At 40.7% G+C, this 51743-nt stretch carries 82 protein-coding genes and 3 tRNA genes (2 of these 85 cut by a window edge); 26 read left to right on the forward strand and 59 right to left on the reverse strand.

All coding sequences use genetic code 11. From position 1 onward, the window contains the following. The 3 genes from AHMF7605_RS11725 to AHMF7605_RS11730 form a co-directional block, all read right to left on the reverse strand. Positions 1-321, reverse strand: partial view of a hypothetical protein gene (locus AHMF7605_RS11725; protein WP_146153574.1) — the 5' portion only. The gene continues 255 nt to the left of window position 1, outside the view; only the first 321 of its 576 coding nucleotides appear in the window; it begins with the start codon at positions 319-321; the stop codon falls past the left edge of the window. 133 nt (positions 322-454) lie between these two features. Beyond that, positions 455-637 carry a hypothetical protein gene (locus AHMF7605_RS29480; protein ID WP_146153575.1) on the reverse strand — a complete coding sequence of 61 codons (183 nt, stop codon included), beginning with the start codon at positions 635-637 and terminating at the stop codon, positions 455-457. After that, positions 624-953 carry a hypothetical protein gene (locus tag AHMF7605_RS11730; protein ID WP_106929518.1) on the reverse strand — a complete coding sequence of 110 codons (330 nt, stop codon included), beginning with the start codon at positions 951-953 and terminating at the stop codon, positions 624-626. The genes AHMF7605_RS29480 and AHMF7605_RS11730 overlap by 14 nt, the downstream gene beginning before the upstream one ends. A 409-nt stretch (positions 954-1362) precedes the next feature. Here AHMF7605_RS11730 and AHMF7605_RS11735 point away from each other — a divergent pair. The 13 genes from AHMF7605_RS11735 (at position 1363) to AHMF7605_RS11790 (ending at position 5296) form a co-directional block, all read left to right on the forward strand. Then, a tRNA-Thr gene (locus AHMF7605_RS11735) sits at positions 1363-1435 on the forward strand. A 79-nt stretch (positions 1436-1514) separates the two neighbouring features. Further along, complete coding sequence (locus AHMF7605_RS11740; protein ID WP_106929520.1) at positions 1515-1838, forward strand: hypothetical protein; 324 nt, start codon at positions 1515-1517, stop codon at positions 1836-1838. Positions 1839-1842: 4 nt separating this feature from the next. After that, entirely contained in the window at positions 1843-2139 is a 297-nt protein-coding gene (locus AHMF7605_RS11745) for a hypothetical protein (RefSeq protein ID WP_106929522.1), read from the forward strand. A 44-nt stretch (positions 2140-2183) separates the two neighbouring features. Further along, entirely contained in the window at positions 2184-2417 is a 234-nt protein-coding gene (locus tag AHMF7605_RS11750) for a hypothetical protein (RefSeq protein WP_106929524.1), read from the forward strand. A 19-nt stretch (positions 2418-2436) separates the two neighbouring features. Beyond that, entirely contained in the window at positions 2437-2685 is a 249-nt protein-coding gene (locus tag AHMF7605_RS11755; protein ID WP_106929526.1) for a hypothetical protein, read from the forward strand. 25 nt (positions 2686-2710) lie between these two features. Beyond that, positions 2711-2917 carry a hypothetical protein gene (locus AHMF7605_RS11760; RefSeq protein ID WP_106929529.1) on the forward strand — a complete coding sequence of 69 codons (207 nt, stop codon included), beginning with the start codon at positions 2711-2713 and terminating at the stop codon, positions 2915-2917. A gap of 1 nt (position 2918) precedes the next feature. After that, entirely contained in the window at positions 2919-3179 is a 261-nt protein-coding gene (locus AHMF7605_RS11765; RefSeq protein WP_106929531.1) for a hypothetical protein, read from the forward strand. 43 nt (positions 3180-3222) lie between these two features. Beyond that, complete coding sequence (locus tag AHMF7605_RS11770) at positions 3223-3810, forward strand: hypothetical protein (RefSeq protein ID WP_106929533.1); 588 nt, start codon at positions 3223-3225, stop codon at positions 3808-3810. A 17-nt stretch (positions 3811-3827) separates the two neighbouring features. Next, positions 3828-4085, forward strand: coding sequence for a hypothetical protein (locus AHMF7605_RS11775; RefSeq protein WP_146153576.1), 258 nt, complete (start codon positions 3828-3830; stop codon positions 4083-4085). A gap of 89 nt (positions 4086-4174) precedes the next feature. After that, positions 4175-4432, forward strand: coding sequence for a hypothetical protein (locus tag AHMF7605_RS11780; protein WP_106929537.1), 258 nt, complete (start codon positions 4175-4177; stop codon positions 4430-4432). An 18-nt stretch (positions 4433-4450) separates the two neighbouring features. After that, on the forward strand, positions 4451-4810 hold the full coding sequence (locus AHMF7605_RS11785; protein ID WP_106929539.1) for a hypothetical protein: 360 nt from the start codon (positions 4451-4453) through the stop codon (positions 4808-4810). Next, positions 4809-4890 (forward strand) — tRNA-OTHER (locus AHMF7605_RS29715). Before AHMF7605_RS11785 ends, AHMF7605_RS29715 begins: the two co-directional genes overlap by 2 nt. A gap of 67 nt (positions 4891-4957) precedes the next feature. After that, positions 4958-5296, forward strand: coding sequence for a hypothetical protein (locus tag AHMF7605_RS11790; protein ID WP_106929541.1), 339 nt, complete (start codon positions 4958-4960; stop codon positions 5294-5296). A gap of 31 nt (positions 5297-5327) precedes the next feature. Here AHMF7605_RS11790 and AHMF7605_RS11795 read toward each other — a convergent pair whose 3' ends face one another. The 15 genes from AHMF7605_RS11795 to AHMF7605_RS11855 form a co-directional block, all read right to left on the reverse strand. After that, positions 5328-11291, reverse strand: a complete 5964-nt coding sequence (locus AHMF7605_RS11795) for a hypothetical protein (RefSeq protein WP_106929543.1) — start codon at positions 11289-11291, stop codon at positions 5328-5330. A 2-nt stretch (positions 11292-11293) separates the two neighbouring features. Further along, on the reverse strand, positions 11294-11428 hold the full coding sequence (locus AHMF7605_RS30800) for a hypothetical protein (protein WP_262512343.1): 135 nt from the start codon (positions 11426-11428) through the stop codon (positions 11294-11296). Positions 11429-11481: 53 nt separating this feature from the next. Further along, positions 11482-12021 carry a hypothetical protein gene (locus AHMF7605_RS11800; RefSeq protein ID WP_106929545.1) on the reverse strand — a complete coding sequence of 180 codons (540 nt, stop codon included), beginning with the start codon at positions 12019-12021 and terminating at the stop codon, positions 11482-11484. A gap of 1 nt (position 12022) precedes the next feature. Next, the gene (locus AHMF7605_RS11805) at positions 12023-12316 is read right to left on the reverse strand and encodes a hypothetical protein (RefSeq protein ID WP_106929547.1); all 294 of its coding nucleotides are present in this window, start codon (positions 12314-12316) and stop codon (positions 12023-12025) included. Between the two features lie 67 nt (positions 12317-12383). Next, positions 12384-12548 carry a hypothetical protein gene (locus tag AHMF7605_RS29720; protein ID WP_158267502.1) on the reverse strand — a complete coding sequence of 55 codons (165 nt, stop codon included), beginning with the start codon at positions 12546-12548 and terminating at the stop codon, positions 12384-12386. A 12-nt stretch (positions 12549-12560) separates the two neighbouring features. Then, entirely contained in the window at positions 12561-13067 is a 507-nt protein-coding gene (locus tag AHMF7605_RS11810) for a hypothetical protein (protein WP_106929549.1), read from the reverse strand. Between the two features lie 4 nt (positions 13068-13071). Continuing rightward, complete coding sequence (locus tag AHMF7605_RS11815) at positions 13072-13488, reverse strand: hypothetical protein (RefSeq protein ID WP_106929551.1); 417 nt, start codon at positions 13486-13488, stop codon at positions 13072-13074. Then, positions 13488-13934, reverse strand: a complete 447-nt coding sequence (locus AHMF7605_RS11820) for a hypothetical protein (RefSeq protein ID WP_106929553.1) — start codon at positions 13932-13934, stop codon at positions 13488-13490. The genes AHMF7605_RS11815 and AHMF7605_RS11820 overlap by 1 nt, the downstream gene beginning before the upstream one ends. Beyond that, on the reverse strand, positions 13931-14269 hold the full coding sequence (locus tag AHMF7605_RS11825) for a hypothetical protein (RefSeq protein ID WP_106929555.1): 339 nt from the start codon (positions 14267-14269) through the stop codon (positions 13931-13933). The genes AHMF7605_RS11820 and AHMF7605_RS11825 overlap by 4 nt, the downstream gene beginning before the upstream one ends. Beyond that, positions 14263-14613, reverse strand: coding sequence for a hypothetical protein (locus AHMF7605_RS11830; RefSeq protein ID WP_106929557.1), 351 nt, complete (start codon positions 14611-14613; stop codon positions 14263-14265). Before AHMF7605_RS11830 ends, AHMF7605_RS11825 begins: the two co-directional genes overlap by 7 nt. After that, positions 14613-15746, reverse strand: coding sequence for a major capsid protein (locus AHMF7605_RS11835; protein WP_106929559.1), 1134 nt, complete (start codon positions 15744-15746; stop codon positions 14613-14615). Before AHMF7605_RS11835 ends, AHMF7605_RS11830 begins: the two co-directional genes overlap by 1 nt. Before the next feature lie 3 nt (positions 15747-15749). After that, entirely contained in the window at positions 15750-16349 is a 600-nt protein-coding gene (locus AHMF7605_RS11840; RefSeq protein ID WP_106929561.1) for a hypothetical protein, read from the reverse strand. Between the two features lie 2 nt (positions 16350-16351). Further along, positions 16352-16987, reverse strand: a complete 636-nt coding sequence (locus AHMF7605_RS11845) for a hypothetical protein (RefSeq protein WP_106929563.1) — start codon at positions 16985-16987, stop codon at positions 16352-16354. Positions 16988-17164: 177 nt separating this feature from the next. Beyond that, entirely contained in the window at positions 17165-17353 is a 189-nt protein-coding gene (locus tag AHMF7605_RS11850) for a hypothetical protein (RefSeq protein ID WP_106929565.1), read from the reverse strand. A gap of 13 nt (positions 17354-17366) precedes the next feature. After that, entirely contained in the window at positions 17367-17843 is a 477-nt protein-coding gene (locus tag AHMF7605_RS11855) for a hypothetical protein (RefSeq protein ID WP_106929567.1), read from the reverse strand. Between the two features lie 65 nt (positions 17844-17908). Here AHMF7605_RS11855 and AHMF7605_RS11860 point away from each other — a divergent pair, with 65 nt between their 5' ends. Beyond that, positions 17909-18334: a hypothetical protein gene (locus AHMF7605_RS11860; RefSeq protein WP_106929569.1), complete on the forward strand. Its 426-nt coding sequence runs from the start codon at positions 17909-17911 to the stop codon at positions 18332-18334. Here AHMF7605_RS11860 and AHMF7605_RS11865 read toward each other — a convergent pair whose 3' ends face one another. The 36 genes from AHMF7605_RS11865 to AHMF7605_RS12040 form a co-directional block, all read right to left on the reverse strand. Next, the gene (locus tag AHMF7605_RS11865; protein WP_106929571.1) at positions 18335-19369 is read right to left on the reverse strand and encodes a hypothetical protein; all 1035 of its coding nucleotides are present in this window, start codon (positions 19367-19369) and stop codon (positions 18335-18337) included. 383 nt (positions 19370-19752) lie between these two features. Beyond that, complete coding sequence (locus AHMF7605_RS11875) at positions 19753-20025, reverse strand: hypothetical protein (protein ID WP_106929574.1); 273 nt, start codon at positions 20023-20025, stop codon at positions 19753-19755. Then, the gene (locus tag AHMF7605_RS11880) at positions 20022-20291 is read right to left on the reverse strand and encodes a YTH domain-containing protein (protein ID WP_106929576.1); all 270 of its coding nucleotides are present in this window, start codon (positions 20289-20291) and stop codon (positions 20022-20024) included. The genes AHMF7605_RS11875 and AHMF7605_RS11880 overlap by 4 nt, the downstream gene beginning before the upstream one ends. A 97-nt stretch (positions 20292-20388) precedes the next feature. Beyond that, complete coding sequence (locus AHMF7605_RS11885; RefSeq protein ID WP_106929578.1) at positions 20389-20601, reverse strand: hypothetical protein; 213 nt, start codon at positions 20599-20601, stop codon at positions 20389-20391. A gap of 5 nt (positions 20602-20606) precedes the next feature. Next, the gene (locus AHMF7605_RS11890; RefSeq protein ID WP_106929580.1) at positions 20607-21986 is read right to left on the reverse strand and encodes a phage portal protein; all 1380 of its coding nucleotides are present in this window, start codon (positions 21984-21986) and stop codon (positions 20607-20609) included. Positions 21987-21993: 7 nt separating this feature from the next. Beyond that, complete coding sequence (gene terL, locus AHMF7605_RS11895; RefSeq protein WP_199200230.1) at positions 21994-23475, reverse strand: phage terminase large subunit; 1482 nt, start codon at positions 23473-23475, stop codon at positions 21994-21996. Further along, entirely contained in the window at positions 23462-24250 is a 789-nt protein-coding gene (locus tag AHMF7605_RS11900; protein ID WP_146153577.1) for a terminase small subunit, read from the reverse strand. Before AHMF7605_RS11900 ends, terL begins: the two co-directional genes overlap by 14 nt. A 204-nt stretch (positions 24251-24454) precedes the next feature. Continuing rightward, positions 24455-24625 (reverse strand): hypothetical protein, encoded by a 171-nt coding sequence (locus tag AHMF7605_RS29725; protein ID WP_158267503.1) that lies wholly within the window; start codon positions 24623-24625, stop codon positions 24455-24457. Between the two features lie 132 nt (positions 24626-24757). Then, a complete protein-coding gene (locus tag AHMF7605_RS11910; protein ID WP_106929586.1) occupies positions 24758-25114 on the reverse strand; it encodes a hypothetical protein in 357 nt (118 codons plus the stop codon). After that, positions 25111-25866: a hypothetical protein gene (locus AHMF7605_RS11915; RefSeq protein ID WP_106929588.1), complete on the reverse strand. Its 756-nt coding sequence runs from the start codon at positions 25864-25866 to the stop codon at positions 25111-25113. Before AHMF7605_RS11915 ends, AHMF7605_RS11910 begins: the two co-directional genes overlap by 4 nt. Positions 25867-25868: 2 nt before the next feature. After that, positions 25869-26105: a hypothetical protein gene (locus tag AHMF7605_RS11920; protein ID WP_106929590.1), complete on the reverse strand. Its 237-nt coding sequence runs from the start codon at positions 26103-26105 to the stop codon at positions 25869-25871. A 78-nt stretch (positions 26106-26183) separates the two neighbouring features. Further along, a complete protein-coding gene (locus AHMF7605_RS11925; RefSeq protein ID WP_106929592.1) occupies positions 26184-26507 on the reverse strand; it encodes a hypothetical protein in 324 nt (107 codons plus the stop codon). Positions 26508-26511: 4 nt separating this feature from the next. After that, entirely contained in the window at positions 26512-26712 is a 201-nt protein-coding gene (locus AHMF7605_RS11930) for a hypothetical protein (RefSeq protein ID WP_106929594.1), read from the reverse strand. Between the two features lie 50 nt (positions 26713-26762). Continuing rightward, on the reverse strand, positions 26763-27041 hold the full coding sequence (locus AHMF7605_RS11935; protein ID WP_106929596.1) for a hypothetical protein: 279 nt from the start codon (positions 27039-27041) through the stop codon (positions 26763-26765). Positions 27042-27044: 3 nt separating this feature from the next. Further along, positions 27045-27449 (reverse strand): hypothetical protein, encoded by a 405-nt coding sequence (locus AHMF7605_RS11940; RefSeq protein ID WP_106929598.1) that lies wholly within the window; start codon positions 27447-27449, stop codon positions 27045-27047. A 106-nt stretch (positions 27450-27555) separates the two neighbouring features. Continuing rightward, entirely contained in the window at positions 27556-28050 is a 495-nt protein-coding gene (locus tag AHMF7605_RS11945; RefSeq protein WP_106929600.1) for a hypothetical protein, read from the reverse strand. A 10-nt stretch (positions 28051-28060) separates the two neighbouring features. Beyond that, positions 28061-28273, reverse strand: coding sequence for a hypothetical protein (locus tag AHMF7605_RS11950; protein ID WP_106929601.1), 213 nt, complete (start codon positions 28271-28273; stop codon positions 28061-28063). Positions 28274-28307: 34 nt separating this feature from the next. After that, complete coding sequence (locus AHMF7605_RS11955) at positions 28308-28511, reverse strand: hypothetical protein (protein WP_106929603.1); 204 nt, start codon at positions 28509-28511, stop codon at positions 28308-28310. Further along, positions 28508-29212, reverse strand: coding sequence for a hypothetical protein (locus AHMF7605_RS11960; protein ID WP_158267504.1), 705 nt, complete (start codon positions 29210-29212; stop codon positions 28508-28510). The genes AHMF7605_RS11955 and AHMF7605_RS11960 overlap by 4 nt, the downstream gene beginning before the upstream one ends. Further along, positions 29127-29477, reverse strand: coding sequence for a hypothetical protein (locus AHMF7605_RS11965; protein ID WP_106929607.1), 351 nt, complete (start codon positions 29475-29477; stop codon positions 29127-29129). The genes AHMF7605_RS11960 and AHMF7605_RS11965 overlap by 86 nt, the downstream gene beginning before the upstream one ends. After that, positions 29432-30106 (reverse strand): hypothetical protein, encoded by a 675-nt coding sequence (locus AHMF7605_RS11970; protein ID WP_106929609.1) that lies wholly within the window; start codon positions 30104-30106, stop codon positions 29432-29434. Before AHMF7605_RS11970 ends, AHMF7605_RS11965 begins: the two co-directional genes overlap by 46 nt. A gap of 175 nt (positions 30107-30281) precedes the next feature. Then, positions 30282-31034 (reverse strand): DNA cytosine methyltransferase, encoded by a 753-nt coding sequence (locus AHMF7605_RS11975; protein ID WP_106929611.1) that lies wholly within the window; start codon positions 31032-31034, stop codon positions 30282-30284. After that, positions 31031-31198: a hypothetical protein gene (locus AHMF7605_RS29730; protein WP_158267505.1), complete on the reverse strand. Its 168-nt coding sequence runs from the start codon at positions 31196-31198 to the stop codon at positions 31031-31033. Before AHMF7605_RS29730 ends, AHMF7605_RS11975 begins: the two co-directional genes overlap by 4 nt. Before the next feature lie 39 nt (positions 31199-31237). Then, complete coding sequence (locus AHMF7605_RS11980; protein ID WP_106929613.1) at positions 31238-31480, reverse strand: hypothetical protein; 243 nt, start codon at positions 31478-31480, stop codon at positions 31238-31240. A 6-nt stretch (positions 31481-31486) separates the two neighbouring features. Further along, positions 31487-31693, reverse strand: coding sequence for a hypothetical protein (locus AHMF7605_RS11985; RefSeq protein ID WP_146153578.1), 207 nt, complete (start codon positions 31691-31693; stop codon positions 31487-31489). Positions 31694-32180: 487 nt separating this feature from the next. Then, positions 32181-32531, reverse strand: coding sequence for a hypothetical protein (locus AHMF7605_RS11990; protein ID WP_106929618.1), 351 nt, complete (start codon positions 32529-32531; stop codon positions 32181-32183). Further along, positions 32512-33471 (reverse strand): hypothetical protein, encoded by a 960-nt coding sequence (locus AHMF7605_RS11995; protein ID WP_233219020.1) that lies wholly within the window; start codon positions 33469-33471, stop codon positions 32512-32514. Before AHMF7605_RS11995 ends, AHMF7605_RS11990 begins: the two co-directional genes overlap by 20 nt. Beyond that, positions 33471-33869 (reverse strand): hypothetical protein, encoded by a 399-nt coding sequence (locus AHMF7605_RS12000; RefSeq protein ID WP_146153579.1) that lies wholly within the window; start codon positions 33867-33869, stop codon positions 33471-33473. The genes AHMF7605_RS11995 and AHMF7605_RS12000 overlap by 1 nt, the downstream gene beginning before the upstream one ends. A 26-nt stretch (positions 33870-33895) precedes the next feature. Further along, on the reverse strand, positions 33896-34096 hold the full coding sequence (locus tag AHMF7605_RS12005; RefSeq protein WP_106929624.1) for a hypothetical protein: 201 nt from the start codon (positions 34094-34096) through the stop codon (positions 33896-33898). Between the two features lie 4 nt (positions 34097-34100). Beyond that, on the reverse strand, positions 34101-34247 hold the full coding sequence (locus tag AHMF7605_RS29735; protein ID WP_158267506.1) for a hypothetical protein: 147 nt from the start codon (positions 34245-34247) through the stop codon (positions 34101-34103). Between the two features lie 67 nt (positions 34248-34314). Next, positions 34315-34749: a YopX family protein gene (locus tag AHMF7605_RS12010; RefSeq protein WP_106929626.1), complete on the reverse strand. Its 435-nt coding sequence runs from the start codon at positions 34747-34749 to the stop codon at positions 34315-34317. Beyond that, positions 34746-35042: a hypothetical protein gene (locus AHMF7605_RS12015; protein ID WP_106929628.1), complete on the reverse strand. Its 297-nt coding sequence runs from the start codon at positions 35040-35042 to the stop codon at positions 34746-34748. Before AHMF7605_RS12015 ends, AHMF7605_RS12010 begins: the two co-directional genes overlap by 4 nt. Positions 35043-35320: 278 nt before the next feature. Then, complete coding sequence (locus AHMF7605_RS12025) at positions 35321-35656, reverse strand: hypothetical protein (protein WP_106929633.1); 336 nt, start codon at positions 35654-35656, stop codon at positions 35321-35323. A gap of 2 nt (positions 35657-35658) precedes the next feature. Then, entirely contained in the window at positions 35659-35961 is a 303-nt protein-coding gene (locus tag AHMF7605_RS12030; RefSeq protein ID WP_106929635.1) for a hypothetical protein, read from the reverse strand. 2 nt (positions 35962-35963) lie between these two features. Beyond that, positions 35964-36719, reverse strand: coding sequence for a phage antirepressor KilAC domain-containing protein (locus tag AHMF7605_RS12035; protein WP_106929638.1), 756 nt, complete (start codon positions 36717-36719; stop codon positions 35964-35966). Continuing rightward, positions 36719-36949, reverse strand: a complete 231-nt coding sequence (locus AHMF7605_RS12040) for a hypothetical protein (protein ID WP_106929640.1) — start codon at positions 36947-36949, stop codon at positions 36719-36721. Before AHMF7605_RS12040 ends, AHMF7605_RS12035 begins: the two co-directional genes overlap by 1 nt. A 133-nt stretch (positions 36950-37082) precedes the next feature. Here AHMF7605_RS12040 and AHMF7605_RS12045 point away from each other — a divergent pair, with 133 nt between their 5' ends. The 3 genes from AHMF7605_RS12045 to AHMF7605_RS12055 all read left to right on the forward strand — a co-directional run bounded on the left by AHMF7605_RS12045 (position 37083) and on the right by AHMF7605_RS12055 (position 40057). After that, positions 37083-37763 carry a S24 family peptidase gene (locus AHMF7605_RS12045; protein WP_106929643.1) on the forward strand — a complete coding sequence of 227 codons (681 nt, stop codon included), beginning with the start codon at positions 37083-37085 and terminating at the stop codon, positions 37761-37763. A 199-nt stretch (positions 37764-37962) separates the two neighbouring features. Continuing rightward, complete coding sequence (locus AHMF7605_RS12050) at positions 37963-39645, forward strand: DUF4236 domain-containing protein (protein WP_106929645.1); 1683 nt, start codon at positions 37963-37965, stop codon at positions 39643-39645. 70 nt (positions 39646-39715) lie between these two features. Next, a complete protein-coding gene (locus tag AHMF7605_RS12055) occupies positions 39716-40057 on the forward strand; it encodes a hypothetical protein (protein ID WP_106929648.1) in 342 nt (113 codons plus the stop codon). A 37-nt stretch (positions 40058-40094) separates the two neighbouring features. Here the strand turns inward: AHMF7605_RS12055 and AHMF7605_RS12060 are convergent, their stop codons facing one another. After that, complete coding sequence (locus AHMF7605_RS12060) at positions 40095-41285, reverse strand: tyrosine-type recombinase/integrase (RefSeq protein ID WP_106929650.1); 1191 nt, start codon at positions 41283-41285, stop codon at positions 40095-40097. 159 nt (positions 41286-41444) lie between these two features. Then, positions 41445-41517: transfer RNA gene (locus tag AHMF7605_RS12065), tRNA-Lys, on the reverse strand. A gap of 69 nt (positions 41518-41586) precedes the next feature. Here AHMF7605_RS12065 and AHMF7605_RS12070 point away from each other — a divergent pair. Continuing rightward, entirely contained in the window at positions 41587-42321 is a 735-nt protein-coding gene (locus AHMF7605_RS12070; RefSeq protein WP_106929652.1) for an SH3 domain-containing protein, read from the forward strand. Positions 42322-42443: 122 nt separating this feature from the next. Here the strand turns inward: AHMF7605_RS12070 and AHMF7605_RS12075 are convergent, their stop codons facing one another. Continuing rightward, complete coding sequence (locus tag AHMF7605_RS12075; protein WP_106929654.1) at positions 42444-43250, reverse strand: SDR family oxidoreductase; 807 nt, start codon at positions 43248-43250, stop codon at positions 42444-42446. Positions 43251-43425: 175 nt separating this feature from the next. On the opposite strand from AHMF7605_RS12075, the gene rlmD reads away from it, so the two are divergent. From rlmD to AHMF7605_RS12090, 3 genes are all read left to right on the forward strand, one after another. After that, positions 43426-44778, forward strand: a complete 1353-nt coding sequence (rlmD, locus tag AHMF7605_RS12080) for a 23S rRNA (uracil(1939)-C(5))-methyltransferase RlmD (RefSeq protein WP_106933440.1) — start codon at positions 43426-43428, stop codon at positions 44776-44778. 52 nt (positions 44779-44830) lie between these two features. After that, entirely contained in the window at positions 44831-45199 is a 369-nt protein-coding gene (locus AHMF7605_RS12085; RefSeq protein ID WP_106929657.1) for a hypothetical protein, read from the forward strand. Positions 45200-45433: 234 nt separating this feature from the next. After that, positions 45434-46282 (forward strand): DUF1206 domain-containing protein, encoded by an 849-nt coding sequence (locus AHMF7605_RS12090; RefSeq protein ID WP_106929660.1) that lies wholly within the window; start codon positions 45434-45436, stop codon positions 46280-46282. 143 nt (positions 46283-46425) lie between these two features. Here the strand turns inward: AHMF7605_RS12090 and AHMF7605_RS12095 are convergent, their stop codons facing one another. Both AHMF7605_RS12095 and thiL read right to left on the reverse strand, forming a co-directional pair. Then, on the reverse strand, positions 46426-46974 hold the full coding sequence (locus tag AHMF7605_RS12095) for a hypothetical protein (RefSeq protein ID WP_106929662.1): 549 nt from the start codon (positions 46972-46974) through the stop codon (positions 46426-46428). Between the two features lie 262 nt (positions 46975-47236). Then, positions 47237-48262: a thiamine-phosphate kinase gene (gene thiL, locus AHMF7605_RS12100; RefSeq protein ID WP_106929665.1), complete on the reverse strand. Its 1026-nt coding sequence runs from the start codon at positions 48260-48262 to the stop codon at positions 47237-47239. Positions 48263-48514: 252 nt separating this feature from the next. On the opposite strand from thiL, the gene AHMF7605_RS12105 reads away from it, so the two are divergent. The 5 genes from AHMF7605_RS12105 to paaD form a co-directional block, all read left to right on the forward strand. Beyond that, positions 48515-49099: a TetR/AcrR family transcriptional regulator gene (locus AHMF7605_RS12105; RefSeq protein WP_233219021.1), complete on the forward strand. Its 585-nt coding sequence runs from the start codon at positions 48515-48517 to the stop codon at positions 49097-49099. A 26-nt stretch (positions 49100-49125) separates the two neighbouring features. Further along, on the forward strand, positions 49126-50109 hold the full coding sequence (gene paaA / locus AHMF7605_RS12110; protein WP_106929668.1) for a 1,2-phenylacetyl-CoA epoxidase subunit PaaA: 984 nt from the start codon (positions 49126-49128) through the stop codon (positions 50107-50109). Between the two features lie 81 nt (positions 50110-50190). After that, positions 50191-50814, forward strand: coding sequence for a phenylacetic acid degradation b (locus AHMF7605_RS12115; protein WP_106929670.1), 624 nt, complete (start codon positions 50191-50193; stop codon positions 50812-50814). 5 nt (positions 50815-50819) lie between these two features. Continuing rightward, positions 50820-51578: a 1,2-phenylacetyl-CoA epoxidase subunit PaaC gene (gene paaC / locus AHMF7605_RS12120; RefSeq protein ID WP_106929672.1), complete on the forward strand. Its 759-nt coding sequence runs from the start codon at positions 50820-50822 to the stop codon at positions 51576-51578. Between the two features lie 3 nt (positions 51579-51581). After that, positions 51582-51743, forward strand: partial view of a 1,2-phenylacetyl-CoA epoxidase subunit PaaD gene (paaD, locus tag AHMF7605_RS12125; RefSeq protein ID WP_106929674.1) — the 5' end (the start) only. 321 nt of this gene lie beyond the right edge of the window; the window shows 162 of its 483 coding nt (coding positions 1-162); its start codon is at positions 51582-51584; its stop codon lies beyond the right edge, outside the window.

The following is a 51743-nucleotide window of genomic DNA, read 5'->3' on the forward strand; positions in this document are numbered from 1 at the left end:
ACTGTACTCGGTGGAATGGTCAATTATCTTCCATACCTGCCAACCGGGAGCGGCAATGGCTTCAATAAAGGCTTTGCGTTTATTCTTAAACTCGGTATCCGTAGCAGCCAGAAAGCCGCATTTCAGCGTTACTTCCTTGTCCTCAAAAGTGGGATGGGCTAAATCAACCTCGGTACCGTTTTCTTCCGGCCAGGAGTAGGTAAGCGAATCTTTGCGTTTGGGTAACGAAAGAAAATCTTTGCTCCCATCCCGCACAAAAACGCCGTAGGTATCAAATATATCGAGGTTGTTTAGAAAATATCTTCCGGATGCAGCAGCCATAAGTCGCCTTTAGTGGCATAACTTAAAACTAGTCCAAAAGCGGGGTATTCGTCCGGGAAAGACATGCCCAAACGGTAAGAGGCAGAAGAAAAATTAAAAAGTAAAGCCCGGATAGTAGTCCGGGCTTTTTTTGTTACCGATTTACTTGCGGAATATTTTGGTAAACCTTCTCCACTACTTCTCCAAAGGTTTTATCATCCCAAAATAGCATCCCAATCAAACTTAATGGTATTTGCACTACCAGCACAAACAAGCACATAGCTAAGGAGGTCAGGCACATAAAGGCGAAGGTGGCGAGTATTTTAAGCTTTGTCAAAACTTTCAATTTTCTCTTTTATAACATCCAAGAAATCGGCTAATGCTCCTTGAAAATGCCAGGATTTTATAAAATCATCATAGTTGTATATCCTTCCTGTATCAGTATTATTTTCACCACCTGTAAGTAAATTATAAACTTCAGTATTTTTTTTAATATAAAAATTTGCTTTATTTAATAAAGAATCCACATCTCTTTCCCCTGAAGCTCTTATTTGTTTATTTTTACCTTTTTCATATTTGTAGTAGGCAGTTGAATATTCGCTGTATATAGCATCTAAATTTTTATACAACTCCTGCCATTGTTCTTTAGTCATACAATTTCTTTTTTAGGTGAATCTCAAAGATAGAAGTATCCTCTAATAATAGAAGGAATAGAAAAATAAAATAGTTGCAACAGTCTTTGCAAGTTTGCGTATAATTATATATCTTTACTTTATAATCAGGTGGCAGAAACTGGAAGATGCGCACGTACTCAATAAGGCAACGGCAGGTGAGAGATGTATTCGAGTAGCTAACGATTACAGTACCGAAGTTTGTAGGTTCGATTCCTACCCTGATTACGATTCTTTGCGACTTTTCTAAAGGTCAACAGGTTTTACGAGTTACTACCTGGCCCCGGAGAGAACAGAAGAACACTAACCTTATGTCGCATTGAAGGTTAGTGCCAGCCACAGGCGCTTAGCGAGTTTGAGGGAAAGCTGAGTCGTGGTAACCCTTAATTTTGCCTCTTTAGCTCAGTTGGTAGAGCAGCTCATTCGTAATGAGCAGGTCGCTGGTTCAAGTCCAGTAGGAGGCTCAACCCCAAGACGATGAATATGTCACAGATGGCCCGATAGAAGCGCAAGCGAGGGAATCGGCACTAGTAGCAAGTGAGGATGCACAAGGCAAGAGTGGTTATACCCGAAAGGGAGCCCGCTACAGCTTTTGTCCATGGCACTTACGGCCGTAAGCGTGAACCGGAACCGCGTCAGTGTTCCGGATTTTTTACCTCGCCTATGACAGAATTAAACTTGGAAAGCTTATCTTCCTTCCTGGCAAGTAACGAAGAAAAACGTAACCAGATACCTACTGGCCGGCAGATAGAAGAAGAATCAGGTTTACCGCAAGGGTATTTGAATAAGATTCTGAAAGGGGAATTAAAATTAACTGAGGCTAGAAAAGCTAAACTATTACCTGTTTTGAAGAAATATAGATTTTAATTCTATGAATATTACTTTTGAATATAAAATAAAGGACAAAAGAGTTATTTATATGTCATGTGATTTTGATTATAGAATAAATTTGCTTGACAAAATAACATTCTATGAAATACTGGATGGTTATGAAAAGCATTTGAAAGGCATTGGAGATGAACCAGACATTAAGCAAGAATTAAAAAGTCTTTACGCATATAATATAAGGAGGGATACAGTATTCATTGTCGCTGAAACATCAATAAAATTAAAAACAGGCCGTTACAATGAGGGCGGTATGAATGTTAGAATTGCAATGTTTTCCTAACCCATTTTAACGCCCTCTCTCTTAACACCAGTAACAAATAATATATGGAAGATCAGCAAATAGTAAATTATAACTATAAAAAAGGCGTAAGGACTATAAGACCTGCTAATAAGTTGGTTCAAAATTGGTTGTTTAATGATAACGAAGAGGAAGAGGCTGTTTTAGCTAATTATTTAGGCGTTGTGGCAGAAAAGAACGGTTTATCTGCAAATGTTTTATCGCATTTATTCCCGGCCATATTACGGATGCTTAAAAGTAATTCTGAATGGGCGAGGTAACACCAGTAACTAAAAAGATATGGAAGAAGAATTAATTACAGATGAATGGCTAAAAGCGCATGGTTGGGAAGCGCGCACTCTTTTTTATCAGGTGGGTGGCGGCGAAGATGAGGATGATTTGACTTATTTTGAAAAAAATGGGAAAGCTTTAACTAACTGGTATACCAAACGAGGTTACCATATTGCTAATGAATCCGACTTAACTTACCAAGATGGATTCCCGGAGAATGAAATTGTTGTTTATGCAGCAGATTTACTAAATATCTAACACCAGTGGTAAAATAATAAAGGATATGCCCGAATACATCATTACCGCTATCAAAGATGAAGAAACTAAGTATTACTGTGCCTTTGATTTAATGGTAAAGCCAAACGTATTGCAAACTACCCCACATCTGGATAGCGCCTTTGAGTTTAAGAGCCTGGAGAAAGCGGAAGGGTGGAAAGACTGGCTAGAGAAGAAGTTTCCAGAGTTTAGTTATAAAATAGAACCTAAGTAAGATGGAAGAGAATAACGAATTAAAGCCTTATTATAAATTTGGCAAATACAATGACCCAGTTGAAAAGCTAAAAAAAGCACGGCGCGAATGGATTGAACGTTATGGACCTAATTCTTACAAGGAAAATAAAGAACCTAATTTTCAAGAAATCCTAAAAGCTAAACGCGAATATTACGGTGATACAGAAGCTGCTATTGAATTTGCGGCAGAAGAGTATGCCAGGCAGTTAATAGAATTTGAAAACAATAGATTTCTCCGGTAACAAAAACAACTTAACCAGTATATAGTATTTAAACCCATCCGGTATGCGCTCAACTATCTACCTACTCGCTTTACTATTACTATTTGCCTGTACACCTAACGCCTCAGAGGAATTGGTACAGCCCCGTATTTCTATAAATTCTAACGCGGTTTATGATAGTGTCGTTTACGAAAACCGGCCTTTAGGTATAACCCTAGAATACCGGCGAATTGCCGATACCACTTTTACGGACCCGATTACGCAAGAAATAGTGCCCGGAATAAGCTACACCGTTCTTGTTTACGATAGCTTGCAGATAAAATCCCCCTGGGAAGGAGAGGTACGATTAGTTAGCATTAAAAGGCCATCTAGTAAGCCGGCTTTAAATTTAAGTTCTAAGAACGCTCCGGATAACGTGTACTTTGTACGCAAAGATAAGACTAATCCCGAATGGTCTTACTTATTCTATTACAAACGTGTTCCTACGGGTACCTACGCGCCCATGGTATGCCGGTTTGTAATCGGGAAATATGCCTCTGACCCGGACAATCGGTACGCCAACATCGCTAATTGGGATGCTAGTACCGTTAACGTTTTACGTAGAAACGGGAATACTTCTATCTTTCACATTATAAACCCATACGCGGAATAATGGATAACTTACCTGTTATGGAATTCAATAGATTCTTAACTGCTCCCGGCACCTTTAAAGATATGTGTGCCCTAATTGAAGAGGCACAAATCTTAGAAGTAGACGGAAAGTTTGCCACCGCCCAGCAAATATTTAATTACTCTCCTACGGGTGAATTGTACCGAATACAGGAATGGTATCTAATGGCCTTAACCGTATTAGGCAAAGTCACGCAAGAAGAAATTGACCGTTTCCTGGCTCAATCATTATTTAAAGATTTTACGTCTAATGGATAACTTTCACTGGTACGACATACCCGGCTTTATACTGGCCATTATTGTGCTGGCGTATTTTGTCCGGGCATTTATACAAAGCAGAAAATAAGATGAAAGTAGCATTTTATATCGACGGTAGTTTTATGAATTACAACGAACCATTAAAATTAACTACTGAATGGGAACTACCCTTTTTACCCCGCAAAGGTGAATACATGGAGGGTATTGATAAATTATTTAAAGGTAAACTACCCGAAGTTATTCTCGGACAAAGGTGGTATGTCATGCATGTAGATTGGGAGTGGCACGAAGAAACAAACTTTCTAATTCCGGAAATTTACATCCAGCATGTAGAAGCGGATAGGTAACAATTAAGACTAATAACCATGACTACTTATAAAATGGAAGATTTAGACCCGGAAGAAGCACATCTAATGATGCTGACCGGGTTAACACTAGCCGAAAACTACCAGCATTTTCAGAAAACAAAGCAAATGACGGAAGCGGCTATTTCTAAAGCGTTGAGTAAAATTAGCAAAGATGATCCTACTAAAGAAGAACTGGAAAGTTGCGATAGAACCTTACGGCAAATCATCGCCAAGCATCAGGAGTTTTTAAAACGAAATAACGCCACTATGGATTGGCGGGTATCGGATAAGATTTACCAGGAATATGAAAGCTGGGTATATTTCCAAATCAACCTGCTAACGCCTTTGCTGGATGAAATTAAGGAAAGGTTAAAGTAACGGTTGTACCTCACCGGTAGAGGACCATACGCCCCTGGGGCCGCGCCTGGTAGCAGCAGGTTCAATTCCTGCCACTGTTGTTTAACCTTTTCCTGCCTCTAATCTCCAGCCTTTTTAGTTTGGAGCTTTTTTTGTTTATTTAGGGGTATGAGAAAATTGATACTACTAGCCCTTATTCCACTTTTAATTTCCTGTGTAGAAGAAAAAAAGAAATACACCGCATTTGATAGAAGTTATTACAAAGAAGAATTGCGCAATAACTTCTTAGATGCCGGCATGGAAGTAGATATTGCTATAAACGGCGATTCAAGTGAAAACCTACAAATTTCTAATATTCTTTTTAACGATGTTTGGGATAGGAAATTTGAAACTCAAGGATTATATAAAAAGTGGTTTGGAATGGGATTTGAAAAAATAACTATTATTGATGGTCATTTTAGGTATAAAAAAGAACACGATGCCTTAAGTGAGTATATGCCAGAATAAAAAGAAGCCTCCCGATGTGGGAGACCTCTTTTTATCCGCGGCCAGGTCTGCCGGTATATCCATTGGAGCGTAATTGATCTTGTTCTGTAATTCCAGTTCCGGCTTTCATCTTACCATCCATAGACTTAAGATATTCTACGGCAAGGGGTAGTACTTTTGTGGCCTCAGAACTTATTCGGGTATATTCCGCTATTTGCCCTAGCTTTTCATCCATTTGAGAGAAAACGGCATTGGTAGGCTGCGTAACTTGCGTATTATTGGCAAGAGCCTCGGTTACTTTCGCGGCATCAAAAGTAAATCCATCGCTAAATTTAGAAGCTAAAGTTTCTAAAATTTGGTTACCTTTTACCGTTTCAAAATTAAGGGTTGTTAAGTCTAGTTTATCTCCTAAACCGGCAACTAGTCCTTTACTCCATTCATAGAAATCACCCGATTTACCCTGTACCTCGGAAGGGATTAAACCAGTTCCATCTGATTGCGGTAGGTCCGGATTACCAGCCAAAATAGCTACCAACGCACGCACATCTTTGAGAACTTCCAATTGTTCGAGTTGAATAATTCTTTGAGCACCCCATTGGGAGGCTAAAAGTTGTCCTGTTTCCTCAGTGAGCTCCCGGCGAATCGCACCTTTCAAAGTATTAGCATCATCGGAACCCGTAGCTTTACTAAAGTCTAAGCCTGCTATTTTTTGCAGTTCATCAAACTGTTTACCCGCATTGGTAATGATGGATTGATACATTTCCCGGAGTTTTTCTATTTCTCCCTCGTCTAAGCTACCCCCACTCTCGGAATCTAAAGCCAACTGGTCGTAAAACGCTTTTAGCGGCGCCTCCAAAGCTTGCATCTTTAAGGATTGAATGATGGCGGTCTTCATCATCTCCTCAAAACTTTGGGCAAAGTCGGCCGCCGAACGTAAGCCATTCTTAAAACCATCGGCCAAAGAATCAACAATTGCTGAAAAAGTGGTACCAGTTACGGTTTCCTGCACCTTGGCGCGGTACTGGTCTAATTGGTCTTGTAAATCCTCATAGTTACCCAATAACTCCCGCAATTCTTCTACGTTGCCTTTTAAACGGCCAGAGGACATTTGTGTGTATAAGTCCTCAATAGCCGCCCGGTTAGCGGCGATTACTTCATCAATTGTTTTTAATTGGCTTTCCAGTTGTTCCACTCCGGGGTTAACGGTAACCGGATTGCCGTTAATATCCCGTCCGGAGTTAGTGCCTCTGTCTGGTCTACCCTGATCGCCCCCAATGGTATCGTTTAATTTTTTAAGGGCCGCTTGGTACTTAACAATTCCTCGTTCGGCATTAATGAATAACTCTACCCCGTTAATTTTATCAATCGTGGCCAGCATATCCGATTGAATTAAAGACAACTGACGGCGATAAGCAGCTATCTTTTCTACTCCTAACGCTTTTTCAATCTGCCGGGCACCGTTTTCTAATAAGCGGTTCATTTCGGCAATAGCATCCTTGGCTCGTTTCAGGCTTTTTTCCTGCCTTTCCTGGTAAGCTGCTTGCCTTTCTGCACTTTTATCCATCATTTCGGTAAAGGTGGTCATCAGTCCAATACCTCCCGAAATAATAGCAAATGGATCTCCCGTAGAAGCTCCCTGAAAAATTTGCGCGGCACTCGCTGCTAAGTCAGCTACGGTATTAATGGCCTTGCCTGCTTTCTGGTCAAACTTACTGATCAAATCCCCGGCTTCTTTCAAATTACCAGCAATCTTTCCGGTATAATCCCCAATTTTAGCAAAGTTCTCAGCTTGAATATTAGCTAACTGGTCATTTACCCGAGCCAAGTTTTCCGTTTGTTTGGCGTACTCAGCAGTAGAAAGTTTTTGAGTTTTTAAGGTTTCCTCAATTAAACGCTTTTGTTCTTGTAGTTCTTTTTTATAAGACTTATCAACCCCCACTTTTACGCGGAACTCTAATTTCCCTAACGTTTCTTCTAACTCTTTTCGTAACTCTGGGGCGATATCTTCATTCGCTTTTAAGGCTGTTTTGATAGCATTGATCTGCGCTTTGGCTTGTTGGTCGGTGTACCGGATAATGTCTTGATTGAGCTTCTTATAAAGGGCAGTTCGCTGGAAATACTCATCTTTCGTTGCATCAATGGCCGCCTGTTTGTTTTTGTTCAGTTGGGCGATTTGATTATCAACATTCTGCCCGGGGCTGTTATCCCGGATGGCCTGCGCTTTTTTGGCGTACTGTTCATTAATCGCCTGGACTTTTTGGGCATAGGAAATGGTTTCCTGATAAGCCGCAATAAAGTCCTGCTTGCGTAGTTCCTTTTGGGAATTATAGTACTCCTTAGCTTGCTCCTTTAAAGCTTTATACCTATCCTGCACATCTGCATCATTCGAAGTGGTGTCTATTTTAGCGATTTCATTTTGCAGATACTCGCCATAATTAGCCAATCCGTTTAAATCACTTTGATAACGTTTATCAGCTTCCGTTTTGGTGGTTTGGGTTTTAAACTCTTCATAATCCACAAAAATTTGCTTTTGCCGTTCGGTTTCAATTTTTAGTTTTTCAGTATCTTGACGGTAACGTAAATCACTGATTACCTGGTCCCGTAGTTCTTCCAGACCTTCGGTTTTAATTTTTATCTTATTCTTCGGGTCGCGGTTAAATTGAGCAATGTCGGTGGCTAAATTTTTAAATTCATTCCGGATGTTCTGCACCTCACCATCTTCGGGCGTCATGTTTTTGGTGGCGTACTTATTTTTGAGGTTATCCAGCTTTTGCATCATATCCTCATATCTTTTTAAATAATCGTTGGTCGTTCCGCTGCCTTTTTTCTTTTTATCCGGGTCGTATTGTTCTATTAGCTTTTCTACCGCTACTAATTTCTTCCGTAATTCGCCTATTTTCTTATCACCCGGGGCTAAACTATTGATTCGAGCTTCTAAACCATTCTTAAGTGCATCTAGATCTTGTTTGTTAGCCGCTAAATCAAGCAGTTTTTGGTAGTTCGTTTCGACATCCGAAAGCAGTTTGCCAAACTCTGCATTACCGCTCCGCCGTAATACTTCTAATTGAGCCGTATATTCATCTACCTGTTTCTGGAATCTTTTACGCTCTGTCGGGTCGTTCGTGTCTTGCAAACTTTGTTGCGAGATAGCTAATCTTTCTTCTGCTTCGGCGATACTTAAATTACCCGCGGCAATTCTTTGCTTCTTTTCTGCCTCTAAATTCTGTTTTTTTAAGGCATCCAGCACATTTCTTGCCGCTACTAATTCTTCCCCGGCTTGTTTAGCCATTCTTTCGGACCGGCCACCATCGTTAATAGTAATGGATGTTTTCGCTTCCTGATAAGCTTTGGAAAGTTCCGCTACCTTCTTTTTCTGATCTTCAATAGTTTTATTTCTTTGGTCAGCCGATTGTTTTTCAATATTGCCGATTTGGTCCATGGCCCTTTTCGTCAGGGCTCCAATTACCTGATCATTCGCTCCCTGTGGATTGAATAATCGCGTAAAAAAGCCGGATACTGATTTTTTCGCGTTATCCCAGGTAACACTCATGCGGTTGGTTTTATCCGCTAAAGTATCTACCTCGACCCCGGCTTCTCCCATTTCCCGACGCATGATCCGGCCTACGGCTTCGGCCATGGTACCGCCTTTTTTCATTTCTTCCCGGACGGTTTTTTGGGAAATACCTAAGTTATCAATGATCCGAAGGGATTCTTTACCCAAACCCTCTACAATATCATTAGTAAGTTTATCAACGGATTCTCCCGTTTCTTTAGCGCGCTCACTTGCAAAAAGTAAGTACGTACCCATATCTTTCAATGGGATTTTAAGGTTATTAGCCTTTACCGTTAACCGTTCCAGGTCAAAATCACTAATAAAGCCTTTGGTTTCTTCCCGTAACTTTTGCAGGTAGGAGGCATCGCCAATTTTAGCAAAGGCCCGGTCAATTCCAGAAGCTTTTACCGCTACATCAAACAACTCCCTTGATAATTGTACTGCTGAATCTATTAAACCCACTAAGCCCAAAGCCCCAGCAACATTGCCTAGTACCGATTTAAACCGGCTTAATCCACTGATATTTTTATCAATGGCATTACCAAATTCGTCAAATCCAGCCTTGCCTTTATTTTTAGTTCTTTCGATTATACCTTCCGTATCTTGTAATTTGCGGTTGTACTTGGTAATGAGTTCAGGGTTGGTTGCCTCTGCTATTGCTTTTCGATAAAGCTGAGCTAGTTTTTCCAACTTCTGCAAGTAGCCCATCTGCTCCTTCATTGGACGTCCCATTGCATCAAACCCATCTTTACCAACATTCTTGATGGCTTGCATTTCCTTGGTTACTCGACTCATTTCACCAACATACTTTTTAATCGTAGCTGGATCTGTGGCTTTTTTGACGATGGCGTCATAAGATTGCCACTCTATTTCCAACTGCTGAATAGATTTTCGAAACTGTTGGCCACCCTGTTCGCTTTTATTAAAACCATCAATGGTACTGGTACCTTCCAGAATGGCTTTCACCCGAGTGATACTTTGCTCAATCTCAGCTATGTCTTTCTGAAAACTACCTCCTACTTCCGGATCAAGCTTGGCGCTTTGGGGTAAATTTTGGTAAACAGCCTTGAGTTTAATCAGGCTTTTAGTTTGCTCCTCTATTAATTCTTTCCCGGCTTTTTGGAATTCATTATTATTCCTTAGCTCTGTACTCGTTTTTACCAGGGCCGTAACTAATGCATTCTCCTCATCTTCCAGTTTAGCTAAAGCCGAGGCGTACGCATTAGCATCAATGGCGCCCTCTTTAAAATCGGTTTCAATTTTAATTTTAGAATTTTCAACGGTTCCAAGTTCACGCTGGATTTGTAACAACTCGCGGTAATCATTTTTAACCTTGGAAATTCCCGTAGTGTTAATGTTATCGCCAATCTTACCAGTTTGGACAATTAGTTCATCAACTACTTTTTTAGCCTCCTCAATTTGCTTGGTTAAAACGAAGGCATGAGGGGTGTCTTTTTGGGCATCGGTTAACTGACTGTAAGACAACCGTAAACTTTCTAACCGGGCCTGAGCTTCGGGTAGGTTGCCTAAATTTAAACTAGGAGTAGTGGTTAATGCTTTGTTGATAGCAATAATCTTTTCTTCTACCCGGTCCATATCGGCTAAGAGTTGATCTCCCTTACCGGCTGCCATATCGGTATCTGACAACTTTTCTAAAGCGGCCTCTAACTCCCGGAATTTCTGCTTTTCTTTTTCCAGATCACCCAGGGTAAAAACCGGCATGGAACCTGCTGCCTGCTTTAGCTCGTTTATATCGGTAGTCAGTTGATTGACATTCGTAGTAGCTAAGCGGGTATTGAGTTCGATTTGCGGAAAGTTTTGCAGGCTTAACAAACCTTGGTGTAAACGGGCCAACTCATTCACGGCACCGTCTATATCTTCCTTCATTTTGCCGCCGATTTCGGGCAATACTTTATCGGTAGCCGATAGTTTATCGTAAGCCGCATTCAAAGCTTCAATCTTCTCCCGACGCTCTTGCATAGCTTGGGTAGCCGCTTTTTGCACCGCTTCGTTCTGCTGCAAGGCTTGTGCTTCCCGGGCCAGTGCGGCACTCAAATCAGCTTCCAACGCGTTTAAACGGGTTAGTTCTTCCCGGTACGCCTGGGCACTGATGGTCTTGGCCTGGTAATCAGCACCCAATTGCACCTTATCGAGATTAACACGTTGAATCTGCGCATTTAAATCCTCAAAGGCCCGGATAGCCGCTTGTACTTCCTGGTTTACTCCCGAAAAAGCCCCGGTTGTATTTTTACCGATATTGCGGTAGGCATCGGCTACTCCTTCCAAGGCTTTTTCGTTGGCCTGGATTTGTTTAATCACCTTCCCAAATTCACCCGTAACGGTATCGCCCATATCTTCGGCGCCGTCTACCATTTTCTTCAAATCCTCGGCGTATTTATCTAGGTTAATACCCGCTTCGAAAAACAGCCCTTCGCCTCCACTTACATTTACTGCATCTGCCATAACTAAATACCTAAAAGCTTATCTATTTCTGCTAAATTATCGTCCGTTATTTCAATCTTTTCTGGAGCACTCTTCTCTTCTTTGGTTTTATAATCCGGAATAGAAGCTAAATCCATGACTAAGTTAGCCCAGGACATGCCCCATAGTACTTTTTCCCGGGATTCTCTAAAGTACTTGCGATAGCTGCCGATTAACTGCCAGGGATTGTTGAAGGGGCTATTATCTCCTCCTTCGCTGGGCTCGTCCTTGTCAGAATCTCCGCTCCTCTTACCAAGACGATACAGGTTAAAAAATCCGATTGCCCTACCTGCACCTGCATCCGGATATGCGCTAGTATCACGCTCAAATGTTTTAAAGAAAAGTGATAGCGGATAGTCTGTAAAAGTTCTTCCTCCGGTTCCTCTGCGTTGTTCTGAATGCCAATCGCGGCCATGCGAATAAACTTGTCCATGTGTTCGGCACTCGCTTTGGTTAAGCACTCGGCCATGTTACCCGTCAGCATATCTGGCGGTAACTGAATAGCTAAAGCCGAATACCGGTACATATTCCCCGGACTAATGGGCTTTATCGTATATCTACGATTTAGTGGCTTGCGGCGAATAAAGCAGTATACTTTCTCATACCACGTTTTCGGATCCACGGCGATCTTCACTACCAATGGTTTTTCCGTCAGGGTGTCTACTGCTTCGGTGAGTACTATTTTAGGGTCAAAAGGACTGGTTTCTTGCATATTAAACCTCTATAAAACGTAATAAAGGCCCGTAACTTTTTTTTGCAGAACGGGGATGTACATAAACGTAATCTTTGCCATATAAACTCTTGGTATCTTCCCCGACGGATAAGAAGGCCTTAGGGCATTCAGTTAAATACCGTTTATAATCTTCTACTGCATCCTCAGATTCTCCGATAGCTTGACAAAATGTTTGGGCTAATTCCGATAGATCTTCGGCACAGGCGATTTCTTTATATTCAATTTGCCGGCAATCTTCACCGGGATTTTGGTACCCTTTTACAAGTGCGTACATAGTTTTAGAAATTAAAAAAGGCTCCGTACTACAGGAGCAGGAGCCTTTTAATTAAAGGTTGAACAGTTTAAGAATTTTTAGGTTTCTCCGTTTCTTTCACTTCGGTTGCACGTTCGGCGGCAACTTCCCACTTTCCCACTCGTTCGGATACTTCTAAAATTTGCCCCTTTTCGGCGGTTTTAATTACTCCCCCATCACTGATAGAGGTAGAATCTTTTACTTTAATTTTCATACTCGCTAAACTTTAAGATAAATAACCCCGAACAATAGGAGATACACCGGCTTTATCCGGAATCAGGATGGTACCCACAAAGTCAATCTGACCGGCATCGCTTTTGTTGATGTTAATGTTCAGGCGTGGTACTACTTGTACTTTCGCCATGGCCCAGAAGTGATTCGCTTTGTCCTCAATGCGGACGGAGTAAATAACCGGTTGTAAGTTTTCGGGCGAGTTCCAAACTTTCGCCGCCCCGGTACCTACTATCGTACCACCAAAAGCCGCTTGTAGGGCTTCGGGTGCCGTGTTGTAGGTAGACCAGTTTACCCGCTTGGCGCCGGGTGTGTCCTGGGAGATAATAGCGGTATCGGATTCTTCGATAAAGATTTCCGATTTGGTGCCTTCTTCCGAGGTAATGGAAACCGAATCAGGCTTGGTATAGCCAAACTTTTCGGTTAACGTGGTAGACATACCTCCGTCACCGGCTGGTGTGCCTAATAAAATTTTTGCCATTCCAAAGGTATATTCTGCCATGGTTTTAGTTACTGTTTAAGTTGAGTGAATGAAATCGTATTCTAAAATTTAAATAATGTTGGTTAATGCCTGGTTCTTCGTATTGATTCTGTTGTTCCAGGAAAAAAGTATAACTGCCATCCGGTGCCCAGAACTCTTTTAAACCGGGCCTTAATAAAGCGGCAAACTGTTTTAAGCGAATGCCATTAGGTAAAGAATTATCGTGGTTCAGGTTCAAAGCGTACACGTTGACGTTTAACACGCCTTTTTGCACCTGCTCTTCGTTCAGAGCCAGGGAATTTATCACCACATCTTCCGCAGTAGAATTGAGCGGCCTTTTACCGTCCGGATAAATCTGCCCGGTTGGTTTAGTTGGCCCTACCAAGATTGTTTGCAAGCGTTGGTAGAGAATATCTACTACTTCGTATAAGGTGTATCCCATTACCTAATTTTCGCTCCTATGGCCTGAATAGCTTCCTGTAGTTGCGTTTCTGCCGTTAAGGAACTACCCGTTAAAACATCTTTTCCTTTGCTCTCTACACTAGCGGCGTACTCCATACCGGCTACTACAATTAGCACATAACCGGCTGAATGCCTAGCGGCTAGTTCTTCGGCTAAAGCCTGACCTCTGGCCATACCCGTGGCCCTGTCTGTTCCCTTGTCCGCAGCCTGAAAGTTGTTTTCTACTATTTGACCGTCTTTTAATATCAGAAAGCCGATAGAAGAGCGTAGATTCCCGGTAATGTCGTTGTACTCGCCAAACTCGCGAGCATTGCGAACGAACTCTAAACCGATTAACTGCAAGCGAGAAAACACTGCGTTGTGCAAGCCTTCTAAGCGTTTTTCCAGCATCCGGTTGATACTGGCTTGATTGAATTGGGCTTTCATATCCAGAACCGATTGTGAAAAAAGCCGCGTTCGTACCGCTTCACCTGACCAGAGACTACCAGATAATTCCCTTGCTTTATTTCTACTTTGGTGCCCGTTGTAATATCCACCGTGCCACTGGGCAAAAACACCGTAAAGGCAAAATCTATCCGCTCTCCGTCCGTTGTGGTAACTATTTTAGCCCCACTCCCCGCATCGTTGGTTTCGGCTCTACAATCCAGTATTTGAGGGTTATTAACCCGCGTAGGCTGGATAATGCGGCCGTTCGCATCTTTTTGGGCTTCCGGATAATACCCTGCATCGAAATAAAGCTGGTGCGGGTATTGGCTTACCATAAGTGCGAAATATTGCGGATAGTTGGTTTTGGCTTTTCTACAGGCCTTAGCTCTAATGGAATCAAGTCCATTCGATTTGTTTTAAGGCCTAGAAGAACAATGTTGCTGTTAATTGCGGCCTCTCTTGACTTAAGGTCAAAGCCTCCCTGTTGGACGCTTTCGGTATTTCTTAATCCCAACAAAACGTAAATAGTCGCCACATCCATTTTCAACTCATCCTCATCGGAATAAGGTGTTATTGGATTTAACTTTACCTCTTTCCTGTTTAAAGCACTATATAAGAGCTCATCTGTAGCAGATAAAGAAACCCGGGCTTGCAGTTCTTTTTTGTTGGTATTGGTCATTAAGCCGCCACGTTAGTTTTTAACACGTAGATGTTATCCGCTGCCTCAATACCTGGGAAAGCGTTTAATTCAATCTCGGTATATTCTCTCCAGGGATCGTCATCGCGCCATTTCTTGATTAAAGCGCGGTCGTACTTGGCATAGGTTTTACCTGCTACCGGCGCGGCTTCTTCAATCACGTAGGCATTGTGTACCGTGCCTAAACGACCGGCCGGCATAAACACCACGTTATTAGCTTCAAAAGGACGTTGGTATTTAATCGGAGCAGCTTTATCGGCTTGGGTAGCGATGCTTTCAATACCGATTACCTGATCTAGTAAGTTAATAGTAGGTAAGCGGTTAGCACCTAGAAATTCATTTACCCGATCTAAGGTTACCACAAACTTGGCGTTAGAGCCTGGGTTATTATAGCCTGAGATATAAGCTTTTAAAGCGGCGTTTTGGGATAATTGGAACCATTTGGCGTTATCCATCCAAATAGAATCAAATACTAATCCTTTTGTATTGGAAGCCGATTGAACGACGTTTCGGATATCTTGAATCGGATCAGAAGTTGCATCACTCCACACTTTTACTACGGGTAGTAAGTGTGAAGCCATATCGTCGGGCTGTAACAACGGAATAGTACCGAAAACTGCGCCGTCCGGGTTATTGAGTACACTTACATCGATTGTGAGGGTAGAAATACCCTGCAAAAACATGTAATCCAATCGAAGATCCGTAGACAAAGAAACTTCCTGCACATCGTTTTGCAACAAACGGGCAATTTCATCTTCTAACTCTACTCCTGACATGTAATTGCGGAGGTTCTGTATAGCACGGTAATCGTCCTGATCCATGGCGAATTTCTCTTTCATGGTCGGTATTTTACCGCTTACAAAAGAGATTCCGGGCCGGGAACGTAATGGAGCCGGTGAATTTTTATCTACAATAGAAGCAGCGGCCGGATTACGGCTTTTGCCTACTACGGTTTCAAAGCTTAATTCTCCTTTTTTCACTCCCCACGTTAAGTATTTGCGCCACAGGGTACGGCCAAATAAAGCTACCTGGGAGTTGTCGATATAGGCTTGCATATCGGCTCCCACGTGCATATTGGGAATTAATTCTTGGTATATACTGGTTGCTCTTGACATTTCTTAGAGTGATTGAGAGTAAATAATGCGCGGCAAAGCAGCTTCTAATTCAGGGGAATAAGGCACCCGCTTGGCGTACAGAGGATTGTTCGGATTCGCTATTACTACAGTAATACTTTCTCCGTCTCTTACAATTTTATCCGCGTAGTTAACGCTGTTCACACCCCCAAAGGAAGAGTTAGATGCGCCAGTGGTAGAGGAAGCAAAAACCAGTTCACCCGCGTTCACTGCGCCAATAGTGGTGCCTACGGTAACAACATCGTAATCCGCATTGGTTTTGTCGATTGCAGTAATGGGATAAGCTTTATTACCGGGTTTAGCGGCAAAGTTTTGTCCGATTGCAAGAGGGCTGTTTTTATTTACTTTATAGGTGGTTGCCGAACCGCCTGCCGTTTCTACTACAGTGCCTACTACCAAAGGCTTAGCCAGTCGGGTAGTTTCGTTAGCGATCATCGGGCAACCGGCTGGAATGACATAACCATCGGGCAAGCCGGTACGGTCTAAGCCGAACCCACCTTGCACCGCACTCATTTGACCGCCGTTACGCTGCCAAACGGGAATGTCGTTCAGGGTCTTTTTGGTATAATTATATCCTAATCCCATTTTTAAACTTGTTTAGTTTCTTTTTCTCTTTCAATTAGCCGTTTCATCGCCGGGCTAACTTTGTTATCGGCGGTTGATATACCCGTTCCTCGCGGCGGCGGGCCTCCGTTCGCGCTACTATTGGCAGCTTCTTGTTTAAAGGCGGTATAATCAGCTTCAATCTCAGCAGCAACGGTTTCCAGTTCTTCTTCCGTTTTAGGCAAGCGACCTTTGTAAAACAAGGCCGGAATGTCTTTTAAGCGGGTAGATAGTTTTTGCTGGATAGTAGTTTGTGCCTTTTCGGTTTCAAGTGCTTCCATCTTTTGAGCGAAAGGCTTAAACCAATCAGGCATTTCTGCCGGAGGTTGTTGCTGTTGATTTTGCTGATTGAATTGCTGATTTTCGGAGTTGTTGTTTTGTGCCTGCTTTTTCTTATCGTTTACCGCTTTATCATCGGCTTTCTGCATAGTTAAAAATGCACCGTCCGGATGTAAACCGTTAAAGAAATCTAATTGGGCATCAATGACACCATCTTCGGCTTCGTCAACAATGGTAGGGGCAACTTTAGCCGCAAATGCGTCTAACGTTTTGTTGGCTAAGGCAATCGTTTTAAAGCGTTCTTTAAACCGAGCCTTAATGCGTTCTTCTGATACAGCCATTTGTTTTTAAGTCGTCAAACTTGAGAACTTAAAAATATCTTTATGGGTGCATATTCTAGCTAAGACCAGTGAGGTAAGAGATGCCTGTTTGAGATTAGGCACACAATAAATTGGAAAGGGCACAAAAAAGCCGGTAGAGGTGAGTTTCTACCGGCTAAAAATAGGAACAAAGAAGAATTAATTGAAAAAGTTAACTGCCAAAGATATTGCCGTAAACGTTCCTCCTAACAAACTGGAAGCGGCTAAAATAACAAACTTCGTTTCCTGGCCTAGCTGACCTTCTGCCGCTTTCCGGGAAAAATAAACGCAAGCGGTAAGGCTTACCACAATAATACCAACGCAGAGTGCAACTATTGCATAACTCATACCCGAATATACGTTAATTTTGATTAGGTAAAACCGTATCAGAGAAACCCATATAACCAGCAGAAGGAGAATAATTTGGTTTACCCTCTATCAGAAATTTGGCACCTACTCCCTGTTCGATAACGGGAAGAAAGTATTGTTTATGTTCCGGTTCAAATTCAATACCTTTCAAAATTTCGGGTTGATTTAAATTCCTAAAAGTTATTTTAGTTTCCTCAATAGAATACACTTCCCAGGCGTTATCAGGATAATCTTGTTTAACTGGTTCTGGGGCTATCCAATTACCATCTACCACACTACCGCCAAAAGCTGCCTGCAAAGTTTCAGGAGTAAAATCCGCTGTTTCAAAATTAAAGCGAGCATTACCACTCAAGGAGGAAACAGGACGGTTATTCCCACTAGATAAATCAACGGTATTGGAAGCATCCAAATCTATTTCTTTACCGTCTTCCAGGATTATTTTCTTTAGAGCAAAATGTTTAGTTCCCATACGCGAATATACGTTAATTTTCTAAAACCTGCTTCATTAATCGCGGGTTATTCGTATATTTAAGTATGGTAACAACTGAATCAAATATAAATATTATTCTACCTGTGCCCCGTTTTTATAAAAAAGACGGTTTCTATTTAGATAAAATGACACCGGAACAAGCAGAGGTATTTATGAGGAATGCAGAGGAGATAAATTACCTGAATAATCAACAAATACTACGTGATTGTTTTGAACAAGTAATGCAATTAACGTGTCGAAAACCCAATATGCCTTCTGATAATCTACGGGCTTCTGTCCTTCTTTGTCAGCAGTATATAAAAGATTTGCAAAAAGGAATTAAAAAACATTCTAATCCCTATAAGCATAAACTGGAATTAAATGATAAATTACACCAACTTCGATTGAGTTACCTAACTGACTTTAGAAATCGAATGCACATTACCATGCAAACGCTTGCCTATAGGGAGAAAGTTGGTAAGCATATTTAATTATTCCGACTTAACAAATCGCTTATTTTCTACCATCCAGTTAGGTAATTGTTTCCAGCCTTCCATCTTCTCCCGGTTTTCAGCTACATACGCTTTAAAAGCGGGAGAAACATCTTTTATTCTACCTTCAAACTTAAACTTATCTGCTTCTCCAACTAATAAAGCATCCTCGTACTTATCGTACTGTTCTTTAGAGGCAAGAACTGGAATTTTATAACAAATACAGTTGGGATGCCAATGTACCCAATCAAAATCTACGGGATAAACACCCGCTAAATTATCGCAAATATCGTAAGCAGGATGATTTCGGGAAAGTTTAATTTCGTAGCCTAATACAAACTTAGTATTCTTCCATTGTTCCCCATCAGCGGCCCGGTATGCGGCATTAGTTTCCGTTCGAGATAATCTCAAAGCGTTTTTGTAGGAACTTTTATAAATTCCGACACCAGGCTTATACAATTTCGCCGGCTTACTTAATACCAATTTGCCTTTGGCGTTCCGTAGCCGCCGAAACAATCTATCCGGTTCTTTTAAGAATCGTTTGGCTTCCTGGGCCATCTTGGCGGCACTCTGCCCTTCGGATAAGCCGACAAATAAGGTTTGTTCAATTTCCGCTTGCAGTTGGTTAGTCAGGTTCCAAACCCTATCCGATAAGGTGAGCCTACGCGTTTTGCGAGCGATAAAATTTGAAAAGGCTTGTTGGTTGCGGAAGGCTTGCTTTACGGGTTCTGCTACGGTACCGTACTTCTGTTCCAAAAGGGCTAGATTCTTGGCAGTAGACAGGTTAAACTCTCCTTGGATGCCATTTACCAGGGTAATCATTAATTGCTGCTGGAAGGCGGTTAAAATGCGAGTAATGGCACTATTTAAAGCCGGGTAATCGGTAATGCGGAAGGTAGTATTGGTGATGGTGATACCTGTAGAGGCCCGGAATACTTCATCTAGCACCGCGTAGTACAAGACCTGTACCTGCTTTTGCTGGGAGGCGAGGTTTTGCAGGTGTTGAGCTTCGTATTCGCGGTTAATATCTGGCATTAGTTAACTTTTTCAAACTTCTGATAAGGATATTTAAGAGTGTACCAGTCCCGATGTTCACAGTAGGTGCATTTATGTTCCCACTTAGGAGGATTGCTTAATAATATGGGCATATCTGTTTGCTGCATAGTACCGATTTTGCATACTTCACAAACATTCTCCACTAATAATACTTTAACTTCTGCAACTCTTTCCATTATTTTATCTTCTACAAAAAGGCACAAACATAAACACTTTACACTTCTTACAATAAAAACCTGCCTGCATTATCATTTCTCCTTTACACTGGATAGACTGCATATCGGCTAGTAATTCTTCTCCGGTTTTACCTACAAAGTAACAGGCAGAAGGACGGAAGATGTATTTAGGCTGGTTAGGGTTGTTCACTTTAAAAATTCTTCCCAAGTTTTTGCTTGTCCCCAAATCTTAGACATTATTAATACCATCGCTTCATAAGGAACATTTATAATACGATACTGATTATTACCAAAAAACACTTCGGTATGCTCTGGCAAAGGTTCATTATCCTTCATATAAGGGCTTATACTGGTTACACTTCTTAAGTCAATCTGACCAGTTTCCCAGATAAGTTGCTCATCACGGCCTAGCTTATCGGCTAATTCATCATTGTAGAGTACTTCCGCTTGTAGTATCACAGCAATTCCAAAGCTTTAAAACCATGATGTTTAAAAGGATTATGTCCAACCGCCATAATTGGAGGAGGGCGGTGCCCCATCGTGGCCAGCCAGATTTCGCCTGTGCGATTGATTTCAGCTAGTTCTTCCGGCGTTGGTTTCCAACAAGAAACGATAAAGGGAATTTCTTCACCATCCTTGCTGATTGCAACGGGCATATCGTCGGTGTTGGGATTGTCACCGGCACCAAGATTTAAATTAGATTCTTTAAAGGGAACAGGCTTCATAATTTAATTTTTCTCAATTTCCTTAACAACATTCTACCTACTATTTGCAGGGTTAACCGCCATCCAAAGCAGGTTAGCAGGTAATCAATATTCCACATTATTTTATCTTAGCTGCCAATTCTTCAATGATAGCCTTCCGTAAAAACTTGCGGTCGTTGCCAATCTTGATAAATGGAATTTCGGCAACCCAGGCGCCATCTTCTAAGGGTTGTACATAATCCAGAGCGATTTGCTCCATGCGTTTGGACATCTTTTGTCCTTTAGTCGGGTCGCTGCTGTATACAACGGTACCGGTAGTTACATTTGCCATAAATTTTAAATAGTTAAGGTTACTTTATCTTCAGTTTCTTCGCCTTGTAGTTGGGAATATTCCGTATCCGCATCTTTCACCAAAGGATTCTGACTAACGGCGGTTTTTTGGCTCATAATAGCTTTACCCCCCGTGGCCAGGTTGAGCATGTTTAATACATCTTCAAACGAATCAGGTAATGGATTACCAAACTCAATGCCTACTTTCAGGTTTTTGGCTTGTTGAGCAATAGTGGGATTGGTGTCCACAAATGTGGTTATAAAAGCTTTGATAATATTGATTTCTCGGTCTATCATCTCTTCGAACAACTCGTGTTTGCGCATGGCTTTGAGTAAAGCCTGGAAGAAAAGCAGCTCCATCGCCTTGCCGGAAGTAGTACCGATAGTAGCCATCTTCTCGAGGGAAATATCGGGCGTATCGGTAAAAAACTGGATATCTTCTTTCAGATTTTCCCGCTCTTGTTTTACCATTTCTACGGCCATTTGAGGAGTGAGGTAGGAAGCATCGGCACCCGGTCCATCTAATTCCACCACCCGCCCTACTTCGTCTTTCCCTGGCAAGGATTGTACGATTCCTTTTAGTATCAGAATAGGATCGGCGCTGTAGTCATTCACGTCCGCCCGCCGGGAACCTAAGTACTCGTACCGTTCAATTAGCGGCTGCACATCCGCCCATTCGGTCTGAGCTTGCTTGTAGTAGGATGCCGGAATTTTACCGATCGGATTGGCTTTGGTTTCTACCTCCCATCCATCGTCTTTTTTGGTGCAGTAGATAATGTTTTTTGCCTGGTAAACATCAAAATGCTCTACCTCCTTTTCCCCTTCCATCACGAGGTATCCCCGGCCAAAAGCTTGCAGGGCGCCATAACTGTCAAAAAGGGTATAAAGAGTGTCCCCTAGCGATTTGGCCAGGAGCATAGACCGGACTTTTACTACGCCGGGCTTGCTTTTATTTTCATCCGTCAGAGGATCTTCGGTTTGGGGAAAGAAAAGCCGGGCTACTTCGGTTTCAGAGAATAAGGTCCGGGCCAGTTCCCGGTTACGGGCATTTTGCCGCATATCTTTCCAGAGGTCAGTTAAGTAACCAAATACCTCATCGGTGCCTTCTGATTGCTGTACCAACTGCACGGGTTTACCGAATAAAAAGGCAACGGCGAGTTCCACAATCTTTTTCTGATAAGGGACGGGAAGTTTCCATTGCTTGACATTCTCGGTGGCGCCATCCGCTTTTTTGATAATCTTATCTTGGCGTTTCATTACCTGGTGTTCTGCAATTTGATATTGCTTCAAACTGTCCTCGACTACCTTTTCGCGGGTGACAAAACCACTCCGAAGGGAATCAATATTTTTTGCTTCAAGCAGTTCCTGAAATTTTTCTGGTGTCATATACCTGTTAATAAAATCCGTAATCACCTTTAGAAGTACCCGACTGGACTCCCTTACCAAAATCTTCTACCATGCCTGTTAAGCCATCTTCCGCATCATCGTGGGCATTTTTACCCGTAGCAGAATAACTGGTAACATGCTTGTAGAAAGCAGGCCATTTTCTATCCCATCCTTCGGGCATGTGTATTAGGTTAGTAACATCAGCGGAACGGGTAAAGATGCGCACTTCTTTGTTGAGGGATTGATGAAACCAGCTAATACGGGTTTTTGTGTTACCCATTATTCTTAGCTGAGATTCTACGTTCCGGGCAAATCCTCTACCCCCATTATTGCTTTCAATTTTGGCAACAGCTACCGCGTGTTTCGTTAGCTGAATAGCAGTTTGGGGTTCGGTTGTTTCCATGGGTGCTTGCGTATAAAACACGTCCGTTACATAAATACCGGTTTCTGTTTCATCGTAGACAATAGAGCAAAGGTAATCCGAACCGGTGTCGGCGGTATCCACGTAAGCCTTGCGAGTTTTGCGCTTACTGATAGGAATGATGGTGTAGGTTTTAAAGTCGGAGTACAGTAAACCTTCTTTGGGTTGCGGGTTTTGTAAATACTGCCGGCCAAACACCAACGGATTACGAACCTGCATAATTTTGAGCTCTTCCAGACTGTGTTTGAAAGGCCATAGAGCAACTTCCTGCCCTTGTTCATCTTCCTGAATACAAGGAAGACTTAATACATCCCATACTCCCGGCTCATTCTCCATCAGATAGCCGCATAAGTCGCGTTCGTGGAGGCGCTGCATAATAATGATGATGGGAGTATTGCGAGAGTTTACCCGGTTAGAAATAGTAGAATCAAAACGTTGGTTTACCCGCTCCCGGATAGTTTCTGAATCGGCATCTTCGGGTTTTATGGGGTCGTCAATAATGAGGGCTCCACCGAAACCTTGTTTTTGTTCAATATCAGTTAGAAAATCACTTAATTCTTTTTCTTCGCTTTCTTCATCTACTATTCCCGCTCCAAAACCTGTTACCTGGCTAGCAGCAGCAGTAGCATAAACTCCACCCCCCTTAGTTGTGTACCATTTTTTCTTTGAATTTGATTCGTGTTTAATCTGTACATAGGGAAACATTTCTTGATAATATTCCTGTTGTACCAAATCCCGTACTGTTTCGGAGTTGTCCAAGGCTAAATCATCTGAGTAGGAAAGATGAATGAATTTAGCACTGGGATTTAAAGCCAAACCATTGGCAATAAAAGATTTTACGGCTAGTTCCGTTTTGCCATAACGCGGGGCAATGTTTATGATTAAGCGTTTTATTTCACCGCGAAGCACCGCATCTAGTTTTTGCGTAATCAATTCATGATGTTCACCAATTACATATTTGCGGTTATATTGCTGATAAAAGAAATAGCGAGTAAAAAATAAAGACGAATCCAAACTCATAATTTGGGTCATTTTTTTTTCAGCCGGATCTATTTCAATTATAGTCATTAATATTTTTTTGTATTGCTTTGTAATATGCTTGTATTTCTTGCTCTGATAGTTTTGAAATATCAAAATTAATGTTTTGATTAATGTTAGTAGATTCGGTTTTCTCCACAAACAAACCATGTATTTTAGCCATATCCCTTAAGGCGGTATCAGCAGGATACAATTCAACGGTCGTACCAAACTGCCCAGGCTTAATTGCTTTAATGCGGCCTTTCTCTTTTGCTTGAACCAACTTTACCATGTTTAATTCTGCTACTTGTTTTTTTATGGGTGGTCCAGGAACTAGACGTATTGCTAATGGCTCTCTTTCAAGCTGCATTTGCAACCGTAAGATTTTAAGCTTGCGGGTTTGTTGCTGGCTTAAATGACTTTTCAAAGCTTCATCTATTAGTTCGGCTCGTTTGGCAAATTCTTCTTCAAATGCAACCTCCTCTTCTAATTCGTAAATAATTTCAATTAGCGGCTTTTCTACCTGGGCAGGCTCTTCTACTTCTACAATATCATAGAACTCATTTATATCTGATTTAGCAATATCGGATATTAGTTTTTTGGTTTCTGGAGCACCTAAACTTAACTCTTCTAATCGAACCTTTATAGCGTTTAGAATATGAGGTTTTCTGAGGTTTTCATACCCGATTTCAGTAGCTGATCTTTCGCTATATTTGGCAACTCGAGCGGCGCGTGTAGCATTAAAATCAACACAATACTCTTCCACGAACCGCTGTTCCTTGCCTGTCAATTTTTTCTGCTCGTTGGCTGATTCTTCTGCCATCATTTAATCTCAGTCAGTTCCTTATCCAATATTTCGACTATATCCGAGTACTTGACATTGTATCCTACAACATAACCTACCAAGAAACCGGAGGAGGTCAGAAGTAAGCCGAGAATGGATAAGAATACTATCATAAAAAATGTATACGATATAGTTCTAAAATTACGGAATAAATATACCTATTATTTTGTATTTTCCTATAAATATTTAGGAATTAGGTTTCCAATCACCATCGGCATCTAAATGGGGTGGTGGCCAGCCGTGTTTTCTCACCATCAACATGCGCATAAATCTTAACCAAAATCGAAAAATCTCATGCACGATCCGGAGAATGCCATTTACTGCGAAATAAGCAAAACCATTTAAAAGGATGGTCATTCCTAGAAAAGGGAAAAAGCCACTGAAGGCGATTTCTAATATCTTATTTATCATTTTCTTGCTGGTTTAACTGTTTTTCTCTTAGCTGTTCTGCCCACTGTTCAAACTCTTGGCGGGTGCGACCGGATAAGTTCATACTTTGGCGTTAATAAAATACTGAATAAACTTTATGCTATGTTTTTTGCATAAAAAGAAACTTGAAGTAGAAATATTAAACAAATAAATCCCTTCTTCTTGAAGAATAAAAAACCAATGGCAGTTACAAGACCATGTTTCTGATTTTAGTTTTTGAATTGTCGGTGTAGCAATTTTATATTCTAGATGTAAAATATCTTCTTCTGAAACCTCGCTATCTGTAAGGGTAAAAGCATCAACATTATAAGCTAAAAAGTTTTGGTGCCTTTGTCCTACCAAAAAAATATAGTGTCCACCAACAATAGGCTGGTCAAATAAACTTAGTTGGCAGGTTTTTGTAAGGGAAAGTTTCATGCTTTCTCGGTGTTAGTTGTTTCCTCTGCCTTGTTTAGGTGGTGGCGCAATAATCCTTTTTCAAGATATTCGGGAATTAATTCAGGTCTTTTTATTCTGTCAGTGGCAATAGGAACCCAACCATCGATTTTTATAATATCATCAGGCTCCGATTTAAAAAACATTTCGTACTCGGTAGTTTCTTCTGTTGGGGCTACAGGACGGGCGAGTAAGCCAGCTTTGTAACATTCGCGCTTGCATTCATCAACTTCTTCATTGGAAAGTAAATGGCTTTTAGGGTAAGGCGTAGGCTTGCAATTCTTCTTTGCCATCTGCTCGGCTTGTTCTTCGGTTAATGGTTCTATCTGTTCTTGTGATAGCCTAGCAGGTGTAGAATAATTCATACTGATTAATTTGTTAAGGGCTACCTCTGCCATAAAATAGGCTTGCTTATGAAGTCGTTCTTTGTTAAATTGTATATGTTTGATATAGTGATTGCCAAAGCCTTCCTTTAAAGCTTCCTCGTATTCAGATTGGGAAAATTCTGTATCTTCCAAAGCTAAGTATCTCCCTTCTTCCATATCTCCACCAGCCATTTCAGCTTTCATACCGGCAATTATTTCAATTCCAAGGTCAAACTTCTGTTCTTCGGTTAATGGAGTGGCTTGTGCTAGATAATTCAATACTTCTTTAGCTAATTCAGTCCAAGTTTCTGCGTTGCTATTGCATAGTATATGACCTATGTCTTTTAGTTTTTCTTTTTCTGTTTTCATATCTAATCAAATATATTGTTGACAATAGCGACTAAATTGCATCCAATGTAAAAGGCTTCTTGCGCACAAGTAGTCTGAACATAATAAGCCTGTTCTTTACCTTTTCGGTGCGTTCGTCTAAACTTGTAAGCATTTCTTTTTAGATAATCCTGGATTTTAACTTGGTGCTCCGTTTCAGTAATCATAAATGAAACTTCGTTGGTTGGTATGGCGGCTGGTTTAGGCTTTTCTGTTTTCATTTTCTTTTGGGTTAGGGATAGGAGTGAAAATGCGGAGCATTGCAACGGATAGCCCGGCCGCAAGGCAACCCCCAAATTCTATTTGACATATTTAGTGGCTTCTACTATTCCGGCTCTAAGAGCATCAGGCCGGGTGGTCTGGTCTTCGCCGTAGCAAAAGCTACTTCTTCCATTATTGATAAACTTCACTTTGCTTATCCATTTGTCTTTTTGCGGGTCTGGAGCTACATGAATGCCGATGGTATCCAGCCAGTCTACTATAGCAGCTAATTGAAAAGATTGTGATAATTCTTTAAACTGGTTTATTTGGGTACAAGAAAACTTATAATGGAAATACCATTGGTCAAACCTTTCCCATACGGGAGAAGCGGCGAAGATTTCGAGAAATTGGGGATGGGTCATGGGTTTATCTTTTACAAATTTCGGTAACTCTATCTGGTGGAACCTGTTTGAGCAAAGCGTTAAATATTTTGTGTTGTAAAACTTCAATTCCTCCGGCTAAGGCATTGTTAGTGTTTCCTAATTCTTCTAAATGTTGCGTTAAAGCGGTTAGCATGGTAACCATCTCCAAAGCATCCCTATCTTCCATTTCAATCTTAATTTTCATAGCTTCTTTAATAATCTATTTTTCTTCTACTTCTAAGGCTACTATTCATCTTAGCGGCGGGTAATTACTTCTAAGGCCTCTTCCCAGGAGTTAACCCGGTAAATGGGTGCCCGGTCGCCTACTTCTTGCCAAAACTCTTTTTCTTTCGGGGTAAGCTGGGCCTTGGTGTCTACTTTTATTTCCATAAAAAACCAGGTTCTCCGGTACGCTACCACAATATCGACAAAGCCTTTCAGTTGGGATACTACTTTCACGTAGGCGCCGATTTGCCGGAGCTTGCGGACTATTTCGGCTTGGTTTTTATCAACTTTAGCGGCAGTACGGAGCATGGGTTAATCAAAATAACAAGTACTACGGAGTCGTGTATTCTCGGCAATTAATTTATCTCTAGCCTCAAAAAGCCCATCTAGCCTTTGATTTAATTTGCTTATTTGATTTTGCTGCTGTTGGTACATTTGTTCGCGATGCACTTGTAGTTGATTTTTCTTTCTTTCAGATTTAGTAAGACCTTTTTCAATTCTAGCTTGGGATAATTGAATCTTAAGTAGTTTGTTTTCATCTTCCAATTCGGCAATAGTGCTTTTAAGGGTTCCATTCTCAAAGGCTAAGCTCTTGGTAGTTCTTTTTTGTAGGTCGTATTTCTCAAACCATTTATATTCCTGTTCTTTAGCTTTATTAAGTTGCCTTAAAATGGACTGATATTCTTCTTCTTGTTGTTTTAATTCTTCTGGTGGCATATTAATTATCGTTAACTGCTTTCTTCTCTGCTCCTACCCGGAAAGCTCCGGGGAAAGTTTTATAGCTTCTTTTGCGGCCCGGTATGTATCGTATGCCAGGGTGGGATTAAAAAGTAATGTATTGCTTATCATAAATTAAATCTAAAACACCTTTTATGTGCATGCGCCGAAGTGCAGTGTAAAGCATTTTTCTTTCTTCTGTCAGGTTAGCCTCAAATTGGTTTTTTGGCAGAAACATATTACCGCCCCGATGATTAAAACAGTTGTGTACTAGCCGACATTTGCCCTCTTGATTCACGTAGATTAATCCCCACTTTTCGGGCAGTTCTTCTTTCTTGATTAATCCATCCGGGCAACAATACAGGCGATAATTACCCATGCCGATAGATGGATTTTTGCGAAAAGATTTATTTTTATCGCATAAAAAGTCATTGCGACTTATTTTGCATTCGATTAGTATGCTGGCTTCGTGGCGAAAGCCTAAGACATCCGGACATTCATTGCTTAGCGATCGGAGTTCTTTGAAAGCGAATCCGGTTCTTTTTAGAAGCCACTTGTAAGCCAGTTCTACAATTTGATTATGTGTAAATTCAGTTTTCATATCTAAGGGACTAGTATTTATCTATCCAGTTGCTATCTATCCAATTGGGATAGTTATTTAATTTTACCATCACGCCACTTTCACAGCCTCCATAATTTAGCTTGAGACCTTGAATAGTATGGGTCTTACCGTCCAGTTGACGACCCCATCCGGAAACGGTTACTTGTTGGCCTATTTGTAAGTCGCAAACAACTTTGACGTGTTTTTCTAATTGAAATTCCATAAGGGACTTGTATTTAAAAGGGTAGGAAGGAAAATTATTTACTAAATGATTCACAATACAGGTTTATCAAATTATCTAAACGTTGTCGTTCGGTTTGCTTACAGTAGAGTTCTGCTTTCAATACTGCCGCTTCACTGGATTCTTTCTTCGTCCGGGCAATCATTTCTTCTAAATTGTTTATTTGCTTTTCGGCATTAGAGAAATACAGGTAAATGGTATCTAAAAATTCACGGTTCATGAGGCTTTATTAGTTTGTTCTGGTTGAAGGCGACTGGCTAAATATTGTTTCCGGTATTCCTGATAAGCAGAATCCTTGCTAACTTCGTCCTTTATTCCCTCGGTATAGCCGGAAAACTGCTTCAAGAATTCAATGTACTTTTGCACTCCTTCCAGTTCCTCTTCGGTGTACTTAAAGTTTTTTTCGGAATCTTTGTAGGCATTAGCGCGTTGCAAGGCTTGTTCCTCCACTACCGAATCACGTTCGCCTTTAATGTAAGCATCCATCCAACCGTGAATCGTCATGGCATCAAAAGTGCCGTATAACTTGCCGAACTTACCCGTAACCCCCTCCCGTAGCACGTAAGCGATTTCATCAAATTTCAAGTACCAATACCGGGTAATAATCTCATTACTCAATAAGGCAGTTTGAAAGCTGCTCAAGCGTTTTTCTTGGGCTAGATTCAACTGATTATTGTAGAAAGAAAGTAGTCGGGTTAAGGCTTCGCTTAAATCTTCCGGTGATTCTTTGCGGATTTTACTTAGCTGCGGCGTGGTTAAAGCACCAGGAACAGATAAAACCATTTGTTGCCGAATGAAAGTTACTTGCGCTAATTTGTTAGCCGGATTACTCGGATCACTTTGCAGCAAGCATTCGAGCAATGGCGACTGCTTCCTCAGTATCAAGCCGGCTTCGTTGGTTTTGGTTAGTTCGGTTTTCATATGAATTTTGAAAGGTTACTTTGTTTACTTCCGGTGTTTCTTCTGTCCAGCGCTGCTGGTTGATGTAGGTTTTAAAATGCGGCCATTGGGGCACAAATTCGCGCGGGTTTACTTCCCGCATGCGTTCTCGCCACTGGATTTGTTTTTCAATCGCCCCTAGAATCAGGCGCGGCAAATCGGGCAACTGGTTTTTAAACTTTTTTTGCAGATTAAGCCATTCTACTTCCTCACCCCGCTTGGTACCGGGGTAGACTTTTCGCGCCATATCGAAGATTTCGCGCGCCCCCCAGTTTGCGAAGCTGGTTTTTTTGGTTTTAACGCTTCCGAATTTTCACTTTTCGCACTTTCACCGTTTTGGTTCTTTTCCAAAAGAACAGTATCTGTAGTGGTCTTTGTAGTAATCTCTGTAGTAGTCTTTGTTAAAGAATCTGCCTTTTCTGCTGGTTCCAACCTTCCTTTTTGTCCGGATTCATTCTGCTCTTTGGTCAGGTTGGAATCTTCCCTTTGGTCAGATTCAATACTACTGTTTGGTAAGATTCCAGTTTCTAACAACTTTTGAAATTCCGCGGCAAATACAGTTGGTATAATCCGGTAATGCAGAGTTGGGCTACCGTTAAATTTTTTTACGGCTGTTTCTACTCCTTTTCCCGTTAGATTTTTGATAAGCAACCGAATTTGTTTTTCGGTCAACCTGGTTTCTTGGTACCATTCCAGATAGGTCTTAGCAATCCAACCCCCTTCTAATTTACCTTTATCCGACCAGTAAAGCAGTTTCGACAAAAAAATTCCGCCGCAAATACTGCCGCTAAAATCAATCAATAGCGGATCCATCGCAATAATGTCCGTATTGCCCGTATGCTGCTTAATCAGATTAAAAACTTGCTTTAAATTCATTTGTACCAAGTTTAAAAAAGGGGAGACACTAACGCGGTCTCCGGTTCACGCCTCTTTAGATTATGCTCTCTGGACTTTATGAGGTAAGCCCGGATAACCCTAAGCATTTGGGCCGAACGGCACTCGCACTTACACCTGTGTTCGGTTTTCCTTATCGTGTAAGCAGTGCTATATTTTACAACCTCCCTCCTGTGTATTCCTCTCCCGATTTTTCTAATTGCATAATGGCTTTAAATATTTCGTAGGCTATTCGCGGGTCGATTGCGTTCCCATAGGCGGCGAGTTGAGCCACTGCGTCGGATATCCCATGAGGAAACCCGAAAACTGCGGGTTGGCCCACCCTTTCTTCAAATTGTAGAAAAGCATTGCCTTGTGAATCCAATGGATATTCCGGCCGTGTCTCTTCAATGCTGCTTCGCGGGTTGTTATGTAATACCCTCTTCCGTCTTTGTGCATTGGAGTAGGCAATGAGCCATACCCTTTTTCTTTGGTGAAAGGCTCCGATGGCACTTGCAGGGATAATAAGAGGCGGCCAGCAGGTGTAGTTTGCATCTTCCAAATTGCTGATTTTTGTATCCAGCACCCCATTAAGAATGCTTCCGGTAACATTCTCGTTGATAACCCAATTAGGCCTAGTCTCTTTAACAATGCAATACATTTCCGGCCAGAGGTAGCGTATATCGGCTTCACCTTTCTTTTTGCCGGAAACTGAATGGGGTTGGCAGGGATCGCCTCCACTGATAATATCGACGTAGGGAAGATTTGAAGCTGTTCGTATATCGGTAAATTGGATTGCATCTGGAAAATGTCTTTTTGATTGTTTGTTACAGAACTCGTCTATTTCTACTGTCCAACTGGTAGGAATCCCAGCCCAGGCAGCAGCTAAAGGAAAACCGGCAATTCCATTAAATAAGGCGCCATGAGTCATAATCTACTTCCCCGATATTTTTCCACTTCTGTTTCTTTCTCGGGTAGTTTCGAATCTTGCCCTGCTTTCCAGATTTGCCAGAGCCAGCCTGCTACTACCGGGCGAACACTCGGTGATACTTGGTCCGTTACTTTTTTAAATAAGGCTTCTAATTCAGGTTTCATGCGGCACGGTTATATTGTTGTTTTAACTTTCTTTGATAATCAAGCTATGTTCATTTTAGAAGCAAAGATTATCGCATCCGGCACTTTCACTTTATCCGGGTTCTCGGCTTGCCAGTAGAGCATCCTTTCGGCTACTTGATGCGCCTGGGCAGCTTTTAAAAACTGTTCCCGGGTAGCATTCGGACTTTGAAGCACACTCCGGGCCCAATCTAAAATAGTTTTCGGCGCGTACGTATCGGCGGCTCGCAGGGTAAAGGTGGGTTCGTCTGGATAGAGGTTCATAAAAGATTAAAAAAAGATTTGGTTTCCACAATTAAGACACACATTGCCATCTTCAGAATAGAATTGTTGATACAGACAAACTTTACATTCAATTTGCTGTTCATCTTCTATATCTTCATCTTCGAAGTCTTGCCAACTTTCGTAATCGTTTTCTTCTTCCATCATTTTAAAGTTTTCGGGGTGGATTAAATCGGGATAGAATGCTTCTAACATCTTAATATTATTTTTAGGGCGATAGCCGGGCTTTACACTACAAGTCCTCACTTTGTTCCGGGCTTTTCGTTGCAATCCCTATCGCAAATGCTACTTAATTCCTTTTAAAGCATATTCTAATGCTTCATCAAAACCACAACTACCGTTATAGTATTGAAGAATATAATTAATGCTTTCATCAGGGTTTAAAATTGCTTGAAAGATATCATCTCCGTGTGATGAAGTATTCTCTATAATCAAGTATAACTTTCCTTTGACTATACAAAATTCTTCATCAAATTCATCTCTTAATTGTTCTAAAGGTGAATCATAATAATTCTCTATTATCTTACCTCTTTCTTTTAAAAGATTTTCAGCATATTGATTTAAGGTTTAACCTTCGATTGGTTTTATTTCCTTGATTTTACCAATCATTGTAACTGTTTCACTCATTTTCTTTTGCGTTAGGGATGGGAGAGCGCACGCAGTAAGCCGGACAGCCCGGCCGTTAGGCAACGCCCAAATACTTTTGTTTCTTCAAAGATTCTTTTCCTATTAATTCAAAGTAAGCTCTTTCATCATGTAACTTTATGATTTCCATGTTCCGGGCGTAGTCTAAAAACAAAGGCCGTTTTAAGTGATTCTGCCAGTCGGAATTACATTGCCGGCAATGCTCTACCAAATTCCAAGCTTCGTTTTGATACTGCTTGTACTGCCCTTGCGATAGTAGATGTGAGTTCGTTAAAATAGCATCTGATCGGCCACACCCGGAACAAAACCCCGTTCGTTCTAAGCTCGCGTACATCTTGCGCTGTTGGTACAAGGACCGGGCTTTCTTCTTACTTACCTTGCGCAACATTTGAAGAGCTTAGAATACTTTGATAATGTTTCTTTTGATTCTCAAATTCCGCGTGTTTAGTAAAGCTGTGAATCAATTTTAATTGCGCCGGAACGACTGCTTTATCGTACTTCACTTTGTTCATTAATTCGATAAGTTCCGTCCGCTCTGCCTCCGAAATAGCTGGGCCACCGCGTTCTTCTTCCTCTCTATTTACAATTACTTTTTTAAGTTTAGCAATAGCCTGGTCTGCTCTTTCCACATCTAATTTGTTAATGTTTAAAAGCATTTTGGTTTTCTCCTGCCGAGTGATTACCGGATTGTTAAGCAATCGAATTATCTCTTCTTTTTGCCTTTGAGTAGCGTATTTCTTAGAAGCAGTTTGCGGCTGTTCTTCGCCTTCTGACGTACTTTCTGGCTGTGTAGATGGTTGTACAGGTGGAGTTATAGGGACTTGTTTTGGCGGGTCTACAGCACCCGTTCCGGGTTCGTTTTGAAAATCCATTTCTTCGCTCGGAGTGGGTTCATATCCGGCGGCCCGGATAATCCAGGCTAAAAGATTGCGGTAAGCCTTGCCAATTGCCCGGGTTTGACACATTGAGGCTATGGCGTACTCCTGAAAGAACTTTTTACCCTGCTCCTTATTAGAACACATGGCAAAGCCGGCCCCTACTATCTGCTGCGTGCGTAAATTGAACAGCTTAACGTTGCATTTATACTTAATTTCGCCCTCAATACTGATATTGATAGGTTCTTCTGCAATGGGGACTATACCTAATCTGGAACCGGCGTATTGCCACCCTTCCACGTTTACAAACTCTTTGCCCTGAATATTTTGATATAGCTTATTTTCTTTGATAAACTTGGCTAAATCAGTTGCTAAATGCAGCGTTTCATCTGATTTAGATATATCATAGCTATCTACTTTAGGCTTTTTTGCGGGAGTATTTTCAGTTGCCATTAGTATCTTTGAATGTGGGATTGAGTATTAAGACGATGTAATAAATTATTTTGGTCAGTTGCTTCGGAAAATACCTCGTGGTACATCATTTCGGTAATAGATTGAAAGCCTTTTGCTAAGTGCTTTTCGTTTCTCCATAATCGAAATAAAAAACTATTATGGCTATTCGATAAATCAACTACCCCTCTGCTTCCGGACTTTAAAGAGGCTCTAATAAGAATGTGCGGCGTAATCATCTTATAATAGAAATCTCCTCTTTTAAAGTACAAAGGCCAGGCAGTTTGCGATCTGAATTGTAGGTTTTCAAAATCGTTTTCCGTTAACTTTTTCAGGATCTTTTTAGAAGGTAATTGCTTAAACCCCGACCGGATAAAGGCAACTAAATTCCTGAAAGTCATTAGTGGCGTATGTATTTGTGGCGCTTTCATACCGTTGCTACTTCAGGTTTTCTATTTTCTAACCACTCCGTAATATCCTGTACTTTGCCGTTAGGATGGATTTCTAACAAGGTGTTAAACCCGGCCATTATGGCTAATTGAACAGCTGCTAAGCGGGTCTTTCTGCAAGGATTTGCGGTTACCCGTATTACCTTGCCGCCTACTTTATCTCTATAGGTTATAAGCATGGCCTTATCTATTATAATAACCCATGTAGTAATTAGCACGCTTACCAACAAAGCACATTGTCTTTTTGTAAGCTTCTTCTGTAATCAAACCATCATTAAAATTGGCAATGGCTTTATTGGCAATTCGGGAAAGTATTGATTTTATTTCCATGATTTCCGTACTTTTTGAATGTTAGAAACTATCTGGTTAATGCGGGCTAGGGCGGTATCTATCGGACTCATTTTATTAAATGTTTATGTTCGTAGATATTACCTATAATAAGATTCTCTAACAGGCTCTTGTCATTTAGTCCAAACACACTATAGTCTGAATTTTCCGCTATGACCTCGAAACCAAAACCAGCTACTTCGAAAAACCATTTTACCACACAGTCTACTATTTCTAGGTGTGTTTCAAAACCTACCATTGTACAAGCAACTATATCACCTTCGTAAATTTCATTGCCTTTAGAATCTTTTAGTCCGGTATATTGATTTAAAATAAACCGATTAGGATGCATAGATTCATGTATAAAGGCATTTATTGTTCTCATGGAAACTGAACCTGTAGTATCAATATAAACATCTTCTAATTTGCCTTTATAGGCCTCGTATGTTGGTTCAAAAAACTTATTGTTTTCTGTATCCCAAACTCTGAATTTTATCTCTCTCATAGCTTTATTTGCTTACATTTAAAACACTCTAATAAAAGCCCATGAATCAATGCTAAGTTGTAAGAGAAGTTCCAGGTTGGTATCTCTTCCCAGGTGGTTACATCGGGATAATTTGACTGAAAAAAGGCATCTAAATCTTTTTCTACAATCGTTAATATCTGCTGCTTTTTGCGCCGGAAGAGTAGCATTTTCACGTCTTGGCGGCGTAAGTCAACTTGTTTCGTTTTTAATCTTTGTTGGTGGTTGGGAGGGGCAGCAAACTTGTTGCGGCGTGGGTTTTTAATAGTTGGCATGGTTTTAGAATTAATTGATGAAACAGTTAGATTGTAAAAGGTCTGGTGTTAATCCTTCAATTGTTGGATGTCCGGATTAGTATAATTTCGCTGGATATAAGAAATAAATTCCCTAGTTTCTATTCGCTTCTCTCTCGTACCAAAATTGATCACTTTGATATGGCGAGGGTCCTTCGTAGATAGCTTCCCGTACTTCCTTATTGTTTGTTGGTCCACGTTTAATAAGTCAGCAACTTGTTCTACCGTCAGGGCGAATTTGTCGGGTAGTTGAATCGTAATCATAATTGAATGTGATAGTTGAATTTTTTTGGATGCGTAAAAAGATTGCCTTTGAAAGTAGCTTTGTTGTGTACAAAGAACTCATTCAAGTCGAAGCAATACGTAATTTCAACTAAGCCTTCACATAATTCCAGTTTCTCCTCAAAAGTGGAATTTTGATAAAAGGTGTAATCTTCCAGGTTAAGCCAACCGTACCGGTACAACTCGGGAAGCCATAAACAAGCTAAATCTAAATAATCTGGATCGCCTACGCTTGCCAAGCGGTACACATCGCCGGTAAAGATTTGGCGGCCTTTCGGGTCGAGGTAGCCGGGAATAATTTGCGGTTCTAACATGATTATTCAGTTAATAAAGGTTCAAATTGATATGGTTTAAGCAGGATGTTTCCTAAGAAAGTGCAGCTAGAATTGAATAATCGTGGCGGTAAAATGACTTCATCCTCTTTGTATTTTCTTTCCAGAAAGTTTTTTTGTACAGTTACCCAACCGTAGCGATACAAGTGCTGAAACCAAAGACAAACGTGGTAAAAAGGCTCATCATCCTCGTCGTAAGCATTGTCAACATGGTACACATCACCTTCGAAAACTTGACGGCCGGAAGGGTCAAAAAAACCGGGCACGGGTTGAACTTGATGGGGCATGGTTAAGCAGCTTTAGATTCGGGAAGAAGATTATGAATAAACATGCGGCCTTTCTCAGTCCAGTAGGTTTGATTTTTAGTTTTGAGATTTCCTAGAGTATCGTAATAAGGGAAAGGTTTGATTTCAGCGTAGCCTTTATCTTTGTATTTGGCAGTTAGCACCCATACACCGCCAACTTTCCAAACAACGCCACGGGTTTTAAGCTCTTTATGTAGCCATTGGGCAGATTCACCAAAATGATCGGCAATAACAGAAGAGGGTATTAAGGATTTGGAATCGATTACTTTTTCAAAATATTCAACTTTGGGAGCTTGTTCCTTAATTGTAGAGTTAGCGAGTTGTAATTGCTCTTTATAAAGCGTTACCTCCTGTAGTGCCAGTTTGTAACCTTCTTCAATAATTTCAGCAGGCGACTTATGGCGTATTTCGGTTTTACCAGTAAGAAGTAATTCTTCTACCCGATCGTAAACCCAAAGCTCAAATTCCGGAGAAAGCCAAGCCGCGAATTTTATAGCTAGTTTTTGGTGCATCCAGGTTCCAGGATTAGAACCGCCGTTTACTGATAAGAGAACTTCACTATTCTTTAAAGAATACTGCTTACACAAAGCATCTATAAAGTATTGAGTCTGTTCCGTTTTAGTAAAATTGGAAACAAGCTTCCCGAATGGTTTTGCCATTTGATTGGCATTAATCATGACCGAATCCTTTTGAGAAAAAGCAATTGGGTTGTTCTGATAGGAGAATACTTGCAAGCTCATCAGGCAGCGGCTTTAGCAGTTTGACGTTTAGATTCAAGGAATTTCATGCGCTCCCGGTAAGCCTTTGAATCCGTAGCAATAGCTAACCTCTCGATTGCCGGCCAATACTTAGAAGTTGTTTTTTCAATATTTACCACTCGGCTAACATTAGCCGGGTCAACCTGAAGCTCCCGAGCCAAATTCATGGTAAAATTTGGCGGCATTATTTCGCGAATAGTTTTTGGTTCCATCCTAATTTATTATATTGGTTTGCTGTAATTGTATTTGCTGTAATTGTTCTCAAATATACGTGTAATTGAGAATAAAAGTCAACATTTTACACCATTTTTTTTCTCAAAAACACCAAATAATTTGTAAACAACTGTGAAAGAGCGCATTAAAGAACTAATTAAAGCACTTAGTGAAGAAAAAATTGATTTTTTTAGCCTAATAGGCATCTCAAAGGATACTGTTAGAATGTATACTGATAGAGGTAGTAAACCAAAATCAGACTTTATGGAAAAAGTTTACCGTTCAATTGAGAATTTAAATCCAGAATGGTGGCTTACTGGTCAAGGAGAAATGTTTATCAAGTCAAATAAAACAATCATTAAAAGTGAGGAACCAAAAAGCTTTCTTAATCAGAATAGCGCAGTTCCTATTTATGATATAGAAGTGAGGGCTGGTATTGTGTCTAGATTAATCGAGAATAATGAAAATATACCAATTATAGGATGGTATTATTTAAAAGACATACCTAATATAGATGGTATAATTGGGGTGCGAGCTGTAGGGGATAGTATGGTGCCTTTTATAACTGGAGGGGATACATTATTAATAAAAAGGGTAGACAAGAATGGTTATATAGCCCCCGGTCTCTCTTATGTCATAATAACAAGTAATATGACTGTAGTTAAATACATTCAAAAAGGGCCTAACAAAAATTATTGGCACCTAAAAAGTCATAATAGCGATAAAGAACAATATCCTGATGATGAAATAGCAAAAGATGAGATTATACATTTATTTCTAGTAGTAAAAGTACTTAAAGAATTAACCTATTAATTTTTTGATATATGAAGAAAATGTACTTGTTAACTTTGAGTTTATTTCTTTTTAATTGCGGCGGCGATGGCGACCCCTCTCCTTCAAGTGCTTGTGGTACCTCTGGCAACGGTTGCTCCAAATACAATAAGGCAGACTGTGAAGCACGAGCGAGTTGCGAATGGATTGTTGGTTCTGGCTGTAAATGTAGATAGACTTTATGGCTTGGCGATTCAGAAAAAGTATTAAAATTATACCTGGGGTTAAGTTAAATTTTAGCAAAAGCGGAATAAGTACTTCAATAGGCTTGAGAGGTGCTAATTTTACTTTCTCAAAATCAGGAACTTATTTAAATACCAGTATTCCTGGATTAGGTCTTTATAATAGACAAAAACTGTCCTCTTCTAACGATAATTCTATACCTCAGGATTACAACTTCCATCCAACAGAATTCAAAACAGGTGATGAGGAAAATATTTTTAGTGCTGATCTACAGCAGATAACCAGTCAAGACATGCAAGGTATAAAAGAGGCGATACTTGCAGCACATCAACAAAGAAAAGAATTACAATCAGATTTGCTAAAAGTTAAAATAACCCAAAATAGTTATAGGCTCAAACTAGTATTGAGTTATATTTTTCTTTTTGGACTTATTAAAAAGTCTATTTCTGAAAATATAAAAGCGGATATAAATTCTCAAACATCCACCATTCACCAAATTCAGGACCAAATTGAAAAAAGCCATGTAGAACTTGATATTGAATTCGATCCTGAAATTAGTCAAAAATATTTACGGCTTGTTGAAGCTTTCAAGAAATTATCTACATCTGCCAAAATTTGGGACGTAACTAGTGCTCATCAGCAAGATAGAGTAACAACCCGCTCGTCTGCTGGAACGCTTGTTAATAAAAAAGAAGTGAAATTCGGACTTAACTCTATAGCTGATATTAAATCAAAATATGAAGCGCTTTGGCTAAACAATGCTAACGGGGCGGATTTATATATCTATCCGAATTTTATAATAATGCATTCTTCTAAAAACAGTTTTGCAATTATTGGGCTTAACGAAATAGAGTTCACTCAAACTTCAGTCAGGTTTACTGAAACGGGATCAATCCCGGCAGATTCAAAGGTAATTGATAGAACTTGGTTGAAGGTTAATAAAAATGGCGCTCCAGATAAACGCTTTAAGGGAAATTATCAGATTCCTGTAGTTAGATATGGTGAAATCAGCTTAAAAACCATAACCGGACTTAACGAAGAGTATGAATTTAGCAATTATGAATATACAGAAGAATTTGGAAAAGCATTTCGGGATTATCAATCAACTATTAAGTCATTAAAGCAGGTTGTTGATAAAACTAATTTTAAAGATAGTGCGACCAAGGAAAACGAAAAAAATACTATAACTCTAAACACAAATAATAACATGGGACTTTTTGATAAAATTTTTAATTCAGATACAAATAATAAACCCAATCCGGAACAATATTTATATTCCCCAAAATCTGAACAAGAAGCTTGGATTGCTATTATGTATGCTTGTATGATTTCAGATGGAGAAGTTTCCGATGCAGAAGTATCGCAATTATCCAGAACAGTTGTTTTTAAGTCTCTTTTTAAAGATCATAATACTATCGATTATTATAAAACTGCTATGACTGCACATATAAAACTAGATAGCAAACAGTTAATTGATTTGTGTGTTTCTAAGGTGTCAGATAATAATAAAGCGACACTGTTTGCTATTACTTTAGAATTAGTGATGTTTGATGGTACACTTTCTGATTCAGATAAAGATATAATAGAACACTTGGCAACTGCCTTGCAGTTACAAGATGAACTTGCTTCTAAAATCATTGAAGTGACTTTAATAAGGAACAAATACAATGTTCTTGTTTAAGAATAATCCTATGTTTTTCAGAGAAAATCGTGCTTTATCTTTCTAAAACTTAAATAAATACAAGTTAACTATGCCCAAATTTGAAGAAGAACCAGGCATACGCCGCCGTTTCCTTTACTGTTTCCAGAAATTAAAAGAGCGGTTACCGGATATTTCGGAAGGAGAGTTTATGCAGTCGATTGGGTACAAGTCCAAAACCGAGATGCACTCCCTGAAAGTGGCCAAAACTAATATTAATCTAAAGACTATCTTCAATGCCGCTCGGAAATATCCGGAATTTGACCCGCATTATATTATACTCAGCCCCGACCTGCCGGAAGTTAACATACTTAAATTAAAACCCGGACGAGTACCCAAACCCAAACCACCTAAAAAAGCCTGGGGCCGGCCGCGCAAGATTCAAGTTACTTAATTATCTATTTTTTGCCAGGCATCCAGTAGATCATCGGCTATGACAATACCGGGCACCTTCGTATAGGGTCGTGCCGCATTTTATGACCTAATATCTTTTCTTTTAAGGCTTCGTTTTTGGTAGCTTCAAAAATCCTACTTGCGGCCGTATGTCTCGCGTTGTGGCTGCTAATTACCTTAAATATAGGCGATAGGCTGACCGTAACATGATTATTAATAGAAATGGACTGTTGGACCATTCTATTTAACCCGGCTTCCTCACAGGCCACTTTTAAACGGGAAGAATAATAATGTCTCAATTTACTACCCGTAATACTGGAAGGAACGGGAATGCGACCGTGGTGCCGGATTAAACCTTGCGCCAAGGGAGGAATAGGAATGTATACCTGATTGGTAGTTTTGGATTGGTTCTTACTGATTACCGTAATAGCCCCGTGTTTTTGGCTCTGGACCTGAAGAAAGTGTTCCGCTTTTAAAGTACTCAAATCGGACCATCTTAAACCCAATTGACAGGCAATAACAAAAGTATGCGCGGCTTCTTCAATTTCCTTGCTGCTATAAGTAGCATTTTTTAATGCCAATACCTCGGACCAGTACAAATCAAACGAACTGGCTTCCGTTTCCGGGTCCACTTTTATCCATTCGTAAGGCAAATTGACGTATTTCAAAATCAGGCGCAAAAACTTCTGGTGGCGCCGGATAGTCGAATCCTGAATTTCTCCTTCTTCGTACAAGGCATTAAAATATTTGGTAACGAATGGTTTGGTAATATCTTTCGGAGTAAGGCTGGGTTTAAACTTTTCCAGCCGGTCCACTACCTGTTTTTGCACCCGCGTATAATTCAATCCTTTTATTTCATTGGTTTTATTGCCCCGGTTTTTTTCTTCAAGGTACTCTTTCTTCCATTGCTGATAATATTCCCGAACCGTTTCTAATTTCTGCCGCTTACCCGGACGTAGTATCTCGTCTAAAACTCTACTGGTTATTCTTTCGCCTTTATCGTGCAAACGGCTGCATTCCTGAAATAAGACGGCATCAATCTCTTTTAACCGGGCCCGGATATAGTTTGCCCGCTTCTCTTTAGGTTTAACGTAGAGGTCATCGCCGGTCCAATAGTGCGGATCAAACGAAATACCGGTACTGGTCCGAGCGTCACCGGGAAAGACCCGAACCATGATAATAGTTTTGTTCGCTTTCGGCTTATCGGGGTAAAAAGAGATGGAAATCATACTGCTGACGTAAAAACTAACGTAACTACTGACGTAAACAAACAATACTCCGTATATCTGTAAGTATTGTGGAGATTACAAAACCATCTCAAGATAGGTTAATAAAGGCATAAATAAAAACTCCACACACCTTGTAGATATGTGGAGTTATATTAACCGTGATCCCGCTGGGATTCGAACCCAGGACCCATACATTAAAAGTGTATTGCTCTACCAGCTGAGCTACGGAATCTTTTATTATCTTTACAATCAGGAGGCGTTTCTTCCAATTGCGATGCAAAACTACGGGAGAATTTTTAGAATGCAAAATACTTATCTTAAATATTTAAGCATATTTTTTGTTTTTTTCGTTATCTCACTTCAACCTACTTATAGTCAAGAAAATAGAAATCCCATAACTATTGCCGATTCTTTGTTTAACCAAAAGCAATACACGGAGGCATTGGCGCAGTACGAAAAAATTCTGGTTAACCAGCAGCAATATTCGCCTAGTATGCTGTTAAAGATGGCTTTTATTAAAGAAGGTCTGCGCGATTATACCGGGACCATGTATTATTTACACCTGTATTATTCTAAAACGCCTAACCGGGCGGTTCTGCGCAAAATGGAGGACTTGGCCCAATCGCACCAGCTAACGGGTTACGAATACAGCGATTTACAATTTTTTAAGACGCAATTCAATAAATTTTACCTGCACCTGCTCGAAGGAATGCTGCTGCTGGCGGTAGTTATTATTACCCTAACTACTTTCCGTCGTAAAAATAAACCCATCAGCAATAACTTTAAAATAGGCTTTACCCTGTACTTAGCTTTTATATTTTACTACATCAACTTCCTTGATTTCGGACAAGAAGGAATTATCCGGTACAACCGCATTCCGGTAATGTCGGCTCCTTCGGCGGGCGCCACGTGGCTGGCTACCGCTAACCAGGGCCATAAATTAAAATTAACGGGCGAAAAGGATATCTGGTACGAGGTGCAGTGGAAAAATCAAAGGGCGTACATCCGGAAACAAAATATTCTGGTGCTGCCTTAAATGGAAAAGGAAGTATTTGTGTAAAGTTGCTCTACTAAAATTTTTAAATGAAGCAGAAGTTCTACCCTATCCTGAATACTCGAAAGTTATTTCACAAAATACCTACGCAATATCCTTTTTAGTTATTTAAAGGGCGAGTCTTTTTCTTTGGCCATGACGTTGTAAACCAATTTATCCGTTAAACCGGGTAGCCATTTATTCAGGAAAACGGTTAATTTACCTTGCGTGGTCATTATTATTTCCCGTTGCCGTTTTTGGGTGGCTTTTAGAATCCGGATGGCCACTTCTTCCGCCGTCATCATTTTTTCTTCGGCTCGCGGCGATTCGCCTTGTACGTTGCCCTGAGCATTCAGGGCCGTATTGCGGATGTTAGACGCCGTAAAACCCGGACAGGCCACCATTACGTGTACTCCCCGGTGCATTACTTCGGTGCGTAAAGCCTCCAGAAAGCCCTGCATGGCAAATTTAGAAGCCGAATAACCGGTGCGACCGGGTAAACCACGGTAACCAGCAATAGAAGAAATGCCAATAATAGAGCCTTTGCTAGTTAAAACGTAAGGCAAAGCGTATTTGGTAATATAAACGGTACCGTAAAAATTAATGTCCATTACTTGCTTTATTACCCCTAAATCCAAGTCCTGAAAAAGCGCCCGCATGGATATACCCGCATTATTAATAAGAATATCCAGGCGCCCAAACTCTTGTACGGTTTCATAAACTAATTTCTGAGCATCGGCTTCGTTGCTCACATCGCTCTGCACTGCCCGGCATGTAATTTTCTTTTGCACCAGCTCGTGGGCAGTAGTTTGTAATTTTGCTGAATCTCTTCCCGAAATCACCACTTTAGCACCTGCTTCCCCGAAGGCCAAAGCACAGGCTTTGCCAATGCCCGAGGTACCACCCGTTATTAATACTACTTTATCTTTCATGCTATTTTTCAGAAACGGCAACAAAGGTAAGATTTCTGGTTTTATTCTGCTCTATTTTAAAAACAACCCGTTTAAACCGGGAAGATTTTTTGACTCGGGTAAAACTGCGTAATTTTGCCGAATCGTGAAAAAAAATAAGAATTTACCAGTTATCAAGGACCTTCGTATCGAGGAAATGGTAGCCGAAGGCAATTGTCTGGCCCGCCACGAAAACCGGGTTGTTTTTGTAAAAGGCGTAGCGCCCGGCGATGTAGTGGATGTGCGCATCACCAAACAAAAGAAAAGTTTTTGGGAAGGCACTCCCGTACGTTTTGTTTCTTACTCCGATTTACGCGTGGAACCTTTTTGCGAACACTTTGGCGTTTGCGGGGGCTGTAAATGGCAGCACATCAGCTACGAAACCCAACTTTATTACAAGCAAAAGCAAGTTAAAGATAATCTGGAAAGAATTGGAAAACTTGCATTGCCGCCCATTGATCCCATTCATGGTTCGGCGAAAACAACCTATTACCGCAACAAACTCGAATTTACTTTTTCTGATAATGCTTGGCTTACCACCGAACAGATTCAATCGGGCAATGAATTTGACCGGAATGCCTTAGGCTTTCACATTCCGGGTAGGTTCGATAAAATTCTGGATATTAAACACTGTTACTTGCAAGCAGAACCTTCTAATGGCATCCGGCTTTCGGTGCGCAAATACGCCAAAGACCATCAACTGGAATTTAATAACTTGTATAAAATAGATGGCTTTTTGCGGAACCTGATTATCCGGACCGCTAATACCGGTGATTTAATGGTTATTCTGCAGGTTTACCACAATGAACAGGAAAAAATAACGGCATTACTCGATTTTCTGCAGCAGGCCTTTCCGCAAATTACTTCCCTGCACTATGTGGTAAATAATAAAGGAAACGAAACCTTTCATGACCTGGACGTAATTTGCTATAAAGGCGAACCCTACATTCACGAAGAAATGGAAGGTTTACGTTTCCGGGTCGGGCCGAAATCATTTTACCAGACCAACTCGGAACAAGCTTACGAATTGTACCGTTTAACCCGCGAAATGGCTAATTTAACCGGTACCGAATTGGTGTACGACTTGTATACGGGCGCGGGCACCATTGCTAATTTTGTCGCTCGGCATTGCCGCGAAGTTATTGGCGTAGAATACGTACCAAGTGCCATTGAAGACGCTAAAATTAACTCGCAGATAAACGAAATTACCAATACGCAATTCTACGCCGGTGACTTAAAAGATGTGCTCACGCCCGAGTTTGTGGCCAAACACGGTTCCCCGGAAGTAGTTATTACCGATCCACCCAGGGCCGGTATGCACCCGGACATAGTAGCCCGACTTTTAGAAATACACCCGAAAAGAATAGTTTACGTTAGCTGTAACCCGGCTACCCAAGCCCGGGACTTGGAATTATTGTCGGGAAAATATACCGTTACCCGGGTACAACCCGTAGATATGTTTCCGCAGACCCACCACGTCGAAAACATTGTTTCCCTGGAAGCGAAGTAGGTGGTGGGTTTTATTTATAAGTAGTAAGTTGAAAGAATATAATTTTAAAAATATGGAAAACGACCCCGAATTAAACGGTAAGTATTTAGGTACCATTACCCAGGATTTTGCGGTAGTAGCGGATACCTTAAAGGAAGCTTCCTACCAGATCCGGAAGCGGGATATTTCTAAGTTTCCCATTTTTGTTTTCACTAAACAAGCTACTCCCATTGGTTCTATACTCATTAACGCCGATGAACTCGCTTTACAATGGCATATTTACGCCTCTTACCTCGACGATTTTGTTGGCCGTAAAATTATTGCCTTAGATAAAGTGGAGGATTTTAAAGAAGCTTATAAAAACCCGGACGAATTTTGCTGCTTATTCGTAATAGATGTGGAGTTTACCAATTTTGTATTTATTCCATTTCCGGAAGACTAAATAGGGAAAGTATCTCATTAAGCAGTTAATAGTTAACTTAAATTATTCGAAATACTTTTCCGTTTACTGTTCTTTTTATTCATCTAAAAATCAAATTCAAAAATTTAATTAACAGAGCTTTGTCCCGGCATCAGATTTAAAATGTCTTTTTTATTTACTCGAGAAATACCTATCAAATAACATTATTTAGTTTTATAGAGTAAGAAAGTAAAATCTAATCTTACTCCTAAAACTATGAATATAACCAGTCTTTCTTCATCCTTACCTCATGTTCAGCCTCATTGGGTAACGGTTTTTGCCCGGGTAGGGCTTACGGCAAAAGGAATCGTTTACTGCTTGGTAGGTATAATGGCTTTTATGGCGGCTTTTGAAATTGGAGGAAAGTCCGTAGCAGATACCGGAAAAGCAGGTATTTTTCAATTTATATTACACCAACCATTTGGCAAAATACTTCTGGGCCTGGTAGCCATAGGTTTACTTTGTTTTGCTATTTGGCGTTTTATAGAAGCTTTTTTGGATACGGAACATAAAGGAACAAACGCCAAAGGAATAGGCCGCTGTATTGGATACGCCTTTAGCGGAGTAGTTTATTTAGGTTTAGCTTATTATGCTGCTACTGCAGCATTAGGCAAAAGCAACGGGCAATCTGGGAGCGAAAACACCCAACAAACTTTAGTTCATCAATTATTAGAAAAGCCTTTTGGGCAATGGTTAGTGGGCGCTCTGGCATTGGGAATAATATTCCTTGGTATTTACCAGATATATCGGGCTTATTCAGGCGAGTACCTGAAAAAAATACAGGCTAATCGTTTGCGCCCCAATGTTCAAAAACTGTTACTGAGGGCCGGGAAAATAGGTTATACGGCTCGGGGAATTGTTTGGAGTATTATTGGTTTTCTTTTCCTGAAAGCAGCGCTTCATGCTAACTCCTCCGAAGCGGGAGGAACGCAAAATGCTTTTTCTTTTTTAGAAAACGCTAATTATGGTTCTATACTTTTGGGTGCAGTTGCTTTAGGACTAACTAGCTATGGTATATTTATGTTTGTACGGGCTAAGTGTGAAGTAATTAGTACCAACAATTAAACTAATATAGAGCAAAACCAAGAGCTAATTTTCAGATCTTAAAATAAACTTTTGCCAGAAACTTAGTTTGAATAAAAAAAGTACACCTGTCTGATAAATTTAACAGACAGGTGTACTTTAACTTAAGGCTTCGGATTAAAAAATTACTCCTCTGCTGTAATTATATTTAAATATTTTTCACCCTTAACTTTTGCCCAATGGTTATAAAATAAATTTAATAGAACCTCCTGTTCCGTTACCTCTAATACTTCTATTTTCTTTATCTTTTTTACATCTGCCAGAAAAAGCTCCGGGTTTATCAGGTTTTTATCTACCAGCACTTTCAAATACCGTACGTTTTGCGGAACTTCAAAATAATCTAATACTTCTTCTAAACGCAATAGAGGCACTTTTTCTTTTAATTCGGCAACTAGCACTCCATTTACCCCTTTGTCACCAAAAAACTTTATTTCACTGGGGTCCTGAAACCTCCTGACGATTAATAAGTTTTTAGAATCCATAATTAAAGAAGGAGCGTTGGTTTCTAAAGTCCCAATCAAAATTAAAGGATAATCATTTTCAATTTTGAGAGAACCACCAATCGGATAGGTATCTACCCTGGGGTAAGCACGCCCTTCTAATTCTTGCATCTGCCCGAAAGAGGAAGCTTTACTCAGCAAAACCATCAGAATAAGGATAAGTATTTTTTTCATAATCCTCTACTTTGGTTTAGGTATTTTAGGTGCTATTCAAGGTATAACAAATATCTTAACCTTGTGCCATTATCTATCTTAATTCTTAGTTGACTCTAAAAAGTACTCCCTTAGCAAAATATAAAGGTCAATACTTTTAACGTTTCGGATGAAGATATGAAAATTAACTCCTTTAAATGACTCGATAAATCAGATCCTTTACTAAGATAACGGATTCATTTTAAGGTTATTATTAAAAGAAACAATCTTAAAAGCAGCTTGCTTAAAAATGGCGCCAACCCTGTGCTTGCAGCGGATAAGCATTTCCGCTGGGCATTACTATCCGGACACCCTCCTGCTTATCTACCATTTTACCAATTATGGTAATATCCGGATGATTTCTGATTTTATCGTAATCCGATAGAGGAACGGTAAATAGTAGTTCGTAATCTTCGCCGCCGTTTAATATGCAGGTAACCGGATCAATTTTAAATTCTTCGGCGGTATCTAATACTTGCTCGTCGGCGGGAAGTTTATCCTGGAAAATAGTGGCCCCTACCCCGGACTGAGTACAAATATGCATTAGTTCCGAAGCCAACCCATCCGAGATATCAATCATAGCGGTAGGTTTTACCCCCAGTTCTTTTAATTCGTAAATGACATCCATGCGGGCTTCGGGCTTTAATTGGCGCTCCACTAAATATTCTTTCTTTTCCAATTCAGGCTGCATGTCGGGGTTGGCCATAAAAGCCTGTTTTTCCCGGTTTAAAACTTGCAAACCTAAATATGCCGCTCCTAAATCACCGGTTACACATACCAAATCATTTACCTTGGCGGTACTGCGTAAAACCGCTTCACCGGCGGCTACTTCGCCAATAGCCGTAATACTGATGATTAAACCCGCATTAGAAGAAGTAGTATCGCCTCCGACTAAATCTACTTTATAACTGGCGCAAGCCGCCCGAATTCCGGCGTATAATTCCTGAATAGCTTCCAGCGTATAACGAGCCCCAATCGCTAAACTTACGGTAATTTGCGTGGGTATAGCATTCATGGCAGCTATGTCCGATATATTCACGGCTACCGCTTTATAGCCCAAATGCTTTAAGGGGCAAAAAGTTAAATCGAAGTGAATGCCTTCCACCAGCATATCCGTTGATACTACAATTTGCTTCTGACCTGGTTCAATTACGGCTGCATCGTCGCCGATACCTGTCTTTGTTGAGGTATTCTGCAGCTTAACGGATTGCTGGATCACATCGATCAGGCCGAACTCCCCAAGATCGTTTAATGAAGTATATTCGCTCATTTTAATTTAAGTTTAAGACACTGGCTTTTTCCTGTTCAGCCGCCTCAAAGGTACGTATCCCACTAAAATTAAGCTATCAATCTTACCGGAGAAATAAAGTGGTATCATCCAAGACCTGATTTGCTACCATAATAAGTATGAATGAACGGGTCAAAAACTTTTAAATCTATTTCAATTTTAAAAAATATTCTTTAACATTTTACCTAACGAACGTTAGTTTGCGTATATTTAAGTAAATGAAAATCATCGACTTTGATAAACCGGAAAGAACAAATTGAACAAACGGCCATTAGCTTATTTAGAACACAGGGTTTTGCGGCTACTTCCATGCGGACGTTAGCACAATCACTGGGAATGGAAGCAGCCAGTATTTACGCGCATATTCGGTCTAAAGAAGAAATTCTGCAGAAAGTATGCTTCCGTTTAGCCGATGATTTTTTTACCGGCTTTAAAAATGCCGTAAATAAACCTGGTACCGTAACCGAAAAATTACAGGCGGCAATCGCGGAACACGTGCAAGTAATTACCGAAAATCTAGCAGCAGCCACCGTTTTTCAGACGGAATGGCGGCATTTAAGCGACCCTTATTTAGGACAAATGATACAGTTACAGGCACAATACGAAGCAGGATTCAGAGAACTATTAATAACTGGACAAACCAATGGTGAGTTTGAATTAACTGATGCACACCTTACCGCCCGGGCTTTGTTGGCTAGTTTAAACGGAATTGCCCGATGGTACAACCCAGAAGGTAAATTAACCCCAACGGAAATAGCCGCAAATTTTAGTCAGTTATTTTTGCGCGGGCTTATAAAAGATCAAATTTCTAATTCCTAATTTTTAATTTCTAATTATATAAAAATATGTACGGTGGAGGAAGCATTTTCGAGGTAAAACCAGACGAAACCATCCTGAACGAGGATCCGGTAAAATTAGCCGAATTTGAAGCGCGAATTGCACGCGGTGAGAAAGTTGAACCCATGGACTGGATGCCGGCTCTTTACCGCAAACAAGTAATCCGGATGATGGAACAGCACGCCCATTCCGAAATTATCGGGGCCTTACCCGAAGGCGCCTGGATTACGCGGGCACCCGGTTTTAAACGCAAGATGGCGCAATTAGCCAAAGTGCAGGACGAAGTGGGCCACGCGCAATTATTATACAGTGCGGCCGAAACCTTAGGTAAAACCCGGGAAGAAATGATGAATGATCTGCTTTCAGGGAAATCAAAATATTCCAACGTATTTAATTATCCTACGCCTACCTGGGCCGACTCAACGATTATTTCGTGGCTGATTGATGCCGGCGCTATTGTGAACCAATTAGCTAATGCTAAAGGCAGCTACGGTCCGTATTGCCGGGCGCTAGAACGGATTTGCGTGGAAGAATCTTTCCATTTAAAATACGGGCACGATGCGGTGGTACACCTGGCAACCGGTACGCCCAAACAACGCCTAATGATTCAGGAAGCTTTAAATCGTTGGTGGCAGCCCATCATGATGTTTTTTGGTCCGCCCGATAAATTATCCATCCATACCGAAACTTTGATGAAGTGGAAAGTAAAAATGGCCACCAACGACGAATGCCGCCAGCAGTTTTTGGATATGTACGTACCTAAAGTTTGGGAATTAGGCTTGACCTTACCCGATCCGAAATTACACAAAAACGAAGCGGGCACCTGGGAATACACTGAACCGGATTGGGAAGAATTTAAACAAGTAATAAACGGTAATGGACCTTGTAACGCCGAACGTCTAGCTGTGCGAAGAACCGCCGAAGAAAAAGGTGCCTGGGTGAGAAAAGCCTTGCTCCGCCCGGAAGCTCGTTATGTAAAACCTTTGGCCTGATTGTATCTTATTTTTTACATTATGCGAAGGATTTAATTTCAATTAATTTATAAGAAACTCATAACTCTTAACTCTTAACTAATGAAGCTTGCCTCTTGCGATCCTCGGGTTAACCGTTTACCTATTCCGGAAGAACCAGCGGAAGAAATTAAAAAGCCATTGGATCAGTTCGAGACGTACGAGGTTTTCCAACAAAAAAAGCCAAATACGCCGTATGGATATGTAGGTCCGGTTCATGCACCTAACCTGGAAATGGCTTTTGTATTTGCAAAAGAGCATTACAGCCGCCGGGCTACGTGTAAAGGTCTTTGGTTAGCTCCTACTTCCGCCATTCATGTTAGTTTTTTTACCGACGATAATCAATCGGTTTATGATGTGTTACGCCCTACAACCGCAGAAGACAATAAGCAGCAATTAGAAGCTTACGAAATATTTCACCTGAAAAAACGCGGCAAAGCCCATGCTCACGTCGGCACGGTACAAGCTTATTCGCCGGAAACGGCTCAACAAGCAGCAAAGGAAAATTTTGCGCAGGAACCGTGCGTGAACATTTGGGTAGTTCGCACCGCAGACTTATACCGCACCGACCCCGCCGACGAAGAAATTTGGTTAAATACTCCCGAAAAAAAATATCGGGAAGCGGCGGCTTATAAAGTAATGGAAAAAATCAACCAGTTTAAACAGTTACACTCTTCCCATAGATAACTCTTATGGATTATCAACCTGCTTTACTGGATTTACTGTACAAAATGGCGGATGACCAATTTATCTTAGGTCATCGCAATTCTGAATGGACAGGCATTGGCCCGATACTGGAAGAAGATATTGCTTTTTCGTCGATGGCGCAGGATAAACTGGGTCATAGCCTGGCTTTGTACCAACTACTCCACGAACTAGGCGAAGCAGAGCCGGACACATTAGCTTTTATGCGAAATGCAAGCCAATTCCATTGTTGTCATTTGGTAGAACTACCCATTGGCGAATATGAATTTAGCTTAATCCGCCATTTTTTGTTCGATCACGCGGAATTGTTGCGGTTTGAAGCCTTGAGCCAATCAACCTATGAGCCCTTGGCCAAAGTGGCCGTTAAACTAAAAAGTGAATTAAAATACCACGTACTGCATGCCAATACCATGATTAGGCAATTAGGCACCGCCACCCCGGAAAGCATTGAACGCCTACAAAATGCTTTGATGAATGCTTGGCCGTATGCCTTGGGCATTTTTGAAGAAAGTAAATGGGAAGAAAAACTTATTGCCGCCCACTTATTTACTGGCGAAATAAAACTCAAACAAGAATGGCTAGATAAAATTAAAACTATACTGGCCCAGACAAATTTAAAATTACCTGATGCGGCCACCGTTAACCCGGCTTTAGGTGGCCGAGTGGGTAAGCACACTTCTTTTCTACAACCATTACTCGACGAAATGACGGAAGTTTACAAGATTGACCCAAGTGCGGAATGGTAAGCTATGTGGACTTCTGAACAAATATGGACTTGGTTAGAGGAGGTGAAAGATCCGGAAATTCCGGTATTATCGCTGGTTGATCTTGGAGTGATAACCCAGGTAAAGATTAATGAGAAAGGGAAAGTAAATATTGTTCTTACTCCTACTTTTGCCGGTTGCCCCGCC

It is taken from the genome of Adhaeribacter arboris (genome assembly GCF_003023845.1).
GTDB lineage: Bacteria > Bacteroidota > Bacteroidia > Cytophagales > Hymenobacteraceae > Adhaeribacter > Adhaeribacter arboris.

Coding starts and splice junctions, on each gene's coding strand:
- AHMF7605_RS11730 (WP_106929518.1), bottom strand. CDS start 953: ATGACTAAAGAACAATGGCAGGAGTTGTATAAAAATTTAGATGCTATA.
- AHMF7605_RS11740 (WP_106929520.1), top strand. CDS start 1,515: ATGCACAAGGCAAGAGTGGTTATACCCGAAAGGGAGCCCGCTACAGCT.
- AHMF7605_RS11745 (WP_106929522.1), top strand. CDS start 1,843: ATGAATATTACTTTTGAATATAAAATAAAGGACAAAAGAGTTATTTAT.
- AHMF7605_RS11750 (WP_106929524.1), top strand. CDS start 2,184: ATGGAAGATCAGCAAATAGTAAATTATAACTATAAAAAAGGCGTAAGG.
- AHMF7605_RS11755 (WP_106929526.1), top strand. CDS start 2,437: ATGGAAGAAGAATTAATTACAGATGAATGGCTAAAAGCGCATGGTTGG.
- AHMF7605_RS11760 (WP_106929529.1), top strand. CDS start 2,711: ATGCCCGAATACATCATTACCGCTATCAAAGATGAAGAAACTAAGTAT.
- AHMF7605_RS11765 (WP_106929531.1), top strand. CDS start 2,919: ATGGAAGAGAATAACGAATTAAAGCCTTATTATAAATTTGGCAAATAC.
- AHMF7605_RS11770 (WP_106929533.1), top strand. CDS start 3,223: ATGCGCTCAACTATCTACCTACTCGCTTTACTATTACTATTTGCCTGT.
- AHMF7605_RS11775 (WP_146153576.1), top strand. CDS start 3,828: ATGGAATTCAATAGATTCTTAACTGCTCCCGGCACCTTTAAAGATATG.
- AHMF7605_RS11780 (WP_106929537.1), top strand. CDS start 4,175: ATGAAAGTAGCATTTTATATCGACGGTAGTTTTATGAATTACAACGAA.
- AHMF7605_RS11785 (WP_106929539.1), top strand. CDS start 4,451: ATGACTACTTATAAAATGGAAGATTTAGACCCGGAAGAAGCACATCTA.
- AHMF7605_RS11790 (WP_106929541.1), top strand. CDS start 4,958: ATGAGAAAATTGATACTACTAGCCCTTATTCCACTTTTAATTTCCTGT.
- AHMF7605_RS11795 (WP_106929543.1), bottom strand. CDS start 11,291: ATGGCAGATGCAGTAAATGTAAGTGGAGGCGAAGGGCTGTTTTTCGAA.
- AHMF7605_RS30800 (WP_262512343.1), bottom strand. CDS start 11,428: ATGTCCTGGGCTAACTTAGTCATGGATTTAGCTTCTATTCCGGATTAT.
- AHMF7605_RS11800 (WP_106929545.1), bottom strand. CDS start 12,021: ATGCAAGAAACCAGTCCTTTTGACCCTAAAATAGTACTCACCGAAGCA.
- AHMF7605_RS11805 (WP_106929547.1), bottom strand. CDS start 12,316: ATGTACGCACTTGTAAAAGGGTACCAAAATCCCGGTGAAGATTGCCGG.
- AHMF7605_RS29720 (WP_158267502.1), bottom strand. CDS start 12,548: ATGAAAATTAAAGTAAAAGATTCTACCTCTATCAGTGATGGGGGAGTA.
- AHMF7605_RS11810 (WP_106929549.1), bottom strand. CDS start 13,067: ATGGCAGAATATACCTTTGGAATGGCAAAAATTTTATTAGGCACACCA.
- AHMF7605_RS11815 (WP_106929551.1), bottom strand. CDS start 13,488: ATGGGATACACCTTATACGAAGTAGTAGATATTCTCTACCAACGCTTG.
- AHMF7605_RS11820 (WP_106929553.1), bottom strand. CDS start 13,934: ATGAAAGCCCAATTCAATCAAGCCAGTATCAACCGGATGCTGGAAAAA.
- AHMF7605_RS11825 (WP_106929555.1), bottom strand. CDS start 14,269: ATGGTAAGCCAATACCCGCACCAGCTTTATTTCGATGCAGGGTATTAT.
- AHMF7605_RS11830 (WP_106929557.1), bottom strand. CDS start 14,613: ATGACCAATACCAACAAAAAAGAACTGCAAGCCCGGGTTTCTTTATCT.
- AHMF7605_RS11835 (WP_106929559.1), bottom strand. CDS start 15,746: ATGTCAAGAGCAACCAGTATATACCAAGAATTAATTCCCAATATGCAC.
- AHMF7605_RS11840 (WP_106929561.1), bottom strand. CDS start 16,349: ATGGGATTAGGATATAATTATACCAAAAAGACCCTGAACGACATTCCC.
- AHMF7605_RS11845 (WP_106929563.1), bottom strand. CDS start 16,987: ATGGCTGTATCAGAAGAACGCATTAAGGCTCGGTTTAAAGAACGCTTT.
- AHMF7605_RS11850 (WP_106929565.1), bottom strand. CDS start 17,353: ATGAGTTATGCAATAGTTGCACTCTGCGTTGGTATTATTGTGGTAAGC.
- AHMF7605_RS11855 (WP_106929567.1), bottom strand. CDS start 17,843: ATGGGAACTAAACATTTTGCTCTAAAGAAAATAATCCTGGAAGACGGT.
- AHMF7605_RS11860 (WP_106929569.1), top strand. CDS start 17,909: ATGGTAACAACTGAATCAAATATAAATATTATTCTACCTGTGCCCCGT.
- AHMF7605_RS11865 (WP_106929571.1), bottom strand. CDS start 19,369: ATGCCAGATATTAACCGCGAATACGAAGCTCAACACCTGCAAAACCTC.
- AHMF7605_RS11880 (WP_106929576.1), bottom strand. CDS start 20,291: ATGAAGCCTGTTCCCTTTAAAGAATCTAATTTAAATCTTGGTGCCGGT.
- AHMF7605_RS11885 (WP_106929578.1), bottom strand. CDS start 20,601: ATGGCAAATGTAACTACCGGTACCGTTGTATACAGCAGCGACCCGACT.
- AHMF7605_RS11890 (WP_106929580.1), bottom strand. CDS start 21,986: ATGACACCAGAAAAATTTCAGGAACTGCTTGAAGCAAAAAATATTGAT.
- terL (WP_199200230.1), bottom strand. CDS start 23,475: ATGACTATAATTGAAATAGATCCGGCTGAAAAAAAAATGACCCAAATT.
- AHMF7605_RS11900 (WP_146153577.1), bottom strand. CDS start 24,250: ATGATGGCAGAAGAATCAGCCAACGAGCAGAAAAAATTGACAGGCAAG.
- AHMF7605_RS29725 (WP_158267503.1), bottom strand. CDS start 24,625: ATGACCATCCTTTTAAATGGTTTTGCTTATTTCGCAGTAAATGGCATT.
- AHMF7605_RS11910 (WP_106929586.1), bottom strand. CDS start 25,114: ATGAAACTTTCCCTTACAAAAACCTGCCAACTAAGTTTATTTGACCAG.
- AHMF7605_RS11915 (WP_106929588.1), bottom strand. CDS start 25,866: ATGAAAACAGAAAAAGAAAAACTAAAAGACATAGGTCATATACTATGC.
- AHMF7605_RS11920 (WP_106929590.1), bottom strand. CDS start 26,105: ATGAAAACAGAAAAGCCTAAACCAGCCGCCATACCAACCAACGAAGTT.
- AHMF7605_RS11925 (WP_106929592.1), bottom strand. CDS start 26,507: ATGACCCATCCCCAATTTCTCGAAATCTTCGCCGCTTCTCCCGTATGG.
- AHMF7605_RS11930 (WP_106929594.1), bottom strand. CDS start 26,712: ATGAAAATTAAGATTGAAATGGAAGATAGGGATGCTTTGGAGATGGTT.
- AHMF7605_RS11935 (WP_106929596.1), bottom strand. CDS start 27,041: ATGCTCCGTACTGCCGCTAAAGTTGATAAAAACCAAGCCGAAATAGTC.
- AHMF7605_RS11940 (WP_106929598.1), bottom strand. CDS start 27,449: ATGCCACCAGAAGAATTAAAACAACAAGAAGAAGAATATCAGTCCATT.
- AHMF7605_RS11945 (WP_106929600.1), bottom strand. CDS start 28,050: ATGAAAACTGAATTTACACATAATCAAATTGTAGAACTGGCTTACAAG.
- AHMF7605_RS11950 (WP_106929601.1), bottom strand. CDS start 28,273: ATGGAATTTCAATTAGAAAAACACGTCAAAGTTGTTTGCGACTTACAA.
- AHMF7605_RS11955 (WP_106929603.1), bottom strand. CDS start 28,511: ATGAACCGTGAATTTTTAGATACCATTTACCTGTATTTCTCTAATGCC.
- AHMF7605_RS11960 (WP_158267504.1), bottom strand. CDS start 29,212: ATGAAAACCGAACTAACCAAAACCAACGAAGCCGGCTTGATACTGAGG.
- AHMF7605_RS11965 (WP_106929607.1), bottom strand. CDS start 29,477: ATGGCGCGAAAAGTCTACCCCGGTACCAAGCGGGGTGAGGAAGTAGAA.
- AHMF7605_RS11970 (WP_106929609.1), bottom strand. CDS start 30,106: ATGAATTTAAAGCAAGTTTTTAATCTGATTAAGCAGCATACGGGCAAT.
- AHMF7605_RS11975 (WP_106929611.1), bottom strand. CDS start 31,034: ATGACTCATGGCGCCTTATTTAATGGAATTGCCGGTTTTCCTTTAGCT.
- AHMF7605_RS29730 (WP_158267505.1), bottom strand. CDS start 31,198: ATGAAACCTGAATTAGAAGCCTTATTTAAAAAAGTAACGGACCAAGTA.
- AHMF7605_RS11980 (WP_106929613.1), bottom strand. CDS start 31,480: ATGAACCTCTATCCAGACGAACCCACCTTTACCCTGCGAGCCGCCGAT.
- AHMF7605_RS11985 (WP_146153578.1), bottom strand. CDS start 31,693: ATGTTAGAAGCATTCTATCCCGATTTAATCCACCCCGAAAACTTTAAA.
- AHMF7605_RS11990 (WP_106929618.1), bottom strand. CDS start 32,531: ATGTTGCGCAAGGTAAGTAAGAAGAAAGCCCGGTCCTTGTACCAACAG.
- AHMF7605_RS11995 (WP_233219020.1), bottom strand. CDS start 33,471: ATGGCAACTGAAAATACTCCCGCAAAAAAGCCTAAAGTAGATAGCTAT.
- AHMF7605_RS12000 (WP_146153579.1), bottom strand. CDS start 33,869: ATGACTTTCAGGAATTTAGTTGCCTTTATCCGGTCGGGGTTTAAGCAA.
- AHMF7605_RS12005 (WP_106929624.1), bottom strand. CDS start 34,096: ATGCTTATAACCTATAGAGATAAAGTAGGCGGCAAGGTAATACGGGTA.
- AHMF7605_RS29735 (WP_158267506.1), bottom strand. CDS start 34,247: ATGGAAATAAAATCAATACTTTCCCGAATTGCCAATAAAGCCATTGCC.
- AHMF7605_RS12010 (WP_106929626.1), bottom strand. CDS start 34,749: ATGAGAGAGATAAAATTCAGAGTTTGGGATACAGAAAACAATAAGTTT.
- AHMF7605_RS12015 (WP_106929628.1), bottom strand. CDS start 35,042: ATGCCAACTATTAAAAACCCACGCCGCAACAAGTTTGCTGCCCCTCCC.
- AHMF7605_RS12025 (WP_106929633.1), bottom strand. CDS start 35,656: ATGTTAGAACCGCAAATTATTCCCGGCTACCTCGACCCGAAAGGCCGC.
- AHMF7605_RS12030 (WP_106929635.1), bottom strand. CDS start 35,961: ATGCCCCATCAAGTTCAACCCGTGCCCGGTTTTTTTGACCCTTCCGGC.
- AHMF7605_RS12035 (WP_106929638.1), bottom strand. CDS start 36,719: ATGAGCTTGCAAGTATTCTCCTATCAGAACAACCCAATTGCTTTTTCT.
- AHMF7605_RS12040 (WP_106929640.1), bottom strand. CDS start 36,949: ATGGAACCAAAAACTATTCGCGAAATAATGCCGCCAAATTTTACCATG.
- AHMF7605_RS12050 (WP_106929645.1), top strand. CDS start 37,963: ATGGCTTGGCGATTCAGAAAAAGTATTAAAATTATACCTGGGGTTAAG.
- AHMF7605_RS12055 (WP_106929648.1), top strand. CDS start 39,716: ATGCCCAAATTTGAAGAAGAACCAGGCATACGCCGCCGTTTCCTTTAC.
- AHMF7605_RS12060 (WP_106929650.1), bottom strand. CDS start 41,285: ATGATTTCCATCTCTTTTTACCCCGATAAGCCGAAAGCGAACAAAACT.
- AHMF7605_RS12070 (WP_106929652.1), top strand. CDS start 41,587: ATGCAAAATACTTATCTTAAATATTTAAGCATATTTTTTGTTTTTTTC.
- AHMF7605_RS12075 (WP_106929654.1), bottom strand. CDS start 43,250: ATGAAAGATAAAGTAGTATTAATAACGGGTGGTACCTCGGGCATTGGC.
- rlmD (WP_106933440.1), top strand. CDS start 43,426: ATGGTAGCCGAAGGCAATTGTCTGGCCCGCCACGAAAACCGGGTTGTT.
- AHMF7605_RS12085 (WP_106929657.1), top strand. CDS start 44,831: ATGGAAAACGACCCCGAATTAAACGGTAAGTATTTAGGTACCATTACC.
- AHMF7605_RS12090 (WP_106929660.1), top strand. CDS start 45,434: ATGAATATAACCAGTCTTTCTTCATCCTTACCTCATGTTCAGCCTCAT.
- AHMF7605_RS12095 (WP_106929662.1), bottom strand. CDS start 46,974: ATGAAAAAAATACTTATCCTTATTCTGATGGTTTTGCTGAGTAAAGCT.
- thiL (WP_106929665.1), bottom strand. CDS start 48,262: ATGAGCGAATATACTTCATTAAACGATCTTGGGGAGTTCGGCCTGATC.
- paaA (WP_106929668.1), top strand. CDS start 49,126: ATGTACGGTGGAGGAAGCATTTTCGAGGTAAAACCAGACGAAACCATC.
- AHMF7605_RS12115 (WP_106929670.1), top strand. CDS start 50,191: ATGAAGCTTGCCTCTTGCGATCCTCGGGTTAACCGTTTACCTATTCCG.
- paaC (WP_106929672.1), top strand. CDS start 50,820: ATGGATTATCAACCTGCTTTACTGGATTTACTGTACAAAATGGCGGAT.